This is a genomic window from Streptomyces sp. XM4193 (assembly GCF_023072595.1).
In the GTDB taxonomy this organism is placed as follows: Bacteria; Actinomycetota; Actinomycetes; order Streptomycetales; family Streptomycetaceae; genus Streptomyces.
Window position 1 is genome coordinate 1 of sequence record NZ_JALLGK010000010.1, and the last position, 57,671, is coordinate 57,671.

The 57,671-nt window shown below is 73.6% G+C and carries 21 protein-coding genes and 1 pseudogene (1 of these 22 running past the window's edge); 12 read left to right on the plus strand and 10 right to left on the minus strand.

The features are described from left to right. The 6 genes from MTQ01_RS22050 to MTQ01_RS22075 all read right to left on the minus strand — a co-directional run. Nucleotides 1-7,846 (minus strand): type I polyketide synthase (locus MTQ01_RS22050; RefSeq protein ID WP_247492564.1); only part of this gene is annotated, 7,846 nt, incomplete at its 3' end. A gap of 10 nt (nucleotides 7,847-7,856) precedes the next feature. Further along, on the minus strand, nucleotides 7,857-36,410 hold the full coding sequence (locus MTQ01_RS22055; RefSeq protein ID WP_247492567.1) for a type I polyketide synthase: 28,554 nt from the start codon (nucleotides 36,408-36,410) through the stop codon (nucleotides 7,857-7,859). Between the two features lie 337 nt (nucleotides 36,411-36,747). After that, nucleotides 36,748-37,782 (minus strand): GDP-mannose 4,6-dehydratase, encoded by a 1,035-nt coding sequence (locus MTQ01_RS22060; RefSeq protein ID WP_247492569.1) that lies wholly within the window; start codon nucleotides 37,780-37,782, stop codon nucleotides 36,748-36,750. 670 nt (nucleotides 37,783-38,452) lie between these two features. Continuing rightward, nucleotides 38,453-39,073, minus strand: a complete 621-nt coding sequence (locus MTQ01_RS22065; protein WP_247492570.1) for a TetR/AcrR family transcriptional regulator — start codon at nucleotides 39,071-39,073, stop codon at nucleotides 38,453-38,455. A 186-nt stretch (nucleotides 39,074-39,259) separates the two neighbouring features. After that, nucleotides 39,260-40,651 carry an amidase gene (locus tag MTQ01_RS22070; RefSeq protein WP_247492572.1) on the minus strand — a complete coding sequence of 464 codons (1,392 nt, stop codon included), beginning with the start codon at nucleotides 40,649-40,651 and terminating at the stop codon, nucleotides 39,260-39,262. Continuing rightward, nucleotides 40,638-40,844 carry a hypothetical protein gene (locus MTQ01_RS22075; protein ID WP_247492574.1) on the minus strand — a complete coding sequence of 69 codons (207 nt, stop codon included), beginning with the start codon at nucleotides 40,842-40,844 and terminating at the stop codon, nucleotides 40,638-40,640. The genes MTQ01_RS22070 and MTQ01_RS22075 overlap by 14 nt, the downstream gene beginning before the upstream one ends. Nucleotides 40,845-40,992: 148 nt before the next feature. Here MTQ01_RS22075 and MTQ01_RS22080 point away from each other — a divergent pair, with 148 nt between their 5' ends. After that, the gene (locus tag MTQ01_RS22080) at nucleotides 40,993-42,495 is read left to right on the plus strand and encodes an MFS transporter (RefSeq protein WP_247492575.1); all 1,503 of its coding nucleotides are present in this window, start codon (nucleotides 40,993-40,995) and stop codon (nucleotides 42,493-42,495) included. Continuing rightward, complete coding sequence (locus MTQ01_RS22085) at nucleotides 42,402-43,280, plus strand: MBL fold metallo-hydrolase (protein ID WP_247492707.1); 879 nt, start codon at nucleotides 42,402-42,404, stop codon at nucleotides 43,278-43,280. The genes MTQ01_RS22080 and MTQ01_RS22085 overlap by 94 nt, the downstream gene beginning before the upstream one ends. Before the next feature lie 239 nt (nucleotides 43,281-43,519). Here the strand turns inward: MTQ01_RS22085 and MTQ01_RS22090 are convergent, their stop codons facing one another. Beyond that, nucleotides 43,520-44,533: a hypothetical protein gene (locus MTQ01_RS22090; RefSeq protein ID WP_247492576.1), complete on the minus strand. Its 1,014-nt coding sequence runs from the start codon at nucleotides 44,531-44,533 to the stop codon at nucleotides 43,520-43,522. A 117-nt stretch (nucleotides 44,534-44,650) separates the two neighbouring features. Here MTQ01_RS22090 and MTQ01_RS22095 point away from each other — a divergent pair, with 117 nt between their 5' ends. Then, complete coding sequence (locus MTQ01_RS22095) at nucleotides 44,651-45,319, plus strand: TetR/AcrR family transcriptional regulator (protein WP_247492577.1); 669 nt, start codon at nucleotides 44,651-44,653, stop codon at nucleotides 45,317-45,319. Nucleotides 45,320-45,585: 266 nt separating this feature from the next. Here the strand turns inward: MTQ01_RS22095 and MTQ01_RS22100 are convergent, their stop codons facing one another. After that, the gene (locus tag MTQ01_RS22100) at nucleotides 45,586-46,059 is read right to left on the minus strand and encodes an SMI1/KNR4 family protein (RefSeq protein WP_247492578.1); all 474 of its coding nucleotides are present in this window, start codon (nucleotides 46,057-46,059) and stop codon (nucleotides 45,586-45,588) included. Between the two features lie 236 nt (nucleotides 46,060-46,295). Between MTQ01_RS22100 and MTQ01_RS22105 the strand changes: the two genes are divergently transcribed. Together MTQ01_RS22105 and MTQ01_RS22110 are read left to right on the plus strand one after the other, a co-directional pair. Then, nucleotides 46,296-46,559, plus strand: coding sequence for a CopG family transcriptional regulator (locus MTQ01_RS22105; protein WP_247492579.1), 264 nt, complete (start codon nucleotides 46,296-46,298; stop codon nucleotides 46,557-46,559). Then, on the plus strand, nucleotides 46,556-46,972 hold the full coding sequence (locus tag MTQ01_RS22110) for a PIN domain-containing protein (protein ID WP_247492580.1): 417 nt from the start codon (nucleotides 46,556-46,558) through the stop codon (nucleotides 46,970-46,972). Before MTQ01_RS22105 ends, MTQ01_RS22110 begins: the two co-directional genes overlap by 4 nt. 129 nt (nucleotides 46,973-47,101) lie before the next feature. Here MTQ01_RS22110 and MTQ01_RS22115 read toward each other — a convergent pair whose 3' ends face one another. Beyond that, a complete protein-coding gene (locus tag MTQ01_RS22115; protein WP_247492581.1) occupies nucleotides 47,102-48,445 on the minus strand; it encodes a class I SAM-dependent RNA methyltransferase in 1,344 nt (447 codons plus the stop codon). A 435-nt stretch (nucleotides 48,446-48,880) separates the two neighbouring features. Between MTQ01_RS22115 and MTQ01_RS22120 the strand changes: the two genes are divergently transcribed. Beyond that, nucleotides 48,881-50,416: an SDR family oxidoreductase gene (locus tag MTQ01_RS22120; RefSeq protein ID WP_247492582.1), complete on the plus strand. Its 1,536-nt coding sequence runs from the start codon at nucleotides 48,881-48,883 to the stop codon at nucleotides 50,414-50,416. A gap of 218 nt (nucleotides 50,417-50,634) precedes the next feature. After that, nucleotides 50,635-51,144, plus strand: a complete 510-nt coding sequence (locus MTQ01_RS22125) for a hypothetical protein (protein WP_247492584.1) — start codon at nucleotides 50,635-50,637, stop codon at nucleotides 51,142-51,144. Between the two features lie 490 nt (nucleotides 51,145-51,634). Here the strand turns inward: MTQ01_RS22125 and MTQ01_RS22130 are convergent, their stop codons facing one another. After that, on the minus strand, nucleotides 51,635-52,018 hold the full coding sequence (locus MTQ01_RS22130; RefSeq protein WP_247492585.1) for a hypothetical protein: 384 nt from the start codon (nucleotides 52,016-52,018) through the stop codon (nucleotides 51,635-51,637). Between the two features lie 745 nt (nucleotides 52,019-52,763). On the opposite strand from MTQ01_RS22130, the gene MTQ01_RS22135 reads away from it, so the two are divergent. The 5 genes and pseudogenes from MTQ01_RS22135 to MTQ01_RS22155 form a co-directional block, all read left to right on the plus strand. Beyond that, nucleotides 52,764-53,933: a S1 family peptidase gene (locus MTQ01_RS22135; RefSeq protein ID WP_247492587.1), complete on the plus strand. Its 1,170-nt coding sequence runs from the start codon at nucleotides 52,764-52,766 to the stop codon at nucleotides 53,931-53,933. Nucleotides 53,934-54,116: 183 nt separating this feature from the next. Further along, a complete protein-coding gene (locus tag MTQ01_RS22140) occupies nucleotides 54,117-55,025 on the plus strand; it encodes a hypothetical protein (protein WP_247492589.1) in 909 nt (302 codons plus the stop codon). 596 nt (nucleotides 55,026-55,621) lie between these two features. Further along, nucleotides 55,622-56,281, plus strand: a pseudogene (locus MTQ01_RS22145) (TrkA family potassium uptake protein); the annotation flags it as partial. A gap of 80 nt (nucleotides 56,282-56,361) precedes the next feature. Next, entirely contained in the window at nucleotides 56,362-57,045 is a 684-nt protein-coding gene (locus MTQ01_RS22150) for a TrkA family potassium uptake protein (RefSeq protein ID WP_247492590.1), read from the plus strand. Between the two features lie 332 nt (nucleotides 57,046-57,377). After that, a protein-coding gene (locus tag MTQ01_RS22155; protein ID WP_247492592.1) for a MalY/PatB family protein crosses the window boundary here: on the plus strand, nucleotides 57,378-57,671 show its start. The gene runs 936 nt beyond the window's last position; only the first 294 of its 1,230 coding nucleotides appear in the window; its start codon is at nucleotides 57,378-57,380; its stop codon lies beyond the right edge, outside the window.

Sequence of the window (57,671 nt, forward strand, 5' to 3'; positions counted from 1 at the left end):
CATCCAGACGCGCCAACGCCGCGTCCAACGCCTCCGCGAACACCGGGAAACGACCGTACAGTTCACGACCCATCCCGGCCCGCTGCGAACCCTGACCCGAGAACAACACCGCAAGCGAACGCTCCACCGCACGACCCCGCGCCACCTCCACCGGCGCACCCTCGGCACCCGCCAACAGCAACGCACGGTGCTCGAAGGAGGAACGACCGGTGGCCAGCGAGTACCCGAGGTCGAGCGGGTCGGCGTCGAGTGCGGTGAGGCGGTCCAGCTGACCCGGCAGCGCCTCCTCGGTGCGGGCGGAGACCGTCCAGGGCACGACGGCCGGGGTGACGTCCGGCTCCGCGGCGGCCTGCGGCTCGGAGGTGTCGGGTTCCGACTGCTCCAGGATCACGTGGGCGTTGGTGCCACTGAGGCCGAAGGAGGAGACGCCGGCCCGCCACGGGCGTCCGGTCTCGGGCCAGTCGGCGTGCTCGGCGAGCAGCCGGACCGCCCCGGCCTCCCAGTCGACGTGCGTGGAGGGACGGTCGATATGCAGGGACTTGGGCAGTGTGCCGTGGCGCATGGCGAGGACCATCTTGATGACGCCCGCGACACCGGCTGCGGCCTGGGTGTGCCCGATGTTGGACTTGATGGAGCCCAGCAGCAGCGGCTGCTGCTCGTCCCGGTCCCTGCCGTAGGTGGCCAGCAGCGCCTGCGCCTCGATCGGGTCGCCCAGCGTCGTACCCGTGCCGTGCGCCTCGACGGCGTCGACGTCGGCTCCGGTCAGCCCGGCACTGGCCAGTGCCTGCCGGATGACCCGTTGCTGCGACGGGCCGTTGGGCGCGGTGAGGCCGTTGGAGGCGCCGTCCTGGTTGACGGCGGAGCCGCGGACCACGGCGAGGATCTCGTGACCGTTGCGGCGCGCGTCGGAGAGCCGCTCCAGCACGAGGACGCCGGCGCCCTCGGACCAGCCGGTGCCGTCGGCCGCGTCGGCGAACGCCTTGCAGAATCCGTCGCCCGCGAGACCGCCCTGCCGGGTGAAACCGGAGAAGTTCATCGGCGTCGACAGGACGGTGACACCGCCCGCGAGCGCGAGGGAGCTCTCCCCGCTGCGCAGGGACTGGGCGGCGAGGTGCAGCGCGACGAGCGAGGAGGAGCAGGCGGTGTCGACTGTCAGGGCGGGGCCTTCGAGACCGAGGGCGTAGCTGACGCGTCCGGAGATGACACTGGTGGCCAGGCCCGTGCTCGCGTGTCCCTCGACGTCCTCGCGGGAGGTCATGACGAGGTTGGCGTAGTCCTGGCCGGTGGTGCCGACGAAGATTCCGGTGGCGGATCCGCGCAGGCCCGCCGGGTCGATGCCGGCCCGCTCCACGGCCTCCCAGGACGTCTCCAGCAGGATGCGCTGCTGCGGGTCCATGGCGAGCGCCTCGCGCGGCGAGATCCCGAAGAACCCGGCGTCGAAGTCGGCGACGTCGTGCAGGAATCCGCCGCGCTTGGTGGCGCTGACGCCCCGGTTGTCCTGGCCGCCGCCGAAGAGGGCGTCGAGGTCCCAGCCCCGGTCTGTCGGGAAGCCGGTGATGCGGTCCTCGCCGTCGGCGAGCATCTGCCACAGCGCGTCGGGGGTGTCGACGCCGCCGGGCATCCGGCAGGCCATGCCCACGATGACGACCGGGTCGTCGGCGACGTCTGCCGCCACCAGCGGGGCGCCCGACTCGCCGTGCTCGTCGAGGAGTTCGGCCACCAGGTGCTCGGCGAGGCCGTGCGGGGTGGGGTAGTCGAAGACCAGGGTGGCGGTGAGGCGCAACCCGGTGACGGTGGTCAACCGGTTGCGCAGTTCGACCGCGGTGAGCGAGTCGAAGCCGAGCTCGCGGAACTCGCGGCCGGGCTCGACGGACTTGGCCGACAGGTGGCCGAGTACGGCGGCGGCCTCGGCGCGCACCAACTCGACGGCGTGCGCGGTCCGTTCGTCGGCGGGGAGTTCGAAGAGGCGGCGGGCGAGGTCGGCTGCGGTGCTCGCGCCGCCGACGGCGGTCGCGGCGGCGCGACGAGTACCGCGCACCAGATTGCGCAGCAGCGGCGGGACGAAGCCGAGGACACGGCTGTCGCCCGAACTGGCGCCGATGGCGACGACGAGGGGTTCGTCGGAGCCGGTGGCGGTGTCGAAGAGGGCGAGCCCGCGTTCGACGGGCAGGGGGGCGGCGCCGGACGCGGCGATGCGCTGCATGTCGGCTTCGGAGAGGGCGCCGGTCATGCCGGCGGTCTGCTCCCAAGCACCCCAGGCCAACGACAGACCCGGCAGACCCTCATCCGCACGGTGCTGAGCCAGCGTGTCGAGAACCACGTTGGCCGCCGCATAACTGGCCTGACCAGCGCTGCCCATCACACCGGAAACCGAGGAGAACATCACGAACGCGGCAAGATCCAAGTCCCGCGTCAACTCGTGCAGATGCCAGGCCGCATCCACCTTCGGACGCAACACCGTCGCCAACCGCTCAGCAGTCAGCGCCGTCACCACGCCATCGTCCAGAACACCCGCCGTGTGCACCACAGCCGTCAACGGATGCTCCACAGACACCGAACCCAGCAGCTCAACGACACTCTGCCGGTCCGTCACATCGCAAGCACGAACATCCACATGAGCACCGGACTCGACCAGTTCGTCGCGGAAAGCATCAATGCCCTCAGCAAACGGACCACTGCGAGAGACCAGCAGCAGACGACGAACGCCCCGCTCCTGAACAAGGTGACGAGCCAACACACGCCCAAGACCACCCGTACCACCAGTGATCAAAACCGTGCCCTCAGGATCCCAACGCGCCGGCATCCTCAACACGATCTTGCCAACGTGCCTGGCCTGACTCATGAAACGGAACGCCTCACGAGCCCGACGCACATCCCACGTCTTCACCGGCAACGGCGACAACACACCCGCCGCAAACAAACCGACCAACTCGGACAGCAACTCACCCGTCCGATCAGGACCGGCCTCACCCAAGTCGAAAGCCCGGTAACGGACATCGCCCACCGACCCCGGATCACGGACGTCCGTCTTGCCCATCTCCAGGAACCGACCACCGGGGGCGGTGATCCGCAACGACGCGTCCACGAACTCGCCCGCAAGCGCGTTCAACACCACGTCCATCGCCGGGAACTTCTCCGCGAAGGACAGGTCGCGCGAGGAGGCGATGTGCTCGTCATCCAGGCCCAGCCCGCGCAGCGTGTCCCACTTGGACTCACTCGCCGTCGCATACACCTCGGCGCCCAGGTGACGCGCGAGCTGGATCGCGGCCATACCAACACCGCCGGCACCGGCGTGGACCAGCACCTTCTCCCCCGCCGACAACCCACCCAGATCGCGGAAGGCGTAGAGGGCGGTGAGGAACACCAGCGGCACAGAAGCCGCCACCTCGTCCGTCCAGGACTCGGGCACACACGCCAGGAAACGCTCGTCGATGAGGGTCTCCGAGGCCAGACCGCCCGGCACCATACCCATCACACGGTCACCGACGGCGAGGCCGGTGACATCCGGACCGACCGCGGTCACGACACCCGTCGCCTCCGCGCCCAACAGACCGGCCTCACCCGGGTACATGCCGAGCGCGTTCAACACATCACGGAAGTTCAGTCCCGCAGCACGCACCTCAACACGGACCTCACGACCCGCCGGCTCCTCCCACACCTCCGGAGCAGGCACCAGAGCGAGCGCGTCGATGCTGCCGGGAGCGGTGCTGTCCAGACGCCACGGGAGTCCGGGTACCGGGAGCAGCCCGGCTCCGGTGGTGAGCCGGGCGAGGCGCGCGACCAGGAGGGTGTCCTCGCGGACCGCGAACTGGGTGTCGCCGCCGGCCAACAGGGCGGGCAGCTGGGGCAGTACGTCCTCGACGCCGGCATCGCCGTCCAGGTCGAGAAGAGCGAAGCGGCCGGGGTTCTCGGCCTCCGCGCTGCGGACGAGACCGTGGGCGGCAGCGGCCGGGAGGTCCCGCGCGGTGGTGTCGGGCCCCGCGGCGACGGCGCCCCGGGTGACGAACACCAGTCGGCCGGCGCCGGACGGGTCGAGTTCGAGCCACTCACGGACCAGTTCGAGGGTGCGGGCGGTGAGGGCGTGGACGGCGGCGGGGGTGTCGCCCTCGGGGGCGGTAAGGGGGACGAGGACCAGGTCGGGGGCGTGGCCCGCGGCCTCGGCGAGGTCGGACACCGTGGTGGGCAGGCCGAGGTTGTCGGCGCCCAGGGTGACCGCGCGGACGTCGTCGGCACCGCCGTCGGGGGCGGGGACCCACTCCAGCCGCAGCAGGCCGTCCTGCTCGCTGCGGTGCAGGGCGGGGGCGTGGAGGGCGGAGGGGGCGCGCAGGACCAGCGACTCGGCGGAGAGCACCGGGGCGCCCTCGACGTCGACGGCGGCGATGGACACCGAGTCCTCGCCGGTGCGGGCGACCCGGGCGCGTACGACGGAGGCGCCGCCCGCGTGCAGGGAGACCCCGGACCAGGAGAACGGGACGAGCTTCTTGCCGTCGCCGAGCCCCGCGAAGCCGACGGACTGGACGGCGGCGTCGAGCAGCGCCGGGTGCATCCCGTAGTACTCGGCGTCGTCCACCCGGGAGGGCAGGGCGACCTCGACGAAGGCCTCGTCGCCCCGTGTCCAGACGGCGCGCAGGCCCTGGAAGACGGGTCCGTACTCGGTGCGCTCGTAGAAGCCCTCCAGGTCGGCGGCGACCGCGCCGCGCGGCGGCCAGACGGAGGCGTCGAGCCCGGCGGTGCGCTCTCCGGTGGTGAGGAGTCCGGTGGCGTGCTCGGTCCAGCGCTGCTCGGGGTCGTCGACGGTCTGCGAGTAGACGGTGACGGGACGGGCGCCGGACTCGTCGGGGGCGCCGACCCAGACCTGGACGAGTGCGGCGGAGGTTTCGGTGAGGATGAGGGGCTTGGCGAGGGTGAGTTCCACGATCCGGTCGCAGCCGACCTGGTCGCCCGCGCGGACGGCGAGTTCGAGGAAGCCGGTGGCGGGGAAGGCGGCCATCCCGCCGACCGTGTGGTCCATCAGCCAGGGATGGGTCTGCGCGGAGAGGCGTCCGGTGAACAGGACGCCGTCGGTTCCGGCGAGGGAGACGGCGGCGCCGAGCAGCGGGTGTTCGGCGGAGGCGAGACCGGCGGCGCTGACGTCGCCGGCGGCGGCCATCAGGACGGGCCAGTACCGCTCGTGCTGCCAGCTGTAGGTGGGCAGGTCGGTGCGGCGGGCGCCGGTGCCCTCGAAGCAGGTCGCCCAGTCGACGGTGACGCCGGCGACGTGCAGCCGGGCGAGGCCGGTGAGCAGGGCGCGTTCCTCGGCACGGTCCTTGCGCAGCACCGGCGCCACGACCGTGTCGGCGCTCTCCAGGGACTGCTGGGCGAGCGCGGTGAGGACGCCGTCGGGGCCCAGTTCGACGAAGGCGTTCGCTCCGGCGTCGGCGAGTGCGCGGACGCCGTCGGCGAAGCGGACCGTGGCGCGGACGTGCTCGACCCAGTAGTCGGGGCTCGTGTGGAGGCGTTCGTCGGCGAGGGCGCCGGTGACGTTGGAGACGATCGGCAGGATCGGCTCGTGGTAGGTGAGGCTCTCGGCGACGCGGCGGAACTCCGCGAGCATCGGCTCCATCAGCGGCGAGTGGAAAGCGTGGCTGACCGAGAGGCGCTGGGTCTTGCGGCCCTCGGTGGCGAACTCGGCGGCCAGGGCGAGGACTTCGCTCTCCGCACCGGCGAGGACGACGGAGTCGGGTCCGTTGACGGCGGCCAGCGAGACGCCCGCGGTCAGGCGCGGCGCGGCCTCGGCCTCGGTCGCCTGGACGGCCACCATGGCGCCGCCGGACGGCAGTTCCTGCATCAGGCGGGCGCGGGCGGCGACGAGGGTGCAGGCGTCGGCGAGGGAGAGGACCCCGGCGACGTGCGCGGCGACGATCTCGCCGATGGAGTGGCCGGCCACGAACTCCGGTGTGACGCCGAGCGTTTCGAGGAGCCGGTGGAGGGCGACCTCGACGGCGAACAGGGCGGGCTGGGTGTACCCGGTGGAGTCCAGGAGGGCGGCCTCGGGGGTGCGCCGGTCGGCGAACATGAGGTCGCGCAGCGGGCGGTCGAGGTGCGGGTCGAGGAGGGCGAGGACCTCGTCGAGCGCGGCGGCGAACGCCGGGAAGCGCGCGTACAGTTCGCGGCCCATGCCGGGGCGCTGGGAGCCCTGGCCGGAGAACAGGACGGCGAGGGAGCGCTGGCCGGCCTGGCCGCGGGCCACCTCGGTGGGGATGCCGTCGAGGCCGGCCAGCAGTACGGCGCGGTGCTCGAAGAGGGAGCGTCCGGTGGCCAGGGAGTGGCCGATGTCGAGCGGGGTGCCGGGGGTGGCGTCGAGACGCGTCAGCTGGGCGTCGAGGGCGGCCTCGGTACGGGCGGAGACCGGCCACGGGACGACGGGGGCCACGGTCACGGGCCCCGCGGGGGTCTCGGGGGCCGCGGGTGCCTCGACGGGCTCGACCTGTTCGAGCAGGACGTGGGCGTTGGTGCCGCTGATGCCGAAGGAGGACACACCGGCACGGCGCGGGCGGCCGGTCTCGGGCCAGTCCTGGGCGTCGGTGAGCAGGCGTACGGCGCCGCTCTCCCAGTCGACGTGCCGGGAGGGGGCGGCGGCGTGCAGGGTTGCGGGCAGCACGCCGTGGCGCATCGCCATGACCATCTTGATGACGCCCGCGACGCCCGCGGCGGCCTGGGCGTGCCCGATGTTGGACTTGATGGAGCCGAGCAGCAGCGGCTGGTCGGCGGGGCGGTCCTGGCCGTAGGTGGCCAGCAGGGCCTGCGCCTCGATGGGGTCGCCGAGGGGTGTGCCGGTGCCGTGCGCCTCGACGGCGTCGACGTCGGAGGTGGTGAGGCCGGCGGTGCCGAGCGCCTGCCGGATGACGCGCTGCTGGGCGGGCCCGTTGGGCGCGGTGAAGCCGTTGGAGGCGCCGTCCTGGTTGACGGCGGAACCGCGCACCACGGCGAGCACGGGGTGGCCGTTGCGGCGCGCGTCGGAGAGCCGCTCCAGGAGGAGCACGCCGACGCCCTCGGACCAGCCGGTGCCGTCGGCCTCGTCGGCGAACGCCTTGCAGCGTCCGTCGCCCGCCAGGCCGCCCTGGCGGGAGAACTCCATGAGCGAGCCGGGCGCGGACATCACGTTGACGCCGCCCGCGAGGGCGAGGGTGCACTCCCCCGCACGCAGGGCGTGGGTGGCGGCGTGCAGGGCGACGAGAGAGGAGGAGCAGGCGGTGTCGACGGTGACGGCGGGGCCTTCGAGGCCCATGGTGTAGGAGAGGCGCCCGGAGGTGGCGCTGGCGGCGATGCCGGTGCCGATGTCACCGGTGGCGTCGGACAGGGACCTGATCATCAGGTACGCGTAGTCCTGGCCGTTGGTGCCGACGAAGACGCCGGTGCGGCTGCCGCGCAGGGCGCGCGGGTCGATGCCCGCACGTTCGACGGCCTCCCAGGAGGTCTCCAGCAGGAGGCGCTGCTGCGGGTCCATGGAGACGGCCTCGCGGGGCGACACCCCGAAGAAGGCGGCGTCGAAGTCGGCCACCCCGTCGAGGAATCCGCCCTGCTGGCTGACCGCGTGACCGCGGGCGTCGACGCCCGCCTCGCGCAGCGCGTCCAGGTCCCAGCCGCGGTCGGTGGGGAAGCCGGAGACGGCGTCGGTGCCGGTCTCGACGAGGTTCCACAGGTCCTCGGGAGAGTTGACGCCCCCGGGGTAGCGGCAGCTCATCGCGACGACGGCGATGGGCTCCGAAGCCGCGGCGGAGAGTTCGCGGTTCTGCCGCCGCAGGCGCTCTGTCTCCTTGAGCGAGGCCCGGAGAGCTTCGACAACTTTTTCGCTGGGCGTGGTCATGTTGGCTCCGTCAGTCCCGCTCATTGTCAGAGTTGCCGTTGAGTGCCGCTTGCACCAGGTCGTCGATCTCCATGGCGTCGATCGACGCGTCGGTCGCGTCGTCGATGCCGTCGCCGGGGGCGGTGTCCTGGTCGCTGCCGGCCGGGTGCTGCCCGGCGAGTTCCAGCAGTCGGTCCAGGAACCCGTTCTCGCGCAGCCGTTCCATCGGGACGGATGCCAGGGCGGCGCGCACGGCCCGCTCCTCGTCGCCGTCGGCGGCGGCGTCGGTGCCGCCGGTGCCGTCGGGGAGGAGCTGGTCGAGGACGTGCCGGGCGAGAGCGGCGGGGGTGGGGTGGTCGAAGACGAGGGTCGCGGACAGGGTGAGTCCGGTGGCGGCGCCGAGCTGGTTGCGCAGCTCGACGGCGCCCAGTGAATCGAATCCGAGGTCGCGGAAGGCCTGGTCGGGTCCGACCTGGTCGGTTCCGGTGTGGCCGAGGACCTCGGCGGCGCGCTCGCGCACCAGGGTGAGGACGTTTGCGGTGCGGCGGCCCTCGGGCAGGCGGGCCAGCCGCTCCCGCAGACCGGTCGCCGACGGCCCGGTGTCGCCGGTGGGAGCGGCGGTGAGGGCGGCGTGGGCGGGCATCTCGGCGAGCAGGCTGCTCGGCCGGACGCTGGTGAAGGCGCGGACGAACCGCTCCGGGTCGACGTCGGCCACGACGGCGACCGGGTCGGTGTCCGAGACGACCTGGCGCAGGGCCAGGACCGCGAGGTCCGGGTCGAGCGGCCGGATGCCGGTGCGGCGGGCGAGCGCGGCGGCGCGGACGCCGTCGGCCATGCCCTCCCCGCCCCAGGCGCCGTAGGCGACGGAGGTCGCCGGAAGGCCCTCGGCACGGCGGCGTTCGGCGAGCGCGTCCAGGACCGCGTTGGCTGCCGCGTAGGTGCCCTGGCCGGGGTTGCCGACGGCGGCGGACGCGGACGAGAAGAGCGCGAAGACCTCCGGGTCGTGGCCGCGGGTCAGCTCGTCGAGGAGCAGCGCGGAGGCGACCTTGGCCCGGAAGACGGCGGCGAACCGGTCGGGGGTCAGGCCGTCCACGACACCGTCGTCGAGGACTCCCGCGGTGTGGACGACGCCGGTGAGGGGCGCGTCCTCGGGCACCGCGGCGAGCACGGCGGCGAGCTGGTCGCGGTCCGCGGTGTCGCAGGCGGTGATGACGGGTTCGGCGCCGAGCGCCCGCAGGTCGGCGGCGAGTTCGGCGGCGCCCTCGGCGTCGGGACCGGTGCGGCTGAGGAGCAGCAGGCGGCGGGCGCCCGCTCCGGCGAGCCTGCGGGCGGTACGGGCGCCGAGGGCGCCGGTGCCGCCGGTGATCAGGACGGTGCCGCTGGGCTGCCAGGCCTTGGGGGTGCCGGGGCGGACGGCGGCCAGGCGGCGGCCGAAGACCGCGCCGGGCCGTACGGCGAGCTGGTCCTCGCCCTCGGGGTCGGCGAGGACGGCGGCCAGGCGCTCCGCGGTCCGCTCGTCGAGGAGGCGGGGCAGGTCGATGGTGCCGCCCCAGCGCTGCGGGTACTCCAGCGCCGCGACCCGGCCGAGTCCGTGGACGGCGGCCTGGAGGGGCTCGTCGACGGTGTCGGCGGGCGAGACGGCGGCCGCGGCGCGGGTGAGGCACCACAGCGGGGCGTCGGTGCGGGCGTCGCCGAGCGCCTGGAGCAGGGTGGCGGTGAGGGCGGCGCCGGTGGGCACTCCCCCGGTGAGTCCGGCGGCGGCTCCCTCGGTGGGCCCGTCCTGTCCGGCGAGGGCGAGCAGGGACACCACGCCCGTCAACTGGCCTTCGCGGGCGAGGAGTTCGCCGATCTCGGCGGCGAGTGCCGCGCGGTCCTGTCCGGCCACCGTGAGGACGCGGGCGCCGGTGCCGAGGCTGCTCAGCACGGAGCCGGTCCACGGGTGGTCGGCGTGGTCGGCGGGGACCACGGCGAGCCAGGTGCCGGCGGGGGTGCCGGCGGTGGCGCGGTTCAGGGGCCGCCAGGCGATGCGCTGGCGCCAGCCGTCGACGGTGGACTGGTCGCCGTGCTTGCGGCGCCAGTCGCGCAGCGCGGGCAGGACCTGCTCCAACGCCTCGCCGTCGACGCCCAGTTCACCGGCGAGGGAGTCGAACTTCTCGTCCTGGACCGCGGCCCAGAACTCTGCGTCGCCCGCGTCGGTGGTGGTCGGCGCGGTGGCGGCCGGTGCCTCGTCGGGCCAGAACCGCTGCTTGCGGAACGGGTAGGTGGGCAGGTCGACGCGGCGGGCGCCGGTGCCGTCGAGGAGCGCGGGCCAGTCGACGAACTGTCCGGCCGCGTGCAGCCGGGCGACCGCGGCGATCAGCGAGCGCTCCTCGTCACGTCCGGTGCGCAGGGCCGGGACGACCGCGGGGGCGGGCCGGTTCTCGTCGGCGAGGACGTCGAGGGTGTCCTGGGCGAGGCTGCACAGCACACCGTCGGGGCCGAGTTCGAGGTAGCGCGTCGCGCCGCGGCCCGCCAGGGTGCGGACCCCGTCGCCGAAGCGGACCGCCCGGCGGACGTGCTCGACCCAGTACCCGGGGTCGCACACCTGGTCGTCGGTGGCCGGTTCCCCGGTGAGGTTCGACACCAGGGGCAGCTTCGGCGAGGTGTACGACACGCTCCGGGTGACCTGTTCGAAGTCCTTGAGCATGGCGTCCATGTGCAGTGAGTGAAACGCATGGCTCACCCGCAAACGCCTAGTCTTCCGGCCGAGTGCGGCGAACTCGTCGGCGAGCGCGGCCACCGCGTCCTCGTCGCCGGAGATCACGACCGCCTCCGGCCCGTTGACGGCGGCCAGCGAGACGCGGTCGGTCAGATGCGGGGCGACCTCGTCCTCGGCGGCGCGGACGGCGAGCATGGCACCGCCGGCCGGGAGCGCCTGCATGAGGCGGGCGCGGGCGGCGACGATCCGGCAGGCGTCCTCCAGGGTGAACACCCCGGCGACGTGGGCCGCCGCGATCTCGCCGACCGAGTGACCGGCGAGCAGGTCGGGCCGCACGCCCCAGGACTCGACGAGCCGGTGCAGGGCCACGCCGAGCGCGAAGAGCGCGGGCTGGGTCCAGCCGGTGGAGTCGAGGAGATCGGCCTCCGGGTCGCCCTCGGCCGCGAACATGACGTCGCGCAGCGGGCGTTCGAGGTGCCGGTCGAAGTGGGCGAGGACCTCGTCGAGGGCGGCGGCGAAGACCGGGAAGCGGGCGTAGAGGGTGCGGCCCGCACCGGCCCGCTGGGAGCCCTGGCCGGGGAAGAGGAACGCGGTGCGTCCGCCGGGGGCGGTGCGGCCCCGCAGGACGTTCGCGTCGGAGCGGCCCTCGGCGAGCGCGGTGAGCGCGGTGAGGAGCTCGTCGCGTCCCTGGACGGCGAGGACCGCGCGGTGTTCGAACGCGGACCGGGTGGTGCCCAGGGAGAGCGCGAGGTCGGCGGGGGTCGGCCGGTCGGCGGGTGCAGCGGCGAGCCGGTCCCGCAGCCGGACGGCCTGCTCGACGAGCGCGTCCGCGGTGGCGGCGGACAGCGGTACGGGCAGCGGCCGCGCGTCGGCGTCCGGTGCGGTGGACGGGTCGGCGGCGCCGGCGGTGGCCGATCCGGCGGTGGCCGGGGGCTGTTCGAGGATGACGTGGGCGTTGGTGCCGCTGGCCCCGAAGGAGGAGACGGCGGCGCGGCGGGACCTGCCGCTCTCGGGCCACTCGGCGGGCTCGGTCAGCAGCCGCACCGCGTCCGGGTCCCACTCGATGTGCCGGGAGGGCGTGTCGGCGTGCAGGGTGCGGGGCAGGGTCCCGTGGCGCATGGCGAGGACCATCTTGATGATCCCGGCGACGCCGGAAGCGGCCTGCGTGTGGCCGATGTTGGACTTCACCGAGCCCAGCAGCAGCGGCCGGTCCTCGGGCCGGTCCCGCCCGTAGGTGGCCAGCAGGGCCTGCGCCTCGATCGGGTCGCCCAGGGTGGTGCCGGTGCCGTGCGCCTCGACGGCGTCGACGTCGCGGGCGGTGAGCCCGGCGGCGGCCAGCGCCTTGCGGATGACGCGCTGCTGGGAGGGGCCGTTGGGGGCGGTGAGCCCGTTGGAGGCGCCGTCCTGGTTGACGGCGGAGCCGCGCAGCACGGCCAGTACCTCGTGGCCGCGGCTGCGGGCGTCGGAGAGGCGCTCCACGACCAGCATGCCCACGCCCTCGGCCCAGGCGGTGCCGTCGGCGTCGTCGGAGAACGGCTTGCAGCGGCCGTCCGGGGAGAGCGCGCCCATCTCGCCGAACTCGACGAAGCCGACCGGGGTCGACATCACGGTGACGCCGCCCGCGAGGGCCAGCGAGCACTCCCCCGCGCGGATCGCCTGGGCGGCGAGGTGCAGGGCGGTCAGGGAGGAGGAACAGGCGGTGTCGACGCTGACCGAGGGCCCTTCGAGACCGAGCGTGTAGGAGAGGCGGCCGGAGAGGAGGCTCGCCGACTGAGCGGTCTCGACGTGTCCCGACTGGCCGATGGCGGGGCGGTAGTCGCCGCTGCCGCCGCCGACGAAGACTCCGGTGTCGCCGCCGCGCAGCTGCGCCGGGTCGATCCCGGACCGCTCCAGGGCCTCCCAGGCGGCCTGGAGGACGATCCGCTGCTGCGGGTCGATGACCAGGGCCTCGCGGGGCGAGATCCCGAAGAAGGCGGGGTCGAAGTCGGCGACGTCGTAGAGGAATCCGCCCTCGCGGGTGACGCTGCGGCCGCGGCCTTCGCGGTCGCCGTGCAGGAGCCGTTCGAGGTCCCAGCCGCGGTCGGTGGGGAAGCCGCCGATGGCGTCGGTCCCGGCGCCGAGCAGCGCCCACAGGTCCTCGGGCGAACGGACGTCGCCGGGGTAGCGGCAGCTCATGCCGACGATGACGATCGGGTCGTCGGCGTCGGCACCGCCGCGGGTCGTGACGGCGGCCGACTCGACCTGTGCGCCGAGGAGTTCGGCGAGCAGGTGGTCGGCGAGTACGGCGGGCGTCGGGTAGTCGAAGACCAGCGTCGCGGGCAGGGTGAGCCCGGTGCTGACGGCGAGGCGGTTGCGCAGGTCGACGGCGGTGAGCGAGTCGAAGCCGAGGTCCTTGAAGGCGAGTTCGGCGGGGACGGTGCCGGCGTCGGAGTGTCCGAGGACGACTGCGACGTCGGTGACGACCACGTCGAGCAGCTCCCGGGCGCGGTCGGCGGGGTCCGTCTGCCGCAGCCGGTCGCGCAGCACGGCGACGGTTCCGGCGTCGCCGCCGTCGCCCTCGGCGCCGCGCAGGGCGTCGCGGGCCTCGGGCAGTTCGGTGAAGAGCGCGCCGGGGCGGGTGCGGGTGAAGGCGGGGGCGAAGCGGTCCCAGGCGACGTCCGCGACGGTCACGGAGGCGTCGGCGGTCGGGTCCTCGGCCGCCTCGCCGGTCACCGCGGCGAGCGCGGCGAGCGCGCGGTCGGGTGCCAGGGCGGGCAGGCCGTTGGCGCGCAGATGGGCGGCGAGCCCCTCGGGACCGGCTCCGTCCCAGGCGCTCCAGGAGACGGAGACGGCGTTGGTGCCGCGGGCCCGGTGCTGCCGGACGAGGGAGTCCAGGCAGGCGCCCGCAGCGGCGCCGGCGCCCTGCCCGCTCACGCCCCAGACGGCGGAGATGGAGCCGAAGACGACGAACGCGTCGAGGACGGACGTTCCGACGGCGGCCGTCAGCGCCTCGTACGCGGCGCGCACCCCGGCCACCGCGGTCGCCGGATCCGGCGCCTGCGCAGCGCCGCTGTCGCCGGTGTGGACGACGGCGGTCAGCGGACGCTCGGCGGGCAGCGCGGCGACGGCGTCGACGAGCGGCCCCGGCGCGGCCGGGTCGTCGTGGCGTACGACGGTGAGGACGGCGCCCGCCGCCTCGACGTCGGCCAGGAGCGCGTCGACGGCGTCCTGCGGGGCCTCGGGCCCGGCGAGGAGCACCTCGGCGGCACCGTGCGCGGCGAGCCAGCGGGCGACGTGCCCGCCGAAGCCCTCGGGACCGCCGGTGACCAGGACGGTTCCGGTGGGCCGCCAGTCGGCACGCTGCCCGCCGGCCGCCCGGGTGAGGCGGCGGCCGAAGAGACCGGAGGAGCGCAGCGCGACCTGGTCCTCGGCGGGGGTGTCGGCCGGGGCCGGCGCCAGAACGGCGCGCAGTCGTTCGGCGGCGCGGTCGTCGGCGATCAGGTCGACGTCGAGGAGTCCGCCCCAGCGCTCGGGCTCCTCCAGGGCGATGACCCGGCCCTGGCCCCAGACGGCGGCCTCTTCGGGGTCGGCTGCCCGGTCGGCGCGGCCCACGGCGACGGCGCCCCGAGTGACGCACCACAGCGGGGCGTCGATCCCGGCGTCCGCGAGGAGCGGCAGCAGGGCGTCGGGAGCGGCAGCGCGCAGGGACAGGACTCCGGCCCAGGCGGTGTCGGTGGCCGCGTCCCGCAGTGCGGCGAGGGCGGCGTCAGCGGGGGCGTCGGCGTCCGGGAGAGCGAGACGGGTCGCGTCGGTGCCGAGCGCGGCGACGAGGGCCTCGGTCCACTGGTCGTCGTCGGGCGTCGCCGGGGTGAGGACCAGCCACGGTCCGCTCGTCCCGGTGGCGGCCGGGGTGACGGGCCGCCAGGTCACCCGGTAGCGCCAGCCGTCGAGCAGGGAGCGCTCGGACAGACCGCGCCGCCAGGTCGACAGGGCGGGCAGCACGCTCGACAGGAGCGCGTCGTCGAGGTCGAGGGTGCTGGAGAGGGACTCCAGGTCCTCGCGTTCGACGGCGGCCCAGAACTCGGCGTCCACCGGGTCCGCTCCGGTGTCGGCGCCGGTCCCGCCGGCGGGCTCGGGCCAGTACAGCTCGCGCTGGAAGGCGTAGGTGGGCAGTTCGGTGCGGCGGGCGCCGCTGCCCTCGAACCAGGCGGTCCAGTCGACGGCGACACCGGCCGCGTACAGGCGGGCCACCGCCGTGAGCAGGGCGGTCTCCTCGCCGCGGTCCTTGCGCAGGGCGGGTACGGAGACGGCGTCGTCGTCCAGGACGCGGGCGGCCATGCCGGTCAGCACGCCGTGCGGGCCGACCTCCAGGAAGGCGTCGGCACCCGCGTCGGCGAGCGCACGCACCCCGTCCGCGAACCGGACCGTCGCCCGGACGTGCTCCACCCAGTAGGCGGGGTTGGTCAGTCGGCCGGGCTCGGCGAGAGCGCCGGTGACGTTGGAGACCACCGGGATCTTCGGCTCGGCGTAGCTGAGCCCCTCCGCGACGGCGCGGAAGGCGTCGAGCATCGGGTCCATCAGCGACGAGTGGAAGGCGTGACTGACGGAGAGACGCTGGGTCTTGCGGCCCTCGGCGGTGAACTCCGCGGCCAGCGCGAGGACTTCGGACTCGTCTCCGGCGATGACGACGGAGTCGGGTCCGTTGACGGCGGCCAGCGAGACGCCCGCGGTCAGGCGCGGCGAGACCTCGGCCTCGGTCGCCTGGACGGCCACCATGGCGCCACCGGACGGCAGTTCCTGCATGAGGCGGGCGCGGGCGGCGACGAGGGTGCAGGCGTCGTCCAGCGAGAAGACCCCGGCGACGTGTGCGGCGGCGATCTCACCGATGGAGTGACCGGCCACGAACTCCGGCGCCAGACCCAGGGATTCAAGCAGCCGGTAGAGCGCGACCTCGACGGCGAACAGCGCGGGCTGCGTGCAGCCGGTGGAGTGCAGCCGCTCGTCGTCCTCGGCGAACAGCACCTCCCGCAGCTCCGGAACATCCAGACGAGCCAACGCCGCGTCCAACGCCTCCGCGAACACCGGGAAACGGTCGTACAGTTCACGACCCATCCCGGCCCGCTGCGAACCCTGACCCGAGAACAGCACGGCGGGGCGGCGGTCGGTGGCGCGGTCGCGGACGGTCTCCACCGGCTCGCCGGCGGGCGTGACCAGCAGGACCGCACGGTGTGCGAAGGCGCTGCGGCCGACGGCCAGGCTGTAGGCGGTGTCGAGGGCCGGGACCTCGGGACGGGACGCGGTGAAGGCGTCGAGGCGGGCCGCCTGGGCGGTGAGCGCCTGCTCGGAGCGGGCGGAGAGCAGCCACGGCAGGACGGTCGGGACGGGCCCGGTCGCCTCCGGTGCCTGCTCCTCGGGGACCTGCACCGGCTGTTCGAGGATGACGTGAGCGTTGGTGCCGCTCACGCCGAACGCGGAGACGCCGGCCCGGCGCGGGCGTCCGGTCTCGGGCCAGGCGCGCTGCTCGCGCAGCAGTTCCACGGTGCCCGCGGACCAGTCGACGTGGGAGGACGGGGCGTCCACGTGCAGGGTGCGCGGGAGGTGCGCGCGGCCCAGGGCGAGGACGGTCTTGATGACACCCGCGGCACCGGCGGCGGCCTGGGTGTGGCCCAGGTTGGACTTGACGGTGCCGAGCAGCAGCGGCCTGGACGGGTCGCGGCCCTCGCCGTAGGCGGCGATGAGGGCGTGCGCCTCGATCGGGTCGCCGAGCGTGGTGCCGGTGCCGTGCGCCTCGACGGCGTCGATGTCGGTGGGGGCGAGGCGTGCGTCGGCGAGCGCCTGGCGCAGAACGCGCTGCTGGGCGCGGCCGTTGGGGGCGGTGAGCCCGTTGGAGGCGCCGTCCTGGTTGACGGCGGAGCCGCTGAGGACCGCGAGGACGGGGTGGCCGTTGCGGCGTGCGTCGGAGAGCCGTTCCAGTACGAGGACGCCGGCGCCCTCGGACCAGGCGGTGCCGTCGGCGGAGTCGGCGAACGCCTTGCAGCGGCCGTCGCCCGCGAGACCGCCCTGCGCGGTGAACTCCACGAACGCGTCGGGGCTGGCCATCACCGAGACGCCGCCCGCAAGGGCCAGGGAGCACTCGCCCGAGCGCAGCGCGCCCGCGCCCATGTGGAGGGCGACCAGGGCGGAGGAGCAGGCGGTGTCGACGGTGATCGCCGGGCCCTCCAGCCCGAGGGTGTAGGAGAGGCGGCCCGACATGACGCTGGCGGTGGTGCCGGTGGCGGCGTGGCCGCGGACGTCGGTGGTGCCCCGGCGGAGCATGGTCGCGTAGTCCTGGCCGTTGGTGCCGACGAAGACGCCGGTGGCGGAACCGCGCAGGCGCTGCGGGTCGATGCCGGAGCGCTCCAGCGCCTCCCAGCTGGTCTCCAGGAGGAGCCGCTGCTGGGGGTCCATGGCGAGCGCCTCGCGCGGCGAGATCCCGAAGAACGCGGCGTCGAAGCGTCCGGCGCCGTCGAGGAAGCCGCCCTCCAGGGTGGCCGAGCCGCCGCGGGCGAGGGCGTCCAGGTCCCAGCCGCGGTCGGTGGGGAAGCCGGACACGGCGTCGCGGCCCTCGTCCAGGAGCCGCCACAGGTCCTCGGGCGACTCGACGCCGCCCGGGAAGCGGCAGCCCATGCCGACCACGACGATCGGATCGTCGTCGGTGGCGCGGCCGGTGCCCGCGGTGGCGCCCGCGGTGGTGTCGGGCAGGTCGCCGAGGATCTCGGTGAGGAGGTGGGCGGCGAGGTCGCGGGCGGTCGGGAAGTCGTAGACGAGCGTGGCGGGCAGCCGCAGACCGGTGGTGGCGCCGAGGGTGTTGCGGAGTTCGACGGTGGTCAGCGAGTCGAAGCCGAGGTCGGTGAAGGCCCGGTCGGGTTCGACGGAGTCGGGGTCGGGGTGGCCGAGGACGGCGGCGACCTGGGCTCGCAGGAAGTCGAGCACGTACCGTTCGCGGGCCGCGCCGGTCCGGGCGGCGACCTCGCGGCGCAGGGCCGGTTCGGTGTCGCCCGGGGTGGTGGCGGTGGCGGCGGTGCGCAGTTCGGGCAGATCGCCGACGAGGGCCCGGTTGGGAGCGAAGACGGTGGCGTAGCGCTGCCAGTCGATGTCGGCGACGACGAGTGCGGTGTCGCCGTGTCCGACGGCCTCGTCGAGGGCGGCGAGGCCGTCCTCGGGGCTCATCGGGTGGTAGCCGCCGCGGCGGACCCGGTCCTCGACTCCGGTGCCTTCACCGGCCATGCCGGTGCCGGACCACGGGCCCCAGGCCACCGAGGTGGCGGGCAGGCCGAGTTCGCGCCGGTGCTCGGCGAGAGCGTCGAGGTAGGCGTTGGCGGCGGCGTAGTTGCCCTGTCCGGCGGCGCCGAGGGCACCCGCGGTGGAGGAGAACAGCACGAAGTCGGTGAGGCCGAGATCGCGGGTCAGGTCGTGGAGGTGGGCGGCGGAGCGGGCCTTGGCGTCCAGGACGGTGGCGAACCGCTCGGGGGTGAGCGTGTCCAGGAGTCCGTCGTCGAGGACACCGGCCGCGTGGACGACGGTGGTGAGCGGGTGGTCGGCGGGGACGGCGGCCAGCAGCTCGGCGAGGGCGTCCCGGTCGGCGGTGTCGCAGGCGGCGACGGTGACCAGGGCGCCCGACTCCCGCAGTTCGGCGGCGAGTTCGGCGGCACCGGGGGCGTCGGCGCCGCGCCGGCTGGTGAGCAGCAGGTGCGGGGTGCCGCGGTCGGCGAGACGGCGGGCGACCCGGGCGCCGAGAGCGCCGGTGCCGCCGGTGATCAGCACGGTGCCTTCGGGGGCGAAGGTGCGCGCGGGCCGCTGCGGCGCCGGGTGGTGGGCGAGGCGACGGGCGTGGGTCGCGGAGGCGCGGACGGCGAGCTGCGGCTCGTCGCCCGGGGCGGCGAGGTGGTGGGCGAGGCGGCGCACGATGCGCTCGTCGATCTGCTCGGGCAGGTCGACGAGGGTGATGCGGCGGTCGGGCTGTTCGAGGGCGGCGGCGCGGCCGAGACCCCAGAGGGCGGCCTGCCCGGGGTGGGCGAGGCGGTCGGCGCGGCCGGTGCTGACGGCCTGGCGGGTGATGATCCAGACCGGGGCGTCGATCCCGGCGTCGGCGAGCGCCGTCAGGGCCGTGGCGGTGGGGACGACGGCGCCGGTTCCGGCCGGGTCGCCGTCGCGGTCGCCGTCGGCGAGGGCCGACAGGGCCAGGACGCCGGTGAACCCGCCTTCGGGGCGCGGGAGTTCGCGCAGGGTGTCGGCGAGCGCGGCGCGGTCGGCGGTGTCAGCGGCGTCGACGGGGACGTCGGTGGTGGCGAGGCCGAGAGCGTCGAGGAGGGCGGTGGCGTCGGGCGTCGGGTCGCCGGCGGGACGCAGGACCAGCCAGGTGCCGTCGGGGCGGGCGGTGGGTGCGCCGTCGAGCACCTTCCACAGGACGCGGTGCCGTCGGCCGTCGGCGGTGGCGCGCTCGGCACGGCGGCGCCGCCATGAGGAGAGCGCCGGGACGAGGGCGGCGACGGTGTCGTCGTCGAGGCCGAGGTCGGCGCCGAGCGCGGGCAGGTCGGCGCGTTCGACGGCGGCCCAGAACGCCGCGTCGGTGCCGTCGTCGGCGGCTCCGTGGACGGCTGTCGGGGCGGCGGTGGTGTCGGGCCAGTAGCGGCTGCGCTGGAAGGCGTACGTGGGCAGATCGACGCGGCGGGCGCCGGCGCCGTCGAGGACGGCGGTCCAGTCGACGGGGACGCCGTCGACGTGCAGACGGGCCAGGGCGGCGGTGAGCGAGGGCACTTCGGCGCGGTCGCGGCGGAGTGCGGGCACGGTGGTGGCGGGGCGGGCGGCCGCGGGGCTCTCGGGGCCTTCGGAACCTTCGGGGTCGTCGAGGACGGCGCGGGCGGCGGCGGACAGGGTGCCGTCGGGGCCGAGTTCGAGGTAGGAGGTGATGCCCTGGCGGTGCAGGGCCCGGACCGCGTCGGCGAACCGGACGGTGGCGCGGACCTGGCCGACCCAGTAGTCGGGGGTGGCGAGTTCGGCCGCGCCGGCGAGTTCGCCGGTGACCGTGGAGACCACGGCGAGCAGGGGCGCCTCGTAGGTCAGAGTGCGGGCGACGCGGGCGAAGTCGTCGAGCATGGCGTCCATGCGCGGCGAGTGGAAGGCGTGGCTGACCCGCAGTTCGCGGGTGCGGCGGCCCTCCTCGGCCAGGAGGGCGGCGACCCGGGCGACCGGTTCGGCGTCTCCGGCCACGACGACGGCGCGGGGGCCGTTGACGGCGGCGAGGGAGACCCGGTCCTCCAGGCCCGCCAGCAGGGGCAGCACCTCGTCCTCGGCGGCCTCGACGGCGATCATGGCGCCGCCGGACGGGAGAGCGGCCATCAGGCGGCCGCGGGCGGCGACCAGGGTGCAGGCGTCCGCCAGGGAGAACACCCCGGCGACGTGCGCGGCGGCGATCTCGCCGATGGAGTGGCCCGCGACGCTGTCCGGACGCACGCCCCAGGACTCGACGAGCCGGTAGAGGGCGACTTCGAGAGCGAACAGGGCGGGCTGGGTGTAGGCGGTGTCGTGCAGCAGGTCGGCTTCCGGAGTGCCGTCCTCGGCGAACAGGACCTCGCGCAGCGGGCGGTCGAGTTCCTGGTCGAAGTGGGTGAGGACGGCGTCCAGCGCGTCGGCGAACTCCGGGTGCCGCTCGTACAGTTCGCGGCCCGCGGCGGCGCGCTGGCTGCCCTGGCCGGTGAAGAGGAAGGCGAGCCTGCCGCGGGCGGGGCTGCCGGTGAGCAGGCCGCCGTCGGGGGTGCCGTCGCGCAGCGCGGTGAGGGCGCGCAGCAGGTGTTCGCGGTCGCCGGGCAGCACGGCGGCCCGGTGTTCGAGGGCGGCGCGGGACCCGGCCAGGGAGGCGGCCAGGTCGGTCAGGGGCAGTTCGGGGTGGTCGGTGAGGTGGGTGAGGAGACGGCCGGCCTGATCGCGCAGGGCGGGGGCGGTGCGCGCGGAGAGCACCGCGGGTACGCCGTCGGGGAGCGCGTCCGGGTCGGTGGCGGGCTCGACGGCGGGGGCGCCGGCGGGCTCGTCGGTGACGACCTGCTCGACGATGGTGTGGACGTTGGTGCCGGAAAGTCCGAAGGAGGAGATGCCGGCCCGGTGGGGGCGGCCGGTCTCGGGCCAGGACACGGTGTCGGTGACGAGGTCGATCGCGCCCGAGGTCCAGTCGACGTGGCTGGAGGGGGTGTCGATGTGCAGGGTGCGCGGGACGGTGCCGTGCCGCATCGCCATGACCATCTTCATGACGCCGGCGATGCCGGACGCCATCTGGGTGTGGCCGATGTTCGACTTCACGGAGCCCAGCAGCAGCGGCCGTTCGGCGTTCCGGTCCTGGCCGTAGGTGGCGAGCAGGGCCTGCGCCTCGATCGGGTCGCCGAGCGCGGTGCCGGTGCCGTGGCCCTCGACGACGTCGACCTCGCCCGCGGTCAGCCCGGCGTTGGCGAGCGCCTGCCGGATGACACGGGCCTGGGAGGGGCCGTTGGGGGCGGTGAGCCCGTTGGAGGCGCCGTCCTGGTTGACGGCGGAGCCGCGGATCACGGCGAGTACGGGGTGGCCGTTGCGACGTGCGTCGGAGAGCCGTTCGACGAGGACGAGACCGACGCCCTCGGCGAGGCTCATGCCGTCGGCGCCCTCCGCGTACGCCTTGCAGCGGCCGTCGGGGGCCATGGCGCGCTGCCTGCTGAAGCCGGTGAAGGCCTGCGGGGTGGCCATCACGCTGACACCGCCGGCCAGCGCGAGGGTGGACTCGCCGTTGCGCAGCGACTGGCAGGCCAGATGCAGCGCGACCAGCGAGGAGGAGCAGGCGGTGTCCAGGGTGACGGCGGGTCCCTCGAAGCCGAAGGTGTAGGCGAGGCGCCCGGACATGACGCTGGAGATGGTGCCGGTGATGAGGTGGCCCTCGGCGCCCTCGGTGCTGCCGCTGCCGGCGCTGTAATCCTGGTAGCTGGCACCGATGAAGGTGCCGGTGAGGCTGGAGCGCAGGCTGTGGGGGTCGATCCCCGCGCGTTCCATGACCTCCCAGCCGGTCTCCAGCAGGAGGCGCTGCTGCGGGTCCATGGCCAGCGCCTCGCGGGGCGAGATGCCGAAGAACCCGGCGTCGAAGTCGGCGACGTCGTGCAGGAACCCGCCCTGCGTGGAGTAGGTGGTGCCGGGGCGGTCGGGGTCCGGGTCGTAGAGGGCGTCGGCGTCCCAGCCGCGGTCGTCGGGGAAGCCGCTGATGGCGTCGCCGCCCGCCGCGACGAGGTCCCAGAGGGCTTCGGGCGAGGAGACGCCGCCGGGGTAGCGGCAGCTCATCGCGACGACGGCGATCGGGTCGTCGTCGACGGCGACCGCGGTGCCGACCGGTCCCGCGGAGTCGGCTTCGGGCCCGCCGATCAGGCCGCGCAGGAAGCCGACGAGGGCCAGCGGGTCCGGATAGTCGAACACCATGGTGCTCGGCAGGGTGAGGCCGGTGACCGTGGCCAGCCGGTTGCGCAGGTCGACGGCGGTCAGCGAGTCGAAGCCGACGTCGCGGAAGGCGCGGCGCTCGGAGAGGACCTCCGGGGAGACGTGGCCGAGGACGGTGGCGGCCTCGGAGCGCACCAGGTCGAGCAGGAGCCGGTCCTGTTCGCCAGCGGGCAGGGCGCGCAGCCGGGCGGTGAACTCGCCGCCCTCGGCGGCGCGGGCCGCGTTCTCCTCGGTGAGGGCCCGGACCTCGGGGACGTCCTCGAAGAGGTCGGTGGGCCGGGAGGAGGTGAAGACGGGGTGGTAGCGGTCCCAGTCGACGTCGGCGACGGCGATCGAACCCTCGTCGCCGTCGAGGACCTGGCGGAGCCCGGCCAGGGCCAGCTTCGGGTCCATGAAGTCCAGTCCGCTGCGGCGGATCTGGGTGGGGTCGACACGGCCGAGCTTCATGTCGTCGGCCCAGATGCCCCAGGAGACGGCGGTGCCGTGGGCGCCGCGGGCGCGGCGGTGCTCGGCGAGGGCGTTGAGGTGGGCGTTGGCGGCGACGTACGCGGCGTGGCGGCCACTGCCCCACATGCCGGCGGTCGAGGAGTAGAGGACGAACGCGTCGAGCTGGTCGTCGTCGAGGAGTTCGTCGAGGTGCCGGGCGCCCGCCGTCTTGGCGTGGACGACCTTCGCGAACGCGTCGAGACCGGTCTCCTCCAGGGACTGGAGCTCGATGACGGCGGCGGTGTGGAAGACGCTGCGGACGGTGCGGCCCTCGGCGGCGAGCCCGTCGAGGAGCGCGGCGACGGCGTCGCGGTCGGACACGTCGCAGGCGGCGACGGTCACCCGGCAGTCGCGTTCGGCGAGTTCGGCGACGAGGTCGTCGGCGCCGGGCGCGTCCGCGCCGCGGCGTGAGGTGAGGACGAGGTCGCGGGCGCCCTGGTCGACGAGCCAGCGGGCCAGGTGCGGGCCGAGGGTGCCGGTGCCGCCGGTGACCAGGACGGTGCCGCGCGGGCTCCAGTCGCCGCCGGTGGGCGCGGGAGCGGGGGCGATGCGGCGGGCGAGGACACCGCCGGCGCGGACGGCGAGCTGGTCCTCGTCCCCCGTGGTCCCGGCGAGTACGGCGGCGAGGCGCTCAGCGGCGCGCCGGTCGAGGGTCTCGGGCAGGTCGACGGTGCCGCCCCAGCGGTCGGGGTGTTCGAGGGCGGCGGTCCAGCCGAGACCGGTGACCAGGGCCTGGACGGGCCGGGTGAGGCGGTCGGCGCGGCCGGTGGAGACAGCGCCCCGGGTGACGGCCCAGACGGGTGCGTCGGTGCCCGCGTCGCCGAGCGCCTGGACCAGCCGGACGCTGAGGGCGAGACCGTCGGTCAGGACGGGGTGGACGGTGCCGATCTCCTCGGCGTCGGCGAGCAGCGACACGACGCCGGTGAGCTCGGGCAGCGCGCGCAGCCGCTCGGTGAGGGCGTCGCGGTCGGCGTCGGCGGCGCTCAGCACGAGCGGCAGGGCGGTGGCTCCGTGGGCGGTGAGCGCTTCGGAGACGGCGGCGGCGCGGTCGGGGTCGGTGCCGTCGGCGGTGACCACGAGCCAGGTGCCCTCGAGGCGAGCGGTGGGCAGCGCGCCGAGCGGCTTCCAGGTGGCGCGGTAGCGCCAGGAGCCGACGGTGGAGCGGTCGCGGCGCTGCTTGCGCCAGGTGGAGAGGGCGGGCAGCAGCGGGGCGAGGGCGTCGTGGTCGACGCGCAGCCGGGAGGCGAGGGAGTCCACGTCCTGCTGCTCGACCTCGGCCCAGAACTCGGCGTCCGCGGGGTCCCCGGTGCCGCCGCCCTGCGGCCGTCCGGCGACGGCCCACAGGTGTTCGCGCTGGAAGGCGTAAGTGGGCAGGGGTGTCCTGCGGGCGCCGGTCCCGGCGTAGACGGCGGCCCAGTCGGCACGTCCGCCGCGGGTCCACTGCTCGGCGAGGGAGGCCAGGAAGCGGCCGGTGGTGCCCTGGTCGCGGCGGAGGGTGCCGACGGCGGCGATCTGGCGGCCGGTGTCCTCGGCGGTGGCCTGGACGGCCATGGTGAGCACGGGGTGGGGGCTGATCTCGACGAAGACGGTGTGCTCGGCGTCGAGGAGTGCGCGGACGGTTTCGTCGAAGCGGACGGTCTGCCGCAGGTTGCGGTACCAGTACGCGGCGTCCATGCCGGTGGTGTCGAGGAGTTCACCGGTGACGGTGGAGTGGAACGGCACGCGGGCGGCCCGCGGGGCGACCGGGGCGAGCACGTCGAGGAGTTCGGACTCCAGGCGTTCGACCTGCTCGGAGTGCGAGGCGTAGTCCACGGCGACCCGGCGGGCGCGCAGCTCGCGGGCGGTGAACTCGGCCTGCAGGGCGTCCAGGGCCTCGGGAGTGCCGGCCAGGACCACGGAGCGGGGCCCGTTGACGGCGGCGACGCAGACGGCGCCGTCGTGCGGGGCGAGGTGCTCCTCGGCCTCGGCCGCGGAGATCTGCACGGACATCATGCCGCCCGCTCCGGCGAGGACGCGGCCGATGGCCTGGGAGCGCAGGGCGACCACGCGGGCGCCGTCGGCCAGGGACAGCGCACCGGACACGACGGCGGCGGCGATCTCGCCCTGGGAGTGGCCGATGACGGCGTCGGGGGTGACGCCGTGGACCCGCCACAGTTCTGCGAGGGAGACCATCACGGCCCAGGTGGCGGGCTGGACGACGTCCACCCGGTCCAGGGTGGGGGCGCCTTCGGCCTGGCGGACGACGTCGACGAGGGACCAGTCGGTGTGGGCGGCCAGGGCGGCGGCGCACTCGTGGAAGCGCTCGGCGAACACCGGTGAGGTGTCGAGGAGTTCGGCGCCCATGCCGGCCCACTGGGAGCCCTGGCCCGGGAAGACGAAGACGGTGCGGCCGTCGGTGTCGGCGGTGCCGTGCACCACCTGGGCGGTGGGCGTGCCGGTGCCGAACTCGGTGAGCGCGTCGAGGAGTTCGGCCGTGTCGGTGCCCAGGGCGACGGCGCGGTGCTCCAGGACGGAGCGGGCGGTGATCAGGGTGTGGCCGACGTCGACGGGGTGCGGCGCGGTGCCGGCGGCCAGGTGGGTGGCCAGGTGCGCGGCCTGGTCGCGCAGGGCGGCCGGGGCGGCGGCGGACAGGATCCACGGCAGGGTGCCGCCCGCGGGCAGGGTCGGCTCGGCGGCCGGTGCGGGTTCCTCGACGGCGGGCGCCTGCTCCAGGACGGCGTGCGCGTTGGTGCCGCTGATGCCGAAGGAGGAGACGGCGCAGCGCAGCGGCCGGTCCTCGTGGCTCCACGGCGTGGGCTCGGTGATCAGGCGGACGGTGCCGCTGGTCCAGTCGATGTGCCGGGAGGGCGTGTCGGCGTGCAGGGTGCGCGGGAGCTGACCGTGGCGCATCGCCATGACCATCTTGATGATGCCCGCGACACCGGCGGCGGACTGGGTGTGGCCGATGTTGGACTTCACCGAGCCGAGCAGCAGCGGCTGTTCGGGGTCGCGGCCCCGGCCGTAGGTGGCCAGCAGCGCCTGCGCCTCGATGGGGTCGCCGAGCGCGGTGCCGGTGCCGTGCGCCTCGACGACGTCGACGTCGGCGGTGGTGAGCCCGGCGGCGCCGAGGGCCTGCCGGATCACGCGGATCTGGGAGGGGCCGTTGGGCGCGGTGAGGCCGTTGGAGGCGCCGTCCTGGTTGATGGCGGAGCCGCGGACGACGGCGAGCACCTCGTGGCCGTTGCGGCGCGCGTCCGAGAGCTTCTCCAGGACGAGGATGCCGATGCCCTCGGCGAGGGTCATGCCGTCGGCCTCGTCGGAGAACGCCTTGCAGCGGCCGTCGCGGGCGAGGGCGCGCTGGCGGCTGAACGCGATGAACGGCATCGGGTTGGTCATGACGGTGGCGCCGCCGGCCAGCGCGAGGGTGGACTCGCCGTTGCGCAGCGACTGGCAGGCCAGGTGCAGCGCGACCAGCGAGGAGGAGCAGGCGGTGTCGACGGTGACGGCGGGGCCCTCGAGGCCGAAGGTGTAGGCGAGGCGCCCGGAGAGCACGCTGGGGCTCGAACCGGTGACGGCGTGGCCCGCGGACCCGTCGTCCATGTTGACGCCGTAGTCCTGGTAGGTGGAGCCGATGAAGGTGCCGGTGGGTGTGGAGTGCACCGACGCGGGGTCGATCCCGGCGTGTTCGAAGGCTTCCCAGGTGGTCTCCAGGAGCAACCGCTGCTGCGGGTCCATGGAGACGGCCTCACGGGGCGAGATGCCGAAGAATCCGGCGTCGAACTCGCCCGCGTCGTGCAGGAATCCGCCCTGTGTGGAGTAGGTGGTGCCGTTCCGGTCGGGGTCCGGGTCGTAGAGGGCGTCGGCGTCCCAGCCGCGGTTGACGGGGAACTCGGAGATCGTGTCGGTGCTGTCGGCGACGAGTCGCCAGAACGCGTCGACCGATCGGGCGCCGCCGGGGAAGCGGCAGCTCATGCCGACGATGGCGATGGGCTCGTCGGCGGCGGCGGCCGGGAGGACGACGGCGGCGGGGTCGGCGGTGCCGAGGAGTTCGCCGCGCAGGTGGCGGGCGAGGGCGACCGGGTTGGGGTAGTCGAAGACCAGGGTGGTGGGCAGGGCCAGGCCGGTCAGGGCGACCAGGCGCTTGCGCAGGTCGACGGCGGTCAGCGAGTCGAACCCGGCGTCCCTGAAGGCGCGTTTGGCGGGTACGCCCTCGGCGGAGGTGTGGCCGAGGACGACGGCGGCCTCCGAACGCACCAGGTCGACGAGGAGGCGCTCCTGCTCGTCGCCGGTGAGCCCGCCGAGGCGGACGGCGAGTTCGGAGGCGGTGCCGGTGGCCGCGGGGGCGGCCAGGGCGGCGACCGAGTCGAGGGCGTCGAAGAGGCGGCTGGCACGGGAGGCGGTGAAGACCGGGTGGTACTGCTCCCAGTCGACGTCGGCGACGGTGACGGTGCTCTCGCCGCGGACGACGGCGCGGCGCAGTTCGGTCATGGCGGTGGCCGGGTCGAGCAGCCGCAGACCGGTGCGTTCGAAGCTGTCGGAGACCGACTGGTGGGCGCTGGCCATGCCGACCTCGGCCCAGGGGCCCCAGGCCACGGAGGTGGCGGCGAGGCCGCGCGCGCGGCGCTGCTCGGCGAGGCCGTCGAGGTAGGCGTTGGCGGCGGCGTACGCGCTCTGCCCGGCGCTGCCCCAGACTCCGGCGACCGAGGAGACCAGGACGAAGAAGTCGAGGTCGTGGCCTTCGAGAAGGGCGTCGAGGTGCGCGGCGCCCAGGGTCTTGGCGGCCATCGCGGCGGCGACGTCGTCCAGCGGGGTCGCGGCGAGCGGCGCGGCCTGGCCGACGCCGGCCGCGTGCACGACACCGGTGAGCGGGGCGTCCTCGGGGACGGCGGCGAGGACCGCCGCGAGGGCGTCGCGGTCGGCGCTGTCGCAGGCGGCGAGGGTGACCCGGGCGCCCGACTCCTCCAGTTCGGCGCGGAGTTCGGCGGCGCCGGGGGCGTCCGGTCCGCGACGGCTGGTGAGGATCAGGTGGTCGGCTCCCGCGTCGGCGAGCCAGCGGGCGGCACGCGCGCCGAGGCCGCCGGTGCCGCCGGTGACCAGGACGGTGCCCGAGGCGGTGAAGGCGTCCTCGCGGGGCAGTTCGTCGCCGGGGTGGCGCACCACGCGGCGGGCGAAGGCGCCGCCGACGCGGACGGCGAGCTGGTCCTCTCCCTCGCGGGTGGCCAGCACGCTGACCAGACGCTGGGTGGCGGGTGCGTCGAGAACCTCGGGCAGGTCGACGAGGCCGCTGAACTGCTCGGGCCGCTCCAGGGCGGTGACCCGGCCGAGGCCCCAGGCGGCGGCGCGCGCGGGGTGGGTGAGCGGATCGCCGGGGCCGGTGGAGACGGCACCCCGGGTGACGGTCCACAGCGGGGCGGTGGCGCCGATGTCGGTGAGGGCCTGGGCGAGCACGACACCGAGGGCGAACCCGGCGGGCAGTGCGGTGTCCGGGCGGGCCGGGTCGGCGAGCGGGAGCAGCGAGATCACGCCGTTGACGCCGTCGGCGGTGGCGGCGCGCAGTGCGGCGGCGAGGTGGTCGCGGTCGCGGTGGGCGTCGTCGAGGTCGAGGCGTTCGACGACGGCTCCGTGGCCGCGCAGCGCGTCGAGTACGTCGGTGCCCGCGCCGTCGGTGGTGACGGCGAGCCAGGTTCCGTCCAGGACGGGGGCGCCCTCGGCGGCGGCCGGGTGCCAGCCGACGCGGTAGCGGGCGGCGTCGAGGACGGCCCGCTCCTGGCGCGCGCGCCGCCAGGAGGACAGCGACGGCAACAGCGCGTACAGCGAGGCGTGTTCCTCGTCGCGCAGGCCTAGCAGCCCGACGAGGGAGGCGGTGTCGCCGGACTCGACGGCGCTCCACAGGGCGGCGTCCGAGGGGTCGGCGGGGTCCGCCGGACCGGCGGTGCGGCGGGTGGTGGGCGCGGCGGTGTCGGGCCAGTAGGTCTGGTGCTGGAAGGCGTACGTGGGCAGCTCGACGGTGGTGGCGCCGGTGCCCTGGTGGACGGCGCTCCAGTCGACTCGGACGCCGCGCACGTGCAGACGGGCGAGCGCGGTGAGGGCGGCCTCGTCCTCGGGGCGGTCGGTGCGCAGCAGCGCGACGGTGTCGGCATCGCTCTCGTCGCCGAGGGTGTCCTGGGCGGCGGCGCACAGGGAGCCGCCGGGGCCGAGTTCCAGGTAGGTGGTGGCGCCCGCGGCGTGAGCGGCGCGCACGGCGTCGGCGAACCGGACGGTGGAGCGGACGTGCCGGACCCAGTGGTCGGCGGTGCGCAGGTCCTCGCCCTCGGCGAGACGGCCGGTGAGGTCGCTGACGACGGGCACGGTCGGCTCGTGGTACGTGAGGCTCTCGGCGACCTCGCGGAAGGCGTCCAGCATGGCGTCCATGCGGGGCGAGTGGAAGGCGTGCGAGACCTTCAGACGGCGGGTGGTGCGGCCGAGTTCGGCGAAGTGGGCGGCGATCCGTTCGGCGGCGTCCTGCTCGCCGGATACCACGACGGCCGAGGGCCCGTTGACGGCGGCGAGGGAGACCTGGTCCCGCACCTCTTCGAGCAGCGGCAGCACCTCGTCCTCGGACGCCTGGAGCGACCACATGGCGCCGCCCTCGGGCAGGGCCTGCATCAGACGGGCGCGGGCGGCGACGAGCGCGCAGGCGTCGTCGAGGGAGAGGATGCCCGCGGCGTGCGCGGCGGCGACGGAGCCGACGGAGTGGCCGAGCAGCACGCCCGGACGCACGCCCCAGGAGCGGACGAGCCGGTGGGCGGCGGTCTCCAGGGCGAACAGCGCGGGCTGGGTCCAGCCCGTCTCGTGCAGGGCGGCGGCGCCGGGGGTGCCGTCGGCGGCGAACAGCACGTCCCTGAGCGAGCCGTGCGGCGTGTCGGCGGGGGCGTCGACGAGCAGCGGGTCGAGGTGGGCGATCACCTCGTCGAGGGCTTCGGCGAAGACCGGGTACCGCTCGTACAGGGCGCGTCCGGTGCCGGGGCGCTGGCTGCCCTGACCGGTGAAGAGGAAGGCGGTGCGGCCCGCGCCGCCGGTCTCCCCGAGGACGAGGGCGGGGTCGGGCCGGTCGGCGGCGAGCGCGGCGAGGGCGCGGCGGGCGTCCTCGGGGGTGCCGACGACCACGGCGCGCTGTTCGAACGCGGGCCGGGTGGTGGCCAGCGAGAGGGTGAGGTCGGCGGCGGTGCCGTCGTGGGTGTCGAGGTGCGCGAGCAGCCGGGCGGCCTGGGCGCGCAGCGCGGGGCGGGTGCGGCCGGACAGGGTCCAGGGCAGCGCCGCGGGTGCGGCGGGTGCGGCGGTCCGGGGGGCGGCCGGGTGCTCGGGTTCGCCCTGTTCGAGGACGAGGTGCGCGTTGGTGCCGCTGATGCCGAAGGAGGAGACGGCGGCGCGACGCGGGCGGCCGGTCTCGGGCCAGGCGGTCTGCTCGCGCAGCAGGGTGACGTCGCCGCTCTCCCAGTCGACGTGCCGGGAGGGCGCGTCGGCGTGCAGGGTGCGCGGGAGCTGCCCGTGGCGCATCGCCATGACCATCTTGATGACGCCCGCGACGCCCGCGGCGGCCTGGGTGTGGCCGATGTTGGACTTCACCGAGCCGAGCAGCAGCGGCTGTTCGGCGGGGCGGTCCTGACCGTAGGTGGCCAGCAGCGCCTGCGCCTCGATCGGGTCGCCCAGCGGCGTACCGGTGCCGTGCGCCTCGACGACGTCGACGTCGGCGGTGGTGAGCCCGGCCGAGCCGAGGGCCTGCCGGATCACGCGCTGCTGGGACGGACCGTTGGGCGCGGTGAGGCCGTTGGAGGCGCCGTCCTGGTTGACGGCGGAACCGCGCACCACGGCCAGTACGCGGTGACCGTTGCGGCGCGCGTCGGAGAGCCGCTCCAGGACGAGCACGCCGATGCCCTCGGACCAGCCGACGCCGTCGGCCTCGTCGGAGAACGCCTTGCAGCGGCCGTCGGGCGACAGGCCGCGCTGGCGGGAGAACTCGATGAGCGAGGTCGGGGTGGACATCACGGTGACGCCGCCGGCCAGCGCGAGGGAGCACTCCCCCGCGCGCAGGGCCTGCATCGCCCAGTGCATGGCGACCAGGGAGGAGGAGCAGGCGGTGTCGACGGTGACGGCGGGGCCTTCGAGGCCCAGCGCGTAGGAGACCCGGCCGGAGGCGATGCTGGGAGCGGTGCCGCTGCCCTGGTGCCCCTCGAAGCGTTCGTCGGCGAGGGTCGCCGAGTAGTCGCTGTACATGACGCCCGCGAAGACGCCGGTCTGGCTGCCGCGCAGCGCGACCGGGTCGATCCCGGCGTGTTCGACGGCGGTCCAGGACGCCTCCAGGAGCAGCCGCTGCTGGGAGTCGGTGGCGAGCGCCTCGCGGGGGCTCATCCCGAAGAACCCGGCGTCGAACTCGCCCGCGTCGTGCAGGAATCCGCCGTAGCGGGTGTAGGAGGTGCCGGGGTGGTCGGGGTCGGGGTGGTAGAGCCCGTCGAGGTCCCAGCCGCGGTTGACGGGGAGGCCGCCGATGGCGTCGGTGCCCTCGGTGACCAGGCGCCACAGGTCGTCGGGCGAGCTGACGCCGCCGGGGTAGCGGCAGCTCATGCCGACGATGACGATCGGGTCGTCGGCGGTGGCGCGGGGCTTCGGAGCCGTGGCGGGCGCACTCGGCTCGGGGGCGTCGCTCAGCTCCTCCAGAAGATGCGCGGCGAGAGCGGCGACGGTCGGGTAGTCGAAGATGACGGTCGCGGAGGTGCGCAGACCGGTGGCGGCGGCCAGGCGGTTGCGCAGCTCGACGGCGGTCAGGGAGTCGAACCCGAGGTCCTGGAAGGGCCGTTCGGGGTCGATGTCGGTCGCGGAGGCGTGGCCGAGGACGGCGGCGGTCTGGGTGCGGACCAGCTCGACGACGGTCTCGGTGCGGGCCTCGTCGTCGAGCCGGGCGAGCCGCTGGGCGAGGCCGAGCGCGGCCTCGGAGCCGGTGCGCACGGTGCGGCGGGCGCGTCCGCGGATCAGGCCGCGCAGCAGCGGGGGCACCTCGCCCCGGCCGCGCAGCGCCGCGAGGTCCAGGCGGACCGGCAGGACGGCGGCGCGGGGCAGCGCGAGGGCTGCGTCGAAGAGGGCGAGGCCCTGTTCGGCGGTGAGCGGGGGCGTGCCGGAGCGGGACATGCGCTCCAGGTCCCGCTCGGCGAGGTCGCCGGTCATGCCGCCGGTGGGGACCCAGGGGCCCCAGCCGAGGGAGAGGCCGGGCAGTCCCGCGTCGCGGCGCTGCTGGGCGAGGGCGTCCAGGAAGGCGTTGCCCGCCGCGTAGTTGGCCTGGCCGGGGGCGCCGGTGGTGCCGGCGAGAGAGGAGAAGACGACGAACGCGGCGAGGTCGAGGTCGCGGGTGGCACGGTGCAGGTGCCAGACGGCGTCGGCCTTAGGCCGCAGGACGGCGGTGAGGCGTTCGGCGGTGAGGGTCTCGACGGTGCCGTCGTCCAGGGTGCCGGCGGTGTGCACCACGGCGGTGACGGGGTGTTCCGCCGGCACGGCGGCGAACAGCCGTGCCACGTCGTCAGCTTCGGCGACGTCGCAGGCGGCGAGGGTGACCTCGGCGCCCGACTCGCGCAGCGCGGCGGCGAGTTCGGCGGCACCGGGCGCGTCGGGTCCGCGCCGTCCGGCCAGCACGAGGCGGCGGACGCCGTGCGCGGTGACGAGGTGGTCGGCGAGGACGGCGCCGAGACCGCCGGTGCCGCCGGTGATGACGACGGTGCCGTCCGGGTTCCAGGCGGCGGCGGTGCCTTCGGTGCCGGGGCGGACCCGGGTGAGACGGGCGGCGAGGACGGCACCGGCGCGTACGGCGGTCTGCGGTTCCTCGGCGGCCAGCGCGACGGCGAGCGCGTCGAGGTCGGGGGCGTCCGCGGCGGGGTCGAGGTCCAACAGGCCGAAGCGGTGCGGGTGTTCGGCCTGCGCGGAGCGGACCAGGCCCCAGACGGCGGCGGCGGCCGGATCGGTGAGCTCGCTGCCGCCCGCGGCGACCGCGCCGCGGGTGACGAAGACCAGCCGGTCCTGGTTCGACGCGGTGGCCAGCCACTCCTGGATCCGGCCGAGGGCGCTCGCGGTGACGGTGTGCACGGCGGCGGGGACGTCGTCCGTGCCCGGCGCGACCTGCACGAGGGCGAGACCGGGGGTCTCTGCGTCGGAGGCGCCGAGTTCGGTGCCCGCGGCGCCGAGGGCTGCGCCGAGCCCGTACGGGTCGCTGCCGAGCAGCGTCACGGCGGCCGGGAGGGCGGCGTCGGCGGGACCGGCGTGGCGGGTCCAGTCGAGGGCGAAGAGAGCGTCGCGCTCCAGCGCGGAGGCGGCGGCGCGGGCGTCGGGCGCGGAGCGCAGGACGAGGGAGCCGACGGAGGCGACGGGCGTACCGGTGGTGTCGGCGACGGCGAGCGCGACGGCGTCGTCACCGGCGGGGGTGATGCGGACGCGGACCTCGGCGGCGCCGCTCGCGTGCAGGGTGACGTCCTGCCAGGCGAAGGGCAGCCCGCCGCGGGCGTCCTCGCCGAGCGGGGCGAGGGCGGTGGCGTGCAGGGCTGCGTCGAGCAGTGCGGGGTGCAGCCCGAACTGGGCTGCGTCGCCCGCGGGTCCGGCGTCGAGTGCGACCTCGGCGAAGGTCTCCTCGCCGCGCCGCCACACGGCGCGCAGACCGCGGAAGGCGGGGCCGTAGCCGAAACCGGCCTCGGCGAGGCCGTCGTAGAAGCCGTCGAGGTCGACGGCCTCGGCGTCGGCGGGCGGCCAGACGGCGGCGAATCCGTCGGCGTCCTCGGCGCGGTGGGCGCCGCCGGCGAGGGTGCCCTCGGCGTGCTGGGTCCACGGCCGGTCGTCGTCGCCGTCGGGGCGGGAGTACAGGCTCAGGGGGCGCCGGCCGGTCTCGTCGGGGCTGCCGATCCAGACCTGGACCTGCACGCCGCCGTCCTCGGGCAGCGCGAGGGGCGCGGCGAGGGTGAGGTCCTCGACGCGGTCGCAGCCGACCTCGTCGCCCGCGCGAACTGCCAGTTCGAGGAAGGCGGTTCCGGCGAGCAGAACGGTGCCGCGCACGGCGTGGTCGCCGAGCCAGGGGTGGGTGCGCACCGAGAGGCGGCCGGTCAGGAGCATGCCGTCGGAGTTGGCGAGGGTGACGGCGGCGGCGAGCAGCGGATGGTGGGCGGCGCCGAGGCCGGCCGAACGCATGTCGCCGGTGAGCCCGGAGACGGCCTTGGGCCAGAAGCGGCGGTGCTGGAAGGCGTAGGTGGGCAGGTCGGCGCGGCGGGCGCCGGTGCCGTCGAACCAGCGCTGCCAGCGCACGGCGGTGCCCCACAGGTGCAGTCCGGTGGCGGTCTCGGTGAGGGTGGCGGCCTCGGGGCGGTCCTTGCGCAGGGCCGGCAGCACGGCCGCGTCCTGGTGCCCGGCCGCGTCGAGGACGGTACGGGTGAGGGCGGCGAGGGTGGCGTCGGGGCCGAGTTCGAGGAAGACGCCGGTGCCGTGTCCGGCCAGCCAGTCGATGCCGTCGGCGAAGCGAACGGCCCGGCGGACGTGGTCGGTCCAGTAGTCGGCGGAGGTCAGCTGCTCGACCGTGGCGGGCGCCCCGGTCAGGTTGGAGACTACGGGCAGGGTGGGTGCCTGCGGGGAGAGTCCGGCGACGATCGCGCGGAACGGCTCCAGCATCGGCTCCATGAGCGGGGAGTGGAAGGCGTGCGAGACCTTCAGACGACGCGTGCGGCGGCCCCCGTCGAGAGCGGCGACCCGCGCGGCGATGTCCTCGACGGCGTCCTCGGCACCCGCCACGACCACGGCCGAGGGGCCGTTGACGGCGGCGATCGACACCCGTCCCGGGTGGTCGGCGAGGAACGGCGCCACCTCGTCCTCGCCGGCCTCGACGGAGACCATGGCGCCGCCCTCGGGCAGGGCCTGCATGAGGCTGCCGCGGGCGACGACGAGCGCGCAGGCGTCGGCGAGGGAGAAGACCCCGGCGACGTGGGCGGCGGCGATCTCGCCGACGGAGTGCCCGGTGACGTGGGCGGGGGTGACGCCCCAGGACTCGACGAGCCGGTAGAGGGCCACTTCGAGGGCGAACAGGGCGGGTTGGGCGTAGCCGGTGCGGTCCAGGAGAGCCGCCTCGGGGCTCCCCGGCTCGGCGAACATCAGGGGGCGCAGCGGGCGGTCGAGTCCGGCGTCGAGGTGGCCGAGGATCTCGTCGAGCGCGGTGGCGAAGACGGGGAAACGGGCGTAGAGCTCACGACCCATGCCGGGACGCTGGGAGCCCTGGCCGGAGAAGAGCACGGCGAGCTTGGTGCGGCCGCGGAGCTGGTGGGCGGAGAGGCCGGGCACGTCGGCGGGGTCGGTCCCGGCGGCGAGCGCGGTCAGGGCGGCGACCGCGGTGTCGCGGTCGGCGGTGGTCAGCGCGGCTCGGTGCTCCAGGGCGGAGCGGGTGGTGGCCAGGGCGTGCGAGACGTCCAGGGCGGGGAGCGCGGGGTGGGCGGTGAGGTGGTCCAGGAGACGGGCGGCCTGGGCGCGCAGCGCCTCGGGGGTCCGTCCGGACAGCAGCCAGGGCAGTGCGCCGGGCTCGACGGCGGGCGCGTCGGGCTCGACGGGCGCCTCGTACGGGGCCTCTTCGATGATGGTGTGCGCGTTGGTGCCGGAGAGGCCGAAGGAGGAGACGCCGGCCCGGCGCGGGGCGCCCTCGCGGCGGGGCCAGGGCGCGTCCTCGGTCAGGAGGCGTACGGCGCCCTCGGTCCAGTCGACGTGGCTGGAGGGCCGGTCGACGTGCAGGGTGCGGGGCAGCAGGTCGTGGCGCATCGCCATGACCATCTTGATGACGCCCGCGACGCCCGCGGCGGCCTGGGTGTGGCTGATGTTGGACTTCACCGAGCCGAGCAGCAGCGGCCGTTCGGGGTCGCGGCTCTGACCGTAGGTGGCGAGCAGCGCCTGCGCCTCTACGGGGTCGCCCAGGACGGTTCCGGTGCCGTGCGCCTCGACGACGTCCACATCGGCGCCGCTGAGGCGGGCGTTGACGAGGGCGGACTCGATGACGCGCTGCTGGGAGGGGCCGTTGGGCGCGGTGAGGCCGTTGGAGGCGCCGTCCTGGTTGACGGCGGAGCCGCGCACCACGGCCAGGATGTGGCGCCCGCGGCGACGTGCGTCGGAGAGCCGCTCCAGGACGAGGACTCCGACACCCTCGGACCAGCCGGTGCCGTCGGCCGCGTCGGCGAAGGACTTGCAGCGGCCGTCGCCGGCGAGGCCGCCCTGCCGGGCGAACTCGACGAAGGTGGTGGGGCTCGCCATCACGGTGACGCCCGCGGCGAGCGCCGTCGTGCACTCCCCCGCACGCAGCGACTGCGCGGCCAGGTGCAGCGCGACGAGAGACGAGGAGCAGGCGGTGTCGACGGTGACGGCGGGGCCGACGGCGCCGAAGAAGTACGAGAGCCGCCCGGACAGGATGCTGGTCGCGTTGCCGGTGAGCTGGAAGCCCTGGACGTCGTCCTCGGGGCCGACCCGGTAGTCCTGGGGCATGGCGCCGACGAACATGCCGGTACGGGAGCCGCGGACTCCGGCGGGGTCGATGCCGGCCCGTTCGAAGGCCTCCCAGCCGGTCTCCAGGAGCAGCCGCTGCTGCGGGTCCATGGACAGCGCCTCGCGGGGCGAGATGCCGAAGAAGTCCGGGTCGAAGGCGGGCGCGTCGTGGAGGAAACCGCCGGCGAAGTCGGCCGGCCCGTCACCGATGGCCGCTTCCCAGCCGCGGTCGTCCGGCATCGCGGTGATGCCGTCCTCGCCCGCGACGAGCATGCGCCACAGCTCCTCCGGGCTGGTGACGCCGCCCGGGTAGCGGCAGCTCATGCCGACGATCGCGATGGGCTCGTTGGCCGCCGCCTCCAGCTCGCTCACCCGCTGCCGGGAGCGCTTCAGATCGGCGCTCGCCCGCTTGAGGTAATCCCGGAGCTTGTGTTCCTTGTCCATATCAACGCAACCCATCTGGGAGAAGACCGGCGGACGGCTGGTGGTTCGGCGCGGGCACCTGGCGACTGGGGTGACCTCGTGCGGCCCGGGCCGCTTCGCCGGGGCACCCGCCATGGGCGCGTGCCGTGCACACGGTTCCGCAGATCATGGGCTCAGTCTGCGACGCTCCGTCTTTGGAAATCCCTAGTCTGTGACGGCACTTCGGGGCCCCGGACGCGAGAGTTCGGGGGCCCGGACGCGAGAGTTCGGGGGCCCGGACGCGAGGAGGTCCGCACGCGGGCGCGTGCGGACCTCCTCGGAAGCGGGAGCGGATGCGGGTACGGGCCCGGCCGGGCTCCTACCAGGTGACGGTGGACAGCAGACGGCTGTAGTCGCGCTCGCGGGACGCCTGCTGCAGGTCGGACTCGACCATCATGCGCATGAGTTCCTCGAAGTCGACCTCGGGCTCCCAGCCCAGCTCCCGGCGGGCCGCGGAGGGGTCAGCGCACAGGGTCTCGACCTCGGCCGGGCGAACCAGATCGGGATCGACGACCACATGCTCCTCCCAGTCGAGACCGACGTGGTCGAAGGCGATACGGGCCGCGTCCCTGACGCTGTGCATGGCACCGGTGCCCACCACGTAGTCGCCGGGCTCGTCCTGCTGGAGCATCAGGTGCATGGCGCGCACGTAGTCGCCGGCGAAGCCCCAGTCGCGCTGGGCGTCGAGGTTGCCCAGGCTCAGCTTGTCCATCAGGCCGAGCTTGATCTGCGCCACCGCCAGGGAGATCTTGCGAGTCACGAACTCGGCGCCCCGGCGCGGGGACTCGTGGTTGAAGAGGATGCCGGACACCCCGTACATCCCGTACGACTCGCGGTAGTTGCGGGTGATGTAGTGGCCGAACGTCTTCGCCACTCCGTAGGGGCTGCGCGGGTGCAGGAAGGTCGTCTCCCGCTGCGGGCTCTCCGCCACCTGTCCGAACATCTCGGAGGACGACGCCTGGTAGAAGCGGATCTGCCCGCCTCCGGTGCTGCCGGTGGACTTGCTGAGGCCCGAGACGATGCGGACCGCCTCCAGCATGCGCAGCACGCCGGTGCCGTTCACCTCGGTGACCAGCTCGGGCTGCTGCCAGGACATCGGTACGAACGAGACGGCGCCCAGGTTGTAGACCTCGTCGGGCTGGACCAGGTCCACGGCCGACACCAGGCTGCCCTGGTCCATCAGGTCGCCGTCCACGAAGGACAGGCCGGGGATCAGCTTGGCTATCCGGTCCTTCCGGGGGTTGGCCTGTCCCCGGCACAGCCCCCAGACCTGGTAGCCCTGGCCCAGCAGGTGTTCGGCCAGGTACGAACCGTCCTGGCCGGTGATTCCGGTGATCAGTGCACGCTTGGACATCTTCCCTCTTTCCACCGCCACGGTGAGGACCGGTTGGGCGGGAGCCCGCACCCGCGGGGCGGACCGATCGACACCCAGCGCGTGCTGTCGTGCCCGGGCCGGCGGCCAGAGCATCGTCCATCGCAGGAACACCAGACGCCTGACTGCGCTCACGAGCCGTCCTCGTCGCGCCATGCAAGCACGGGCAAAGCTAAGGAATTTGCGAGTCTTCCGCGGCACGGGAATTTTTTTTCGGGCCGCCCACACCCGGGCGAAATACAGGCCCACATCCCGCTTTGAGACGACCCGTCCCCCCACCGTCGCCCGGCCCGCGCCCCACCACCCGTCGCCCACCCGTGCCGCAGGCCCGCCCGCGGTACGACGCGCGGCAACCGCCCGTTCAGCACCGGGACTTGCACCTCGGACCCCGCGCCACCCCGGACCGGCCGACCCCGCCGACACCCCTCCCCGCAGTCCGGTCCTCAGCGGCCGCGCGGCCCGCCGGGCCTGCGGCACCGCCCAACCTCCGAGCCGCAGCCCGGGCTTCGCCGCCCCGGCCGGCCGTACGCCTGACGGCGCGGGAACGCCGTTCCGCACGGGCGAGGCGGGCACGGGGCCGGGCGATCCTTCCGGGCAGCGACGAACCGGGGCCTTCACGGCCGGTGGCAGGGCCGCGGGCCGGGCGGAGCGGTCAGTCGTCGGCGTTCTGCTTCGCCCGGCCGGCGGCCTCGGCATCGGCATCGGCCTCGGCCGGTTGGGCACCCACGGCGTTGGTCACCAGCTCGCGCGCGTACGCGGCGTCCTCTCGGCCGGGACGGAAGAGGATGCGGTACATGATCGGTGCCACGAGACGGTCGATCAGCAGTTCCGTCTCGGGCACCGGCTCCCCGCGCTGAGCCGCTCGGGCCAGCACCGCGTCGATCTGCTCCGCGGCATACGCCGAACACTGGCCGGCGTTGGTTCCGTCGGGGTCGCCGAGCAGGGCGTCCCGGATGTAGGCGCGTCCGGGCGGCGAGGACATCTCGTCGAGGAACTGCTCCGCCCACGCGTCGAGATCGGCCCGCAGGCTTCCGCGGTCGGCCGGTTCCGTCTCCGGCCGGAGCCGTTCGACGGCCACGTCGGACAGGAGCTCCTGCAGATCGCCCCAGCGACGGTAGACGGTGGAGGGGGTCACGCCCGCGCGGCCGGCCACCATCGGGACCGTGAGTGCGTCGCGGCCCACCTCCCCCACGAGTTCGTTCACCGCTGTGTGGACTGCCTTCTGGACGCGCGCGCTGCGCCCGCCGGGGCGGACCATGGGCTTGGGACTCATACGATCCACCCTAATGCGACTCCGTTGCTTCTAGGCGGCTTCCAGGCGGTGGCAGAGGTCGTCGACCCGCGGGCCGCGAGGGATGCCCGGGCGGGGCGGGCACCCCTCGGACACACCTCGGACACCTCTCGCAACGACCGGGCACCTCTCGCGGCGACGCGACCACACACCCGGCCGGAACGCCCTTCAGGCGGCGAGCGGAACGACCCGTCCCGCGCCGGCCACCGCCTCCTCGTACGCCCGGCCCACGCGGAGCACCGTCGCGTCGCCGAAGGGGCGCGCCATCAGCTGCATGCCGATCGGCAGTCCGGCGCGGTCGCGACCGACCGGCACGGTCAGGGCCGGGACGCCGGTGACGTTGGCCGGGGCGCAGAGGCGGACGCAGGCGTCCGACACGGCTTCGCTCGTGCCGTCGGCCCACTCGACGGTTTCCTGCCCCGCCTCGACCGCCGTCATCGGCACCGTCGGCGCGGCGAGGACGTCGATTCCGTCGAACATGCGGGCCCAGGCGTCCCGCATCGCCGCGCGGGCCCGCTGGGCACGCAGGTAGTCGCCGGCGGAGGTGAGTTCACCGGCCTCCAGCAGGAGGCGAACGTCCGCCGCGTACAGGTCGGGGACGGCCCGCAGCGACCGCTCGTGGTACGCGGTGGCCTCGGGAACCATCAGCCCCCACTGAACGGCCTGAACGTACCGAGCCATCGGGATCTCGACATCGACCGGCTCCGCCCCCAGCTCCACCAGCCGCCCGATCGCGGCGCGCACGGACTCCTCGACCTCGGGCGCGACGCGGTCGAAGTAGTGGTTCCGCGGTACGCCGACCCTCAGTCCTCGCAGGTCGCCCCCGGGGAAGCGGTCGAGCACCGGCCCGGGCACGCTCGCCGGGTCGTGCGGGTCGTGGCCGGCGATCGCCGGCAGCACCAGCGAGACGTCCGCGGCGGTGCGGGCGAGCGGGCCCACATGGTCCAGGGACCAGGACAGCGAGGTCACGCCGGTGCGCGGGACCAGCCCGTAGGTCGGTTTGAGGCCCACCACGCCGTTCAGCGCCGCGGGGACCCGGATGGAACCGCCCGTGTCCGTACCCATGGCGAACGTCGCCCCGCCGGCAGCGACAGCCACCGCCGAGCCGCCGCTCGAACCGCCCGCGATCCGGCTGTGGTCCCAGGTGTTGTGCGTCTGCGGAGTGACGAGGCCGTAGGCGAACTCGTGCGTGTGCGTCTTGCCCAGGAGGACGGCCCCGGCAGCGCGCAGCCGCTCGGCCACTGCGCTGTCGCGTTCCGCCACGTGACCTGCCCGGACGCGTGAGCTCGCCGTGGTCGGCACCCCCTCCGCGTCGATCAGGTCCTTGAGCGCCACGGGGATTCCGTGCAGCGGCCCGCGCGGCCCGCTTCCGGAGATCTCGTTCTCGGCGCGGGCGGCCGCGGCCAGGGCCGTATCGGCGGCGACGGAGACGTAGGCACCCAGTCGCCCCTCGACCGCGGCAATGCGGGCGAGCACGGATTCGGTGAGTTCGACGGGTGACAGCTCCCGTGCGCGCACCGCGCGGGAGGCCTCGGTCAGGGACAGCTCAAAGGGCTGCATCGGCGTTCCCCTCTCCGGCTCGGAAGGCGAACGCGGGAGGGGTCTCGCCGAGGTCGAGCTCGCGCAGGGTGCTGATCACGGAGTGGATGTGGTTCGCCGTCATCGCCACCGCTTCGGTTCGGCCGCTCTCGAGAGGGAGCCCCGCCCGCAGCGCCCCTCGGGCTGCCTCCTGGGGAGTGAGTTCGCTGGTCATGACTTCCTTCCGGGTCTGCGCACACGACGGACCAGGGCTGGAGCAGAGCCCCCGACCCACCGCAAAAGCGAATCGTTTGCGTTTGGTCGACCGTAGGACCTACGGTGACTTAACGCAAACCAATCGCTTTTAGCACGGGAAGGGCCTCATGCAGAGCCTCCCCGCGGGCCGCACCCCTCCCCGCACCCCCTCGTCCCGGCGCCTGTCGTTCGCCCTGCACACCTCGATCCTGATCGCGCTGCTCGCCGCGTCCAGCGCCCCGACCCCGCTGTACCCCCGCTACCAGGCCCAGTGGCAGCTGTCGTCCCTCGACATCACCGTGGTCTTCAGCGCCTACGCGCTGGCACTCCTGATCGCACTGCTGACGACCGGAAGCCTTTCCGACCACGTCGGACGGCGCCCCGTGCTCCTCGGCGCGCTCGCGGTCCAGATCGCCTCCGTGGCACTGTTCGCGACGGCCGACGGCCTGACCGCCCTGATCGGCGCCCGCGTGCTCCAGGGCATCGCGACCGGTGTGGCGACCGGTGCGGCAGGTGCGGCTCTCCTCGACCTGGAGGACCCCGCCCGGCCCGGTCGCCCCGCGCTGGCCAACAGCATCGCGCCGGTGACGGGCATGGCGGCAGGCGTCCTGGCCGCCACCCTCGCGGTGCGCTTCGCCCCGGTTCCGACGATCACGATCCACGCGGCCCTCATCGCCGTGTTCGCCGCGCAGGCCATCGCCCTTGTCGGGACGTCCGAGACCGTACGCCGCCGCCCCGGAGCACTGCGTTCGCTGCGACCCCGCCCGGCACTGCCGCCGGAGGCCGCCCGCACCCTCCTGCTCAACGGCGCCGGCGTCGTCGCCGTCTGGGCGCTCGGCGGCTTCCACTCGTCCCTGGGGCCGGACTTCACCCGACTCGTCTCCCCCGGCGGACCCGAGTACGCGGACGGCATGGCCTTCTTCGCACTGACGGCCGTCGCCGCCCCGACGGTGTACGCCACGCGCAGAATGCCTACCGACGTCTCCGCTCTCGTCGGGAGCTGCGCGGTGGTTCCGGCAGCCGTTCTGACCGTGGGCGCCCTCTGGCTCGCCAACCCCGTACTTCTCTTCGCCGGGGCGGCGCTCGCCGGGTTCGGCTTCGGAGCGGTCTCCCGCGGTGCGCTGCGCGCGGTCGTCGACTCGGTCCCGGCCCGGGAGAGGAGCGGCACGCTCGCCTCCTACTACGTGCTCGGCTACCTGGCGATGAGCCTGCCCGCCGTCGGCGCCGGCGCCCTCGCCGCCGGCTTCGGGCTGCGTGCGGCAGCACTGTCCTGCGCCGGCTGCGTGACCGTACTGGCGGCCGTCTCGGTCACGGCGCTGACCGCGACACTGCGCAGCCGTCGCCGTCGGCACCGCACACCGTCCCCGGACTCCGGCTCCGGCTCGCGCGCGGCATCGAGTAGCCCCACATCCGCCCCATCCGGCACACCCGTTCCGGACACCTCCGCCCTCGCAGCCCCCAACAGACAAGGAAAGACACCGTGTCCATCACCTCGCAGACGACCGTCTCCCCCACTCCCCCAGCCGCTTCCTGGACGGTGGGCGACCACACCGTACGACGCATCGACGAAGTCGCCCTGCCCGCCCGGACCGGTCCGTGGCTGCTGCCCGGGGCAACCGCCGACGTCGTGAGCCGGACTCCCTGGCTGAGCCCCGACTTCGCCGACGAACAGGGCCTTCTGCGCCTGGCAAGCCACAGCTTCGCCCTGGAGGCGAACGGCATGCGCGTACTGGTCGACACCGGCATCGGCAACGGGAAGCCACGCGCCAACCCCGCCTGGAACAACCTGAACAGCGATTACGAAGCCCGGCTGCGGGCGGCGGGGTTCGCGCCGGAGAACGTCGACCTCGTGATCCTCACCCACCTCCACACCGACCACGTCGGGTGGAACACGCGCGCCGAGGGCGGCACTTGGGTGCCCACCTTCCCGAACGCGCGCTACGTCACCTCACGCACCGAGTGGGACCACTGGGCGGGCGTCGACATGGAGGAGGCGCGTCGGCAGATGTTCCGGGACTCGGTCCACCCCGTACGGGAAGCAGGCCTGTTCGACCTCGTCGATGTCGCGGACGAGGGTACGGACGTGGCGCCCGGCATCCGCCTGCTGCCCACCCCCGGCCACACACCGGGGCAGGTGGCGGTGGAGGTGAGCAGCCGGGGCGAGACCGCGTTGATCACCGGCGACAGCGTCCACCACCCGGTCCAGATGGCGCATCCGGAGCTGTGCAGTTGCGTGGACACCGCTCCCGAACTCGCGGCCAGAACCAGGAGCCGGCTGCTCGACTCACTGGCCGATACGTCAACTCTCCTACTGGGGAGCCACTTTCCGCCGCCGACGGCCGGACACGTCCGTCGCGAGGACGGCGGGTACCGACTGGTCCCGGCCCCCTCGGAAGACACACCCGTCGGCGACTGAGACGGACCGGAGCACCCGGGGCGGGGTGGGCAGCGGCACCGAGTACGCGCGGGCTGCGCCCTGGCGTCGGCGGCCGGACGCCCGGGGGCGGCTGCGGAACTCCGCCGGCGCTCGTTCGTCGTCACCGACAGGCCGGGCGACGGCGTTCCCGGTCACCGACCCGCGCCCCTCGCGCAACCGCTGCCGCCCTCGCCTCGCGGGCAACATCCGAGCCGTTCACCGCCGTGCGCATGGGCCCGTCACGTCCGATACCGCTGCGCCACTGCCGCGAAGGCGGCCTTGGGCTCCCAACCGAGATCTGGGTAGGTCCGCCCCCGGCGCCCTTCGAGGATCTTGACGATGCCCAGGCCGGCTCGGTCCAGGTCGTCCCTGGGGTCTCCGTCCGGGCGGTGCGGGTAGTCGGCGAGGGCGAACAGGAACACGAACGCACTGTCCACGCCCTCGGACTCGAAGATCTCCAGCAGTTCGCTCAGGTACGCGGCCTGACCGGCCTCGTCGCGCTCGTACACACCGTTCAGCCGCAGAGGGGCCCTGGTCCGCGGGTCGTGCTCGACCACTTCGAGCACCCGCCCACCGCGGTCTCCCGCGCCGCGGTAGGCCGCGGTGCCGAACCCGGTGACGGCCAGCGGCTTCGGGCCCCGGGCCAGGGTGCGCACCGCGTCCCGGAACCGGTCGGCGACCTCGGCGGAGCGGAGCAGCTCGAACGTCACGATGTCGAAGGGCGTCCAGTCGACCTGCTCGAACTGGATGGAGGCGTAGGTGAGTCTGCCGCGGAAGCGCTCTCGGACCGCGGCCGCGGCGTCGGAGAGGAACGCGTTGATGCGCACGCCGAGCTCGCGCATCGCTTCCGCCCGCCGGTCGTGTCGCCTCATCAGCTGCTCGACCCGCTCCTCGGGGCTCTCCCCGGGCAGGAACCCGCGGTTCATCACGCTCAGTTCGACGCCTGCGACGAACACGACCGGGGCAGCCGCCCGCTGCCGGAGTCGTTCCGCTCGCTCGGCGCAGTCGCGCAGGAGCGTGAGGATCTGCTCCGGCTCCAGCTCCAGGGGGTAGGGCGAGAACCACACCTCCAGGCCGAGATCGGCGGCGACACCGGCGGCCAGCTCCAGCCGGTCCGGGTCGCCACCGATGACCTGGACCGCGTTGCAGTGCAAGTCGTCGCGGATGATGGCGAGTTCACGCCGAACCACCGCAGGGTCGAGGCGTTCGCGGGACGTCGGACCGTGCACGACGAACCCGGTGTCGTAGGTCATTCCTCTTGCTCGCACGGGTGCCGTCCTCTCCGTCGGGTCTCGGGCGGTCGAGAGTGACAAGAAACGTGCGTGCACGCAAGTTTGCGCGTACGCAACTCCGTGTGTGACGCTGGCACCGTGCCGACACCACCAGGACTCCGTGAGCGGAAGAAACAGGCCACGCGCGAGGCGCTGCGGGAGGCGGCCCTGCGCCTGGCCGTGGAACGCGGGCCGGACCAGGTGCGGGTCGAGGACATCGCCGAAGCGGCCGGAGTCTCGGCGCGCACCTACAACAACTACTTCGCCAGCCGCGAGCAGGCGATCGTCTCCGGCGTCACCGCGGACCGGGAGGCGCGGATCGCGGCGGCAGTCGCTGCCCGGCCGGCAGGAGCGCGTCTGGCCGACGCGGTCACCGACGCGGTGGTCGAGCAGTACACGAACACCGACGAGCGCGAACGCGGGACGCTGCTGCTGATCACCGCCCGACCCTCGCTGCGCGACGCGTTTCTCGACACCACCGGCGGCATCGAGCCCCCGCTCGCGGCGGTGTTCACCGAACGCCTTGGTGAGGACGGCGAGCAGACCGCCCGCGTGCTCGCGGCAAGCGTGGCCGCGGCGGTTCGTATCGCGCTGGAGGGCTGGCTCCAGCCGGGCGCGAACACGGGCGCCGCCGGTGCATCCGGCGCCGGAGGAGGACTGGTCGTACCCACCGGCTCGCTGCCCGACCGACTCCGCGCGGCACTGGCCCCGCTCGCGCCCGCACTCGACGCCGTGGACCGACAGCTCGACGCCGTCGACCGACATTAGACGCCGTCGACCGACACACCGGGCCGTGAATTCGTCCCGGCTCAGGCGCCCGCCGAGCGGGCAGTGGACCGGAACGTGCCGCTGCACGCCGCCGTCATCAACTCACCGGCAGGTCGCCGCAGTTGTCGGGGTCGCCTGGGTCATCGGGGTTGCCGGCGTTCACCGGACAGCAAGACACACTCGACGACCTTCACTGCTGCCGTGTGAGGTGGTCGCCGCGGCGTGAGCTGCGGGGCGGCGCACACCCTCGGACCGGTGACGTGGTGTCACATCTCGCGGACGGGCCTGAAGGTGTGTTCCCCGCGCGGAAATCGCGACCACAGGATGCCGGAGACGACGTCTCGGTTGAGTGCCGACGCAAGGAACTCGGTGCACGTCATGTCGTACGTTTCCCACAGCGTGCTGCTCGCGTCGTTGATGAGGACGCGCCACTCTTCCGGGGGCACGCCCTTCACTGCCGCCCAGTACAGGTACTCGCCGTTGTCGGTGGTGGCCCAGGGGATCAGTCGCGCGTCGTTCTCCGTGACTTCGGGCGGCGGCGGTTCGAGATCCCAGAGGATCTCGTTCGCCTCGGTCCGCTGGTCGAAAGCGCGCTTCAGGTCGTAGGCGCGGTGACCGCTGTCGGGTTCGAACAGCAGCAGGTACTCGTCGATCAGCCCGCCACCGCAGGAGTCGATCAACTCCTTGTAGTCGCGCGGGAGAGAACTGTCGATCCCGGCCTCCACCCGCCCCCAGTCCACCCGGGCACCACGCGGTTCCCCGAGCGGGAGCAGTCTCCGCAGGGCTTCGATGCGCTTGTTCACAACGTCCCTTCGGGTTCTCTGCGGCTGCGGCACGCAGGCATGTCGATGATCCCCAACCTGGAGCGGCCGGCCTCGTCAATGAGAGGAAGCCGTCGGCCCCCTCGGCTTCGATGATCACCCACCGGCCCGCACCACACCGGAGTCGAAGGAGCATCAGCAGTAGGATAGGTGGCATGAGTGAAGCCACCGGCAAGTACTCCATCACCATGCCGCGGGACATCGCCGAGGCCGCCCGCGGCCGCAGCGGCCCTTCCGGCCTCTCCGCCTACGTCGCCGCAGCGGTCGCCCGCCAGGTCGAGCGCGACAATCTCAACGAACTCATCGCCGTCGCGGAGGCGGAGCACGGCCCCGTCACCGACGAGGAGATCCAGGCCATGCGCGACGAGCTCCACCGGGCTCGGCGGCAGCAGGGCTCGGACCGGGCGGACGCCGCGTGACCCGCACCTCCCCCGCAGTTCCGGGCGGCACCCTCGTCCTGGACAGCGAGGGGCTGGCGAAGGCCGTCCTGCGCGACCGCACGGTCACCGCCTGGCTCGCACTCGCCCGCGCCGATGATCTCCGGGTCATCACCTCCGCGGCCACCCTGGTCGAGGTCATCCACCCCCGGATCAACCGCCCGGCCCTGGAGTGGACCCTCTCTCGGCTGGTCGTGGAGCCGGTCACCGACCCGCTCGCCCGGCAGGCCGCCACGCTCCTCGCCGACGCAGGGCTCCACGGCCACAGATACGCCATCGACGCCATACTCGCCGCAACCGCAGTCGCCGCGACCGGCCCCACCACCGTGCTCACCTCCGACCCGGAGGATCTCACCGCCCTGTGCGGGACACGGGCCACCGTTGTAAAGATCTGACGGGACCCGTCCGGCTTGCCGCCCGGCGTGAAGTGCAATTGCCGCAGTGTCCGCAGCTCACATGTTCAGCCTTCTCCGCCCGCAGGCCAAGCAAGAATCAGCCACGACATCGGCTCTACAAGCCGCAGCTCAGGCGTCCGTCTTCGCCGGCTCCAGGATGGCGACGCACTCCATGTGGTGGGTCATGGGGAAGAGGTCGAAGGCGCGGAGGAAGCGGGGGGCGTAGCCGTTGTCGGCGAAGTACTTGAGGTCGCGGGCGAGGGCGGCCGGGTCGCAGGCGACGTAGGCGACGCGGCGGGGGCCGAGGGCGGCGATACGGGCGACGGTGTCGCGGCCGGCACCGGCACGCGGCGGGTCGAGGACGACGAGGTCGGCCTCGGTGATGCCGGTACGGGGCAGGACCTGCTCGACCTTCCCCTGCTCAACCCTGACCCGGTCGAAATCGGCCAGGTTGTGGCGGGCGTCCTCAACGGCGCGACGGCTGGACTCGATGCCGAGCACCGCGCCCTTCTCGCCGATCCGGTCCGCGAGCGCGCCGGCGAAGAGTCCGACGCCGCAGTAGAGGTCGAGCGCGGTCTCACCCTTGCGCGGGAGCAGCCCGCGCATGACCGCGTCGACGAGCACGTCCGCGGCCTGTGAGTGCACCTGCCAGAAGCCGCCCGCGCCCACGCGCCACGTACGGTCGTCGGCCCGCTCGCGCAGGAAGTCGCGGCCGTGCACCCGGTGCATCCGACGCGGTTCGGTGCGCTTCTTGGACTCCCCCACGCGCAGCACGGAGACCGGCTTGTCGAGTTCGACGATCGGCAGTCGGCCGCCGGGGCGCGGGGTCAGGACGACCTGGCGGTCGGCGGAGCCGGTCGCGGCGCTCGCCTCGATCCCCGCGATCTGCGGCCAGCTGCGCTTCTCGATGCCCAGTTCGCTGACGCCCGGCGCGGCGATCATGCAGTGGTCGATCGGTTCGACCTCGTGGGAGCGGTGACGGCGCAGTCCGGCGCGGCCGTCCTCGTCGACGGCGTACTGCACCCGGGTGCGCCACTGCGGCACCTCGCCCGCGGGCAGCTTGTCGCCGGGCGCGGGCTCGACGGTGCCGTCCCACTTCACGTCCTCGGGCGTCAGCCCGGCCAGGCGCTGCAACTGCTCGGTGAGCACGTCCGCCTTCAGCCGCCGCTGCGCACCGGGCTTGGCGTGCTGCCAGTCGCAGCCGCCGCAACGGCCCGGCCCGGAGAACGGGCAGGGCGCCTCGATACGGTCCTTCGACGCCTCCAGGACGGTCACGGCGTCCGCGCGCAGAAAGCGCGAGTCGCTGTGTCCGTCGGTCACCCTCGCCACGACGCGCTCGCCGGGCAGGGTGTGGCGCACGAAGAGCACGCGCCCCTGCTCGGTGCGGGCGACGCAGTGGCCGCCGTGCGCGACCGGGCCGACCTCGACCTCGTACTCCTGTCCGACCAGTGACTCGGTGGTGGTTTCGGACATGGTGCGGCGCTCCAGGAGTGGGGTGCGGGGTGGAGGCGGATCGCCTCGACGGGCCTGCGGCAAAAGGCCAAGTCTACGCGGCGCGAAGGGGTGCCCCTCCCCCGCGGGCGGGCCCGGCCGGACGTCCGCGTCGGCGCCCCGCCCGTGTCCGAGACCCGCCGGTGGGCGGGGCGGCGGGGAACGCGAGATCGTGGCAGCGGGAACGTACGCGCCCCGCTCGGGTCGTACGCGGCACCCTGCAGCGGTGGCTGGACCGCCGCGAACCGGGTACGCGGGTACGCACCCGGCCGTCGCCCGCCGGAACGACGGGCGGGCGGGGCGGCGACGGCGGTCCGGCATACGGTCGCCGACGCGGCGGACAGCAGCGACCGCTCGTCCCCGGTGCGGGGAGTGCAGCCGCACCACGGGCGAGCGAGCAACAGGAGAGGAGCGGCCGTGCACACTCTGGTGACCGGAGCGAGCGGTTACGTCGGAGGTCGGCTGGTGCCGGAGCTGTTGGCGGCCGGGCACCGGGTGCGGTGCCTGGCCCGTACGCCGTCCAAGCTCGCGGACACGCCCTGGGCGGACGAGGTGGAGGTGGTGCGCGGCGACGTCACCGATCCACGATCACTGGCCGAAGCGTTGGACGGGGTGGACGCGGCGTACTACCTCGTCCACGCGCTGGGCAGCGGCAGTGGCTTCGAGCGCGCCGACGCGGAGGCGGCGCGCACCTTCGGACGGGCGTGCCGGGAGGCGGGAGTCGGCAGGATCGTCTATCTCGGCGGACTGACGCCGGCCGGTGTGCCGGAGCGCGAGCTGTCACCGCATCTGCGGTCCAGGGCGGAGGTCGGACGCATCCTGCTGGATTCCGGGGTGCCGACTGCGGTGCTGCGCGCGGCAGTGATCGTCGGCTCGGGGTCCGCCTCGTTCGAGATGCTGCGCTATCTCACCGAGCGGCTGCCGATCATGGTCACCCCCAGCTGGCTGCGCACCCGGGTCCAACCGGTGGCGATCCGCGATGTGTTGAGGTGCCTGGTGGGCTGCGCGGAGCTGCCGCGGGAGGTGGCCCGGACGTTCGACATCGGCGGACCGGACGTTCTGACGTACCGGGACATGATGCGCCGGTACGCGGCGGTGGCCGAGCTGCCGAGGCGGATCGTGGTGCCGGTGCCGGTGCTGACGCCCTCGCTCTCCAGTCACTGGGTGGGGCTGGTCACGCCCGTGCCCAGCTCGATCGCCAGGCCGCTCACGGAGTCGCTGCGGCACGAGGTGGTGTGCCGGGAGAACGACATCGAACGGTACGTGCCGCCACCGGCGGGCGCACCGTACGGCTTCGACGAAGCGCTGCGGCTCGCGCTGCGACGCGTCAAGGAGGCGCAGGTCAGTACGCGCTGGTCGTCGGCGAGTTGGCCGGGCGCGCCGAGCGACCCGCTGCCCACCGACCCCGACTGGTCGGGCGGTTCGCTCTACAGCGACGAGCGGGCCAAGGACGTGGACGCCTCGCCCCGGGAACTGTGGCGGGTCATCGAGGGGATCGGCGGCGAGAACGGCTGGTACTCGTTCCCCCTCGCCTGGTCGGTACGGGGCTGGATGGACCGGCTGGTGGGCGGAGTGGGACTGCGACGCGGCAGGCGGGACGCGGCACGCCTGCGCACCGGGGACGCGCTCGACTTCTGGCGGGTCGAGGCGATCGAACGCGGCCAACTGCTGCGGCTGCGCGCCGAGATGAGGCTCCCGGGCCTGGCGTGGCTGGAGCTGCGCGTGGTGACACGCTCCGACGGCGGCACCGAGTACCGCCAACGGGCACTGTTCCATCCGCACGGCCTGGCCGGGCAGTTGTACTGGTGGAGCGTGAGCCCCTTCCACGCGCTCGTCTTCGGCGGCATGGCCCGCAACATCGCCGCCGCCGCGAACAAGCACACCGGTGCAGACACGGACCACGCAGGCCACGTGAGCGGATCGAAGGACAGGAACAGCACGAATTCGCACTGAGGCCCACGCGGCGGATGGCAGGCTGTGTCAACTGCAGCGAGCGTCAGTGGGCGGGTCAGATTCACGCGCACGTCCTCGCCGTCGACGGCCGAGCTGTCTTCCAGCGCGCCTCCGCTCAAGATCGAAGACAGATACTTCGAAATGTAAAAACATACTGGACCCCATACCTCCCTGTCAGTGTCGCGTCGCGCTTCTCGGAAAGATCGGGATATTTGAGGATGCAGAAGATGTCATGGCGGGATAAATTTGATACGGGTGCATCATGGAGCGAAGTACACCATGCATACGGCCGCGCCTCCGACCTTCCGGATCTTTTCGACAGGGCAGGTTCGAGCGACGCACGCGAAGCGGCGAGGGCGGTAAGTGAAATCTCGATGCGAATTTGCCATCAAGGCATGGCAGTAGCAGCGGCGACCGCCCGATCCGTTCCAGTACTGGTCGCCATCACCGAATACGCAACAAGCAAAGGGGTGGAGAGAATTATTCGCTTGCCCTGCGTCGTGTCTGAATCGCTTGGGACCTGGTCCAGAATATCGAGGCAACTGGAGGGCACCGAATCCGGTCAAGCAGAGAAAGCCGACTGGGAGGCTGCCTGTTTCGACGAGCTGAAGATTGCGGTTGAGATGTTGAAGAATGGAAGTCGAGTTCTGTCCGAATCATCCTCCGCTGGAGCAACCGAGTTGGAGCAATCCGTCCTGCGAGCCGAGAAGAGAATTAATCTCGCGTAACCGACCTCGGACCTCAGATCGTCATCCAGTCCCCAGACCAGGATGTGCCGGTTTCGCTAGGCCTTGGTGGCAGTGTCTTCGCGGTCGATCTTGATGTGCAGTCGTAGCAGTGACCGGGGTCGCCGTCCTGGAATAGGTTCTGCCCATCAAAGCCGTCACGGCACCATCTGGCACGGTTGAGCAAAATTCACCTGAAGGCGCATTCACTACTTGGTCGATCGAAAGAACTCGATCACTGCACTGCGCTGATCCTCGACTGTGCCTACTTCTGAACAGTGCGCGGGGGCGAAAATATCCACCAGGTCTGAATCGGTGAGGGGCGGATCGCGGCGCAATGGGTAGGCCAGTCGGCCATTGGACATCTGTCGTCCCATCCCAGAGGGAAAAACCATTGGCCGCGCTCCCTGGCAGCACAACAACATCCCTTCTCCCTCCAGGGATTGCCGCACTCCTTTGAGACATTCGAATAGGTCGACTCCTCGATGGATGCTTACACTTCCATCCCTTCTGACTGCTTGAATTCTTGGCTGACCTGCATCGATAATTTGTATCTCAATGATTTCACCATCACCATTTTGATTCGTGGCGGCCAGTCGAACTCTCTCCATTGCTCATCCATAGTTCTGTAGTTGGGGTTTTCCATACCCAGCACCGCTTGCTCCGCGTCGTGATGATGGCCGGTCAGCAGCTGGTCGACTTCCTCGGCCCGGTCCGGGCGGGCTCGTTGTCGACGGGCGTTGATGCGACGGTGGCCGGCCGGTGGCTCGACCCACACGAGGATCGAGCAGGTCCCGCCCCGCACGTACTCGGAGTCTTCCTTCAAGTCACGGCCCGGAGCGCCGTGGACAGGGTCGCTCGCGTGGTTGAGGGACATGTAGAGCCTCTCAACCGTGCTGACCACCGGAACGGCAGGGCCGGACGCAGAGCAGGGTCGGTCGCAGATGTCGAGAACTTCCTCCCTCCGTGCGAGGACTGACGGTTTGCCTGAGCGGGATGGTCCAGCTCTTCTTCAGTGCGGGCGAAGCGTCGTTCCCTCAACTCTCTCCGATGGAGGAGTGATCCACATCGAGGATGGTCTCGGTCGGCACGACCGTGCTTGTCCAACTTCCTCGGCGACAACCGGGCACAGTCCTGGGGTGGTTACGGGCAGGTCGGCGCGAGCAGTTGCTCTGTCGGAGCCGAAGCGATTGCTTCGGGAGCAGATCGGCTGACCGGCACCGAGGGGAGCGACTTCTCGTGTGTGCCTGCTTCCTCGTTGGGCACGGGTGCCGTGTGAAGCGGGCGTTCCAGTCCCGTGGCTTCACGCGTCGCATGCGCGAACTTCCGCAGCGCGTGCCACGGTTGCGATCGCCGCGAACCCCGAGGTTCTGGCTCGTTGGACGACCGACGAGGCACCAGTTGGCTGCATCGATCAACAGTTGCCATCCATAACTGTCAAGAACCCCTGCCTCGAACGGTCTTGCCGTCGCCGGGTGGTGAACAACAGAGTTTGCTCTCACGGCGACCTCCCCCAAGGCGCCGTCAGGGCAGGCGAGAAGACACCCCCATCACGTCTTCGGCCGCGCAGGTTGTCTGCCCTGCGACCGAAAGGAAGCACGGTGACTTCTCGCAGATCACTCATGGCAGCGACTGTCGCAGGCGCGTTGCTGTCAGTGTCGGGAGTGGCGGCGGCGCAGGCCGCGCCCAGTGGTTCGGCCGACACCTACGACCCGCAGATGCTCAAGACGCTGGCGGCCTCCCTGGACATCAGCCAGGCGGACGCGGCGGACCGGTTGGACCGACAGGCCGACCAGCAGGGCGCGTTGGAGAAGCTTCGCAAGGACGGCGTGAAGGTCGACAGCGCCTTCTTCGACGCCGACGCCGCACTCGTGGTGAACGTCGGTGACAAGGCGGACGCGGCCGAGGTGAGGAACGCGGGCCTCACCGCCCGTACGCCGGACCACCGCGCCGAGAAGCTGGAGCGCATCAAGAAGGCGCTGGACAAGCGGGCTTCGGAGATCACACCCGAAGGTGTGACGTCCTGGAGCGTGGACGTGGAGGCCGGCAAGGTCGAGATCCGCGTGGCCGACGCCGGCACGAAGGCGGCCAAGGGCTTTCTGAAGGCGGCGTCGAAGTACGAGGGCGCGGTGAACGTGGTGAAGGGCGAGAAGCCCGTCACCTTCCAGCAGTCGGTGCTGCCCGGTTCGAAGATGACCTACTCCGGCAGCGGCGGTTACTGCTCGGTGGGCTACGGCGCCAAGGACGACAGCGGCAAGGACTTCCTCGTCACCGCCGGCCACTGCATCGAGGACGGCGACCAGCTCCTCAACAACGGCAGCCAGTTCGCGACGGCCGAGGACACCCGCTTCGCCATCGGCACCGACAGCGTCGACATGGGCATCGCGGCACTGGAGTCCGGCGCCTCGATCTCCACCGACGTCGACACCTACGGCAACGGCTCCGTCAAGGTCGAGGGCGGCGAGCGCGCCCTGCCCGGCGCGGACCTGTGCAAGGGCGGCGCCACCACCGGCTGGACCTGCGGCAAGGTCCAGGAGTACGACGTGACCGTCACCTACACCGACCCCAGCGGCGGCCCGGACACCGTCGTCACCGGCCTCGGCCGCTCGACCGTCTGCACCGAGGGCGGCGACAGCGGTGGCGCGTACATCTCCGGCAGCCAGGCGCAGGGCATGACCTCCGGCGGCCCGATGGGCCAGACCTGCGGTGGGGTCAACGACACCGGCAGCTCGTACTTCCAGCCGCTGGACGACACCCTGGAGCACTACGGTCTGACGCTCAACACCGTCTGATCCGCGCGCTCCTGGCGAGCACCGGGCCGAGGGCCGTACCTGTCCGCACGGAGGGTGCGGCCCTCGGCCGCTGCGTATTTCCGCGGACCCGCTGAACGCGAACCGCGTTCTGAGCGTCCTGGAAGACGTACACATGTCTGCCCGACCAGCAGACCCCCCACAGAACACGCCGTGGAGAAGAACATGACCGACTCCAGCTTCGCGGTGGCCCTGCGCGACGCAGTAACAAGACGCGGGCTTCCCCTCGATCGACTGTGCAGCAGACTGGCCGAGCGCGGCATACGCCTCAGCCCCTCGACCCTCAGCTACTGGCAGCGTGGCCGCAGCCAGCCCGAACGCGCCGAATCCCTCCGCGCCGTCAGCGAGTTGGAATCCATACTCAAGCTGCCGCCGGAGAGCCTGCGCGCCCTCATCGAGCCGCACCGGCCGCGCGGCAAGACGGTGGGCCGCGCGGAGAACGTCGCCGCCATCCGCCAGATCTACGGGACCGACTCGCTCCACGAGCGCGCGCTCGGCGAGGACTTCCCCAACTTCAACTCCGGGCTGCGCGGCCTGAGCACCCGCGACTTCGTCTGGCTCGGCCGCAACCGTGCCATCCACCGCATCCAGGCGAGCCAGGTCTTCCAGGTGCTGGAGGACGGCGTCGACCGCGTCGTCGCCCTGCACAGCCTGGACGATCCGAACGCGGGACCGATCGACGTCGTCGTCCACAGCGGACGACTGGGCCAGGTGCGCCACGAGCCGCAGTCGAGCTTCGTGGTGGTCGAGATCCTGCTGGACCGGCCGATGCGCAGCGGCACGACCGTCTACGTCGAGTACGAACTGCGGTTCACCGACCCGCAGTTGCCCTCCACCACGCTCCAGCGCGCGGTACGGCACGGGCTGCGCGATCTGATGCTGGTCGCCCGCTTCCACCCGGACGCGATACCGACCAACTGCCACCGCTTCCACCAGCCGAGGGTCAACTCGGCACGCGAACAGGTGCGCCGAATCGCCATCGACGCCTCGCACACCGCGCATCTGATGCCCAGCGTGCGGGCGCTCGGCTTCCACGGCATCTCGTGGAGCTGGCCCGGCAGTAGCGAGGACTGAGACGGGGCGTACGGGCGGCCCACCCGCGGACGTCGGCCCGTCCTGAGACGGGGCGTCGCCGCGGAGCGTCCACCGGGACGGCGGCGCAGGGGTACGCCGGGGAGGCGGCGGTTCCCGGCAGGGTCGGCAGCGCCGGGTGGGGGCGGCGTGGGGCCCCGGGAACGGTCGACGGGGGCTGCCGGACGGGACGGTCCGCCGGTGTGCTGCGCGCGGGCGGTCCGACCGCGTACGGGTGTCGCTGCGGGGGCGGGGGCCGGCGCGGAGCCGGGCACGCTGCGGGCGTTTGGTGGCGGAGGCGCCCGGGAGCGGCCGACCGGGGGGCGGCCTCGGAGCGGGCCGGCGCCGGGCGGGACTGGCGCTGCGGGGGCGGACGGGTCCGTCGGTGCGTACGGGGAGCGCCGGCGGCTCCGTACGCACCGACGGGACGAATGTCGCCGAAGCACCGCATCCCGGGCGCACCGGTTGGTCACCGCCGGGGCCGGTGGGGCGAGGAGTAGCGTGTGCCGCACTGCCGGGTTCGACCCCTTCGACCTCGGTGGACTGCCGGGGTGGGCCCGGTGGTCGGTGCGGCGCGGAAGGTGCGAGGTAGCGGCCTCATGCACATCGTCATCATGGGGTGCGGGCGCGTCGGCGCCGCCCTCGCCAGGACGCTGGAGAAGCGGGGGTACGGCGTCGCGGTCATCGATCGCGACTCCACCGCGTTCCGGCGGCTCGGTCCGTCGTTCGCCGGTCGGCGGGTGACCGGTATGGGCTTCGACCGGGACACTCTCCGGGAGGCGGGGATCGAGGAGGCCGGGGCGTTCGCCGCGGTGAGCAGCGGCGACAACTCCAACATCATCGCGGCGCGGGTCGCCCGCGAGATGTTCGGCGTGGAGAACGTCGCGGCCCGTATCTACGACCCCCGCAGGGCCGAGGTGTACCAGCGGTTGGGCATTCCGACCGTCGCCACGGTGCGCTGGACGGCCGACCAGATGCTGCGCAGGCTGCTGCCGACCGGCGCCGAGCCGCTGTGGCGGGACGCCACCGGCGAGATGCAGCTCGCCGAGGTCGCCTTCTCCCCCGCCTGGGTCGGTCAGCTGGTGAGCAGGTTGCAGGAGGAGTCGGGCGCACGGGTGGCGTTCGTCAACCGCGCCGGTGAGCCGATGCTGCCCAACGCGCAGACGGTGGTGCAGGACGGGGATCTGATCCAGGTGATGATGCGGGTCGCCGACATGGGCGACGTCGAGGCCGTCTTCGCGAGCGGACCGAGCGGGGCGAGCGGTTCGAGCAGGTCGGGCGGTTCCGGCGGCGCCGGCTGGTCGACTGCGGGCGGACCGAGTGGATCGGGGGCAGTCGAATGAGGATCGCGATCGCCGGAGCCGGCGCGGTGGGCCGGTCCATCGCCGACGAGCTGCTGGACAGCGACCACGAGGTGCTGCTCGTCGACAAGTCGCCGAAGGCGATAAAGGTCGAGGTGGTGCCGCGCGCGGAGTGGCTGCTCGCGGACGCCTGCGAGATCTCCTCGCTCGACGACGCCGGCATACAGCGCTGCAACGTCGTGATCGCCGCCACCGGCGACGACAAGGCCAATCTGGTCGTCTCGCTGCTGGCCAAGACCGAGTACGGCGTTCCCCGGGTCGTCGCCCGCGTCAACGATCCGCGCAACGAATGGCTGTTCACGGAGGCGTGGGGCGTCGACGTCGCGGTCTCGACGCCGCGGCTGATGTCCGCGCTGGTGGAGGAGGCGGTGAGCGTCGGCGACCTGGTGCGGCTGATGCGCTTCAGCCAGGGCGAGGCCAACCTCGTGGAGATCACCCTCCCGCCGGAGGCGGAGCTGGTGGGGGTGCGGTCCGGCGACGTGGCCTGGCCGCAGGACACCACTCTCGTCACGATCGTCCGCGGCGCCCGTGTGATCGCGCCCAGCGAGGAGGACGTGCTGGAGGAGGGCGACGAACTGCTCTTCGTCACCACCCAGGAGCGCGAGGAGGAGCTGGAGGAGATGTTCTCCGTCCGCCCCCAGGGGCCCGCCAAGGGCAGGTGAGCCGGTACCGCGCGCAACGGGCCGGGCCGTTGCCCCGCCCGGGTCGGGCGGAGGCCGAACGGCCGTACCGGGACGCACGGTTCGGTGGCTGCGTGCTGCTCGCCCCGCACCGGTGGTGCGGGGACGGATTGGCGGCGGGAGGGCGAAGCGTTCCCGGGCCCCGGTGAAGTGTGCGGTGCGCGGACACTGTCGGCATGGGTGGTGTCGCGGGTGGCTGTCGCGGACGCTGTCGGCGGGGTGGTGTCGGCCGTCGGGCCGGGGGACGCTGGAGCCGGACCGGAGCCGCTGTCGTCCGACCCACCGCCGACCCAACTCCCCGGGAGTCGCCGCCGATGACCACCGAGAACCCGTTCGAGCAGCTGTCCCTCCAGGAGCTGCGTACGCGCTCCAGCATGAAGTGGCGCGCCCACGGCGACGACGTTCTGCCGCTGTGGGTCGCGGAGATGGACGTCGTCCTCGCCGAACCCGTGGTCCGCGCCGTCACGGAGGCGGTCGCGCGCGGCGACACCGGTTACCCGGCGGGCACCGGGTACGCCGAGGCGCTGGCGGGGTTCGCGGCCGACCGGTGGGCGTGGGACGGGCTGGACGTGGGGCGCACCGCGCTCGTTCCGGACGTGATGCTCGGA

What these genes read in the sequence shown, in the direction of transcription:
- MTQ01_RS22055 (WP_247492567.1), bottom strand. Translation starts at nt 36,410, where the DNA reads ATGGACAAGGAACACAAGCTCCGGGATTACCTCAAGCGGGCGAGCGCC.
- MTQ01_RS22060 (WP_247492569.1), bottom strand. Translation starts at nt 37,782, where the DNA reads ATGTCCAAGCGTGCACTGATCACCGGAATCACCGGCCAGGACGGTTCG.
- MTQ01_RS22065 (WP_247492570.1), bottom strand. Translation starts at nt 39,073, where the DNA reads ATGAGTCCCAAGCCCATGGTCCGCCCCGGCGGGCGCAGCGCGCGCGTC.
- MTQ01_RS22070 (WP_247492572.1), bottom strand. Translation starts at nt 40,651, where the DNA reads ATGCAGCCCTTTGAGCTGTCCCTGACCGAGGCCTCCCGCGCGGTGCGC.
- MTQ01_RS22075 (WP_247492574.1), bottom strand. Translation starts at nt 40,844, where the DNA reads ATGACCAGCGAACTCACTCCCCAGGAGGCAGCCCGAGGGGCGCTGCGG.
- MTQ01_RS22080 (WP_247492575.1), top strand. Translation starts at nt 40,993, where the DNA reads ATGCAGAGCCTCCCCGCGGGCCGCACCCCTCCCCGCACCCCCTCGTCC.
- MTQ01_RS22090 (WP_247492576.1), bottom strand. Translation starts at nt 44,533, where the DNA reads ATGACCTACGACACCGGGTTCGTCGTGCACGGTCCGACGTCCCGCGAA.
- MTQ01_RS22105 (WP_247492579.1), top strand. Translation starts at nt 46,296, where the DNA reads ATGAGTGAAGCCACCGGCAAGTACTCCATCACCATGCCGCGGGACATC.
- MTQ01_RS22115 (WP_247492581.1), bottom strand. Translation starts at nt 48,445, where the DNA reads ATGTCCGAAACCACCACCGAGTCACTGGTCGGACAGGAGTACGAGGTC.
- MTQ01_RS22125 (WP_247492584.1), top strand. Translation starts at nt 50,635, where the DNA reads ATGCAGAAGATGTCATGGCGGGATAAATTTGATACGGGTGCATCATGG.
- MTQ01_RS22130 (WP_247492585.1), bottom strand. Translation starts at nt 52,018, where the DNA reads ATGTCCCTCAACCACGCGAGCGACCCTGTCCACGGCGCTCCGGGCCGT.
- MTQ01_RS22135 (WP_247492587.1), top strand. Translation starts at nt 52,764, where the DNA reads ATGGCAGCGACTGTCGCAGGCGCGTTGCTGTCAGTGTCGGGAGTGGCG.
- MTQ01_RS22140 (WP_247492589.1), top strand. Translation starts at nt 54,117, where the DNA reads ATGACCGACTCCAGCTTCGCGGTGGCCCTGCGCGACGCAGTAACAAGA.
- MTQ01_RS22150 (WP_247492590.1), top strand. Translation starts at nt 56,362, where the DNA reads ATGAGGATCGCGATCGCCGGAGCCGGCGCGGTGGGCCGGTCCATCGCC.